45 protein-coding genes and 3 pseudogenes (1 of these 48 running past the window's edge) are annotated in these 57,671 nt (G+C 36.3%); 10 read left to right on the top strand and 38 right to left on the bottom strand.

All coding sequences use genetic code 11. The features are described from left to right. The 9 genes from ACU52_RS09070 to ACU52_RS09030 form a co-directional block, all read right to left on the bottom strand. Positions 1 to 403 carry the beginning of a permease gene (locus ACU52_RS09070; protein WP_053398567.1) on the bottom strand. It extends 566 nt beyond the left edge of the window, so the window shows 403 of its 969 coding nt (coding positions 1–403); its start codon is at positions 401 to 403; its stop codon lies off the left edge, out of view. Between the two features lie 53 nt (positions 404 to 456). Next, positions 457 to 903, bottom strand: a complete 447-nt coding sequence (locus tag ACU52_RS09065; RefSeq protein WP_053398566.1) for an arsenate reductase ArsC — start codon at positions 901 to 903, stop codon at positions 457 to 459. Continuing rightward, on the bottom strand, positions 900 to 1,613 hold the full coding sequence (locus tag ACU52_RS09060) for an aromatic aminobenezylarsenical efflux permease ArsG family transporter (RefSeq protein ID WP_021855456.1): 714 nt from the start codon (positions 1,611 to 1,613) through the stop codon (positions 900 to 902). The genes ACU52_RS09065 and ACU52_RS09060 overlap by 4 nt, the downstream gene beginning before the upstream one ends. A gap of 9 nt (positions 1,614 to 1,622) precedes the next feature. Beyond that, on the bottom strand, positions 1,623 to 2,027 hold the full coding sequence (locus ACU52_RS09055) for a nitrophenyl compound nitroreductase subunit ArsF family protein (RefSeq protein WP_053398565.1): 405 nt from the start codon (positions 2,025 to 2,027) through the stop codon (positions 1,623 to 1,625). 13 nt (positions 2,028 to 2,040) lie between these two features. Beyond that, positions 2,041 to 2,271: a thioredoxin family protein gene (locus tag ACU52_RS09050; RefSeq protein ID WP_021855458.1), complete on the bottom strand. Its 231-nt coding sequence runs from the start codon at positions 2,269 to 2,271 to the stop codon at positions 2,041 to 2,043. A 68-nt stretch (positions 2,272 to 2,339) separates the two neighbouring features. Beyond that, the gene (locus tag ACU52_RS09045) at positions 2,340 to 2,669 is read right to left on the bottom strand and encodes an ArsR/SmtB family transcription factor (RefSeq protein ID WP_053398564.1); all 330 of its coding nucleotides are present in this window, start codon (positions 2,667 to 2,669) and stop codon (positions 2,340 to 2,342) included. Between the two features lie 192 nt (positions 2,670 to 2,861). After that, positions 2,862 to 4,043 (bottom strand): MFS transporter, encoded by a 1,182-nt coding sequence (locus tag ACU52_RS09040; RefSeq protein WP_021855460.1) that lies wholly within the window; start codon positions 4,041 to 4,043, stop codon positions 2,862 to 2,864. Continuing rightward, entirely contained in the window at positions 4,043 to 4,864 is an 822-nt protein-coding gene (gene panB, locus ACU52_RS09035; RefSeq protein WP_053398563.1) for a 3-methyl-2-oxobutanoate hydroxymethyltransferase, read from the bottom strand. The genes ACU52_RS09040 and panB overlap by 1 nt, the downstream gene beginning before the upstream one ends. A 77-nt stretch (positions 4,865 to 4,941) precedes the next feature. Then, the gene (locus ACU52_RS09030; RefSeq protein ID WP_021855462.1) at positions 4,942 to 5,601 is read right to left on the bottom strand and encodes an HAD family hydrolase; all 660 of its coding nucleotides are present in this window, start codon (positions 5,599 to 5,601) and stop codon (positions 4,942 to 4,944) included. A 108-nt stretch (positions 5,602 to 5,709) separates the two neighbouring features. Between ACU52_RS09030 and ACU52_RS09020 the strand changes: the two genes are divergently transcribed. The 4 genes from ACU52_RS09020 to ruvC are packed head-to-tail and all read left to right on the top strand — an operon-like array spanning position 5,710 to position 8,398. Continuing rightward, on the top strand, positions 5,710 to 6,528 hold the full coding sequence (locus tag ACU52_RS09020) for an RsiV family protein (protein WP_082335227.1): 819 nt from the start codon (positions 5,710 to 5,712) through the stop codon (positions 6,526 to 6,528). Positions 6,529 to 6,534: 6 nt separating this feature from the next. Continuing rightward, positions 6,535 to 7,155 (top strand): 16S rRNA (guanine(527)-N(7))-methyltransferase RsmG, encoded by a 621-nt coding sequence (gene rsmG, locus ACU52_RS09015; RefSeq protein ID WP_053398560.1) that lies wholly within the window; start codon positions 6,535 to 6,537, stop codon positions 7,153 to 7,155. Between the two features lie 15 nt (positions 7,156 to 7,170). Then, positions 7,171 to 7,815, top strand: a complete 645-nt coding sequence (locus ACU52_RS09010) for an MBL fold metallo-hydrolase (protein ID WP_053398559.1) — start codon at positions 7,171 to 7,173, stop codon at positions 7,813 to 7,815. Between the two features lie 16 nt (positions 7,816 to 7,831). Next, positions 7,832 to 8,398, top strand: coding sequence for a crossover junction endodeoxyribonuclease RuvC (ruvC, locus tag ACU52_RS09005; RefSeq protein ID WP_021855466.1), 567 nt, complete (start codon positions 7,832 to 7,834; stop codon positions 8,396 to 8,398). A 627-nt stretch (positions 8,399 to 9,025) separates the two neighbouring features. Here ruvC and ACU52_RS09000 read toward each other — a convergent pair. From ACU52_RS09000 to lepA, 5 genes and pseudogenes are all read right to left on the bottom strand, one after another. Next, complete coding sequence (locus ACU52_RS09000) at positions 9,026 to 10,435, bottom strand: glycoside hydrolase family 57 protein (RefSeq protein WP_053398558.1); 1,410 nt, start codon at positions 10,433 to 10,435, stop codon at positions 9,026 to 9,028. 53 nt (positions 10,436 to 10,488) lie between these two features. Further along, positions 10,489 to 11,758, bottom strand: a pseudogene (locus tag ACU52_RS08995) (glycosyltransferase family 4 protein). 16 nt (positions 11,759 to 11,774) lie between these two features. Beyond that, positions 11,775 to 13,718 (bottom strand): glycogen debranching enzyme N-terminal domain-containing protein, encoded by a 1,944-nt coding sequence (locus tag ACU52_RS08990; protein WP_053398557.1) that lies wholly within the window; start codon positions 13,716 to 13,718, stop codon positions 11,775 to 11,777. A 523-nt stretch (positions 13,719 to 14,241) separates the two neighbouring features. Then, the gene (locus ACU52_RS08985; protein WP_021855470.1) at positions 14,242 to 14,838 is read right to left on the bottom strand and encodes a Crp/Fnr family transcriptional regulator; all 597 of its coding nucleotides are present in this window, start codon (positions 14,836 to 14,838) and stop codon (positions 14,242 to 14,244) included. A gap of 26 nt (positions 14,839 to 14,864) precedes the next feature. Then, positions 14,865 to 16,646, bottom strand: coding sequence for a translation elongation factor 4 (gene lepA, locus ACU52_RS08980; RefSeq protein WP_053398556.1), 1,782 nt, complete (start codon positions 16,644 to 16,646; stop codon positions 14,865 to 14,867). Positions 16,647 to 16,796: 150 nt separating this feature from the next. On the opposite strand from lepA, the gene ACU52_RS08975 reads away from it, so the two are divergent. Next, positions 16,797 to 17,189, top strand: a complete 393-nt coding sequence (locus ACU52_RS08975) for a hypothetical protein (RefSeq protein WP_021855473.1) — start codon at positions 16,797 to 16,799, stop codon at positions 17,187 to 17,189. 79 nt (positions 17,190 to 17,268) lie between these two features. On the opposite strand, the gene ACU52_RS08970 is transcribed toward ACU52_RS08975, so the two are convergent. The 3 genes from ACU52_RS08970 to pheT are packed head-to-tail and all read right to left on the bottom strand — an operon-like array spanning position 17,269 to position 20,763. After that, positions 17,269 to 17,520 (bottom strand): TIGR03905 family TSCPD domain-containing protein, encoded by a 252-nt coding sequence (locus ACU52_RS08970; RefSeq protein WP_053398555.1) that lies wholly within the window; start codon positions 17,518 to 17,520, stop codon positions 17,269 to 17,271. Positions 17,521 to 17,543: 23 nt separating this feature from the next. Further along, positions 17,544 to 18,269, bottom strand: a complete 726-nt coding sequence (locus tag ACU52_RS08965; protein ID WP_021855475.1) for a YebC/PmpR family DNA-binding transcriptional regulator — start codon at positions 18,267 to 18,269, stop codon at positions 17,544 to 17,546. Positions 18,270 to 18,300: 31 nt separating this feature from the next. Next, positions 18,301 to 20,763 carry a phenylalanine--tRNA ligase subunit beta gene (pheT, locus tag ACU52_RS08960; RefSeq protein WP_053398554.1) on the bottom strand — a complete coding sequence of 821 codons (2,463 nt, stop codon included), beginning with the start codon at positions 20,761 to 20,763 and terminating at the stop codon, positions 18,301 to 18,303. A gap of 760 nt (positions 20,764 to 21,523) precedes the next feature. Here pheT and ACU52_RS08955 point away from each other — a divergent pair. Further along, complete coding sequence (locus ACU52_RS08955; RefSeq protein WP_053398590.1) at positions 21,524 to 22,486, top strand: glycosyltransferase family 2 protein; 963 nt, start codon at positions 21,524 to 21,526, stop codon at positions 22,484 to 22,486. 192 nt (positions 22,487 to 22,678) lie between these two features. Here the strand turns inward: ACU52_RS08955 and nqrF are convergent, their stop codons facing one another. From nqrF to ACU52_RS08925, 6 genes and pseudogenes are all read right to left on the bottom strand, one after another. Continuing rightward, the gene (gene nqrF, locus ACU52_RS08950; protein ID WP_053398553.1) at positions 22,679 to 23,947 is read right to left on the bottom strand and encodes an NADH:ubiquinone reductase (Na(+)-transporting) subunit F; all 1,269 of its coding nucleotides are present in this window, start codon (positions 23,945 to 23,947) and stop codon (positions 22,679 to 22,681) included. Between the two features lie 7 nt (positions 23,948 to 23,954). Continuing rightward, positions 23,955 to 24,582: pseudogene (gene nqrE / locus ACU52_RS08945) on the bottom strand (NADH:ubiquinone reductase (Na(+)-transporting) subunit E). Positions 24,583 to 24,605: 23 nt separating this feature from the next. Then, entirely contained in the window at positions 24,606 to 25,232 is a 627-nt protein-coding gene (locus ACU52_RS08940; RefSeq protein WP_021855480.1) for an NADH:ubiquinone reductase (Na(+)-transporting) subunit D, read from the bottom strand. A gap of 13 nt (positions 25,233 to 25,245) precedes the next feature. Further along, positions 25,246 to 25,971, bottom strand: coding sequence for an NADH:ubiquinone reductase (Na(+)-transporting) subunit C (nqrC, locus tag ACU52_RS08935; protein ID WP_053398552.1), 726 nt, complete (start codon positions 25,969 to 25,971; stop codon positions 25,246 to 25,248). A gap of 12 nt (positions 25,972 to 25,983) precedes the next feature. Beyond that, positions 25,984 to 27,141: an NADH:ubiquinone reductase (Na(+)-transporting) subunit B gene (locus ACU52_RS08930; protein WP_053398551.1), complete on the bottom strand. Its 1,158-nt coding sequence runs from the start codon at positions 27,139 to 27,141 to the stop codon at positions 25,984 to 25,986. A gap of 12 nt (positions 27,142 to 27,153) precedes the next feature. Beyond that, positions 27,154 to 28,503, bottom strand: coding sequence for a Na(+)-translocating NADH-quinone reductase subunit A (locus ACU52_RS08925; protein ID WP_053398550.1), 1,350 nt, complete (start codon positions 28,501 to 28,503; stop codon positions 27,154 to 27,156). A gap of 313 nt (positions 28,504 to 28,816) precedes the next feature. Between ACU52_RS08925 and ACU52_RS08920 the strand changes: the two genes are divergently transcribed. Together ACU52_RS08920 and ACU52_RS08915 are read left to right on the top strand one after the other, a co-directional pair. Next, entirely contained in the window at positions 28,817 to 29,431 is a 615-nt protein-coding gene (locus ACU52_RS08920) for an AsmA family protein (protein WP_053398549.1), read from the top strand. A gap of 337 nt (positions 29,432 to 29,768) precedes the next feature. Then, positions 29,769 to 33,278, top strand: coding sequence for a translocation/assembly module TamB domain-containing protein (locus ACU52_RS08915; protein ID WP_053398548.1), 3,510 nt, complete (start codon positions 29,769 to 29,771; stop codon positions 33,276 to 33,278). 56 nt (positions 33,279 to 33,334) lie between these two features. Here ACU52_RS08915 and ald read toward each other — a convergent pair whose 3' ends face one another. Beyond that, positions 33,335 to 34,441, bottom strand: a complete 1,107-nt coding sequence (ald, locus tag ACU52_RS08910; protein WP_021855485.1) for an alanine dehydrogenase — start codon at positions 34,439 to 34,441, stop codon at positions 33,335 to 33,337. Between the two features lie 327 nt (positions 34,442 to 34,768). On the opposite strand from ald, the pseudogene ACU52_RS08905 reads away from it, so the two are divergent. Continuing rightward, positions 34,769 to 35,640 (top strand): annotated as a pseudogene (locus ACU52_RS08905) (sigma-70 family RNA polymerase sigma factor). Positions 35,641 to 35,904: 264 nt separating this feature from the next. On the opposite strand, the gene ACU52_RS08900 reads toward ACU52_RS08905, so the two are convergent. The 7 genes from ACU52_RS08900 to ACU52_RS08870 form a co-directional block, all read right to left on the bottom strand. Beyond that, the gene (locus tag ACU52_RS08900) at positions 35,905 to 36,840 is read right to left on the bottom strand and encodes a diacylglycerol/lipid kinase family protein (RefSeq protein WP_053398547.1); all 936 of its coding nucleotides are present in this window, start codon (positions 36,838 to 36,840) and stop codon (positions 35,905 to 35,907) included. A 39-nt stretch (positions 36,841 to 36,879) separates the two neighbouring features. Further along, positions 36,880 to 37,794: a tRNA (adenosine(37)-N6)-dimethylallyltransferase MiaA gene (gene miaA, locus ACU52_RS08895; RefSeq protein WP_082335230.1), complete on the bottom strand. Its 915-nt coding sequence runs from the start codon at positions 37,792 to 37,794 to the stop codon at positions 36,880 to 36,882. Between the two features lie 111 nt (positions 37,795 to 37,905). Beyond that, positions 37,906 to 38,937 (bottom strand): type I glyceraldehyde-3-phosphate dehydrogenase, encoded by a 1,032-nt coding sequence (gene gap / locus ACU52_RS08890; protein WP_021855489.1) that lies wholly within the window; start codon positions 38,935 to 38,937, stop codon positions 37,906 to 37,908. A 255-nt stretch (positions 38,938 to 39,192) separates the two neighbouring features. Continuing rightward, positions 39,193 to 41,394: a sodium-translocating pyrophosphatase gene (locus ACU52_RS08885; RefSeq protein ID WP_053398546.1), complete on the bottom strand. Its 2,202-nt coding sequence runs from the start codon at positions 41,392 to 41,394 to the stop codon at positions 39,193 to 39,195. Between the two features lie 13 nt (positions 41,395 to 41,407). Further along, positions 41,408 to 42,493, bottom strand: coding sequence for a porin (locus ACU52_RS08880; protein WP_053398545.1), 1,086 nt, complete (start codon positions 42,491 to 42,493; stop codon positions 41,408 to 41,410). An 80-nt stretch (positions 42,494 to 42,573) separates the two neighbouring features. Further along, on the bottom strand, positions 42,574 to 43,998 hold the full coding sequence (gene rlmD, locus ACU52_RS08875) for a 23S rRNA (uracil(1939)-C(5))-methyltransferase RlmD (protein ID WP_053398544.1): 1,425 nt from the start codon (positions 43,996 to 43,998) through the stop codon (positions 42,574 to 42,576). Between the two features lie 456 nt (positions 43,999 to 44,454). After that, a complete protein-coding gene (locus tag ACU52_RS08870; RefSeq protein ID WP_021855493.1) occupies positions 44,455 to 45,954 on the bottom strand; it encodes a glutamine synthetase family protein in 1,500 nt (499 codons plus the stop codon). Positions 45,955 to 46,956: 1,002 nt separating this feature from the next. Here ACU52_RS08870 and ppdK point away from each other — a divergent pair. Continuing rightward, on the top strand, positions 46,957 to 49,677 hold the full coding sequence (ppdK, locus tag ACU52_RS08865) for a pyruvate, phosphate dikinase (protein WP_053398543.1): 2,721 nt from the start codon (positions 46,957 to 46,959) through the stop codon (positions 49,675 to 49,677). Positions 49,678 to 49,907: 230 nt separating this feature from the next. On the opposite strand, the gene ACU52_RS08860 is transcribed toward ppdK, so the two are convergent. The 7 genes from ACU52_RS08860 to ACU52_RS08830 form a co-directional block, all read right to left on the bottom strand. Next, positions 49,908 to 50,621, bottom strand: coding sequence for a LytR/AlgR family response regulator transcription factor (locus ACU52_RS08860; RefSeq protein WP_021854207.1), 714 nt, complete (start codon positions 50,619 to 50,621; stop codon positions 49,908 to 49,910). Beyond that, entirely contained in the window at positions 50,593 to 51,672 is a 1,080-nt protein-coding gene (locus ACU52_RS08855) for a sensor histidine kinase (RefSeq protein ID WP_082335225.1), read from the bottom strand. The genes ACU52_RS08860 and ACU52_RS08855 overlap by 29 nt, the downstream gene beginning before the upstream one ends. 42 nt (positions 51,673 to 51,714) lie before the next feature. Next, a complete protein-coding gene (locus tag ACU52_RS08850; protein WP_053398541.1) occupies positions 51,715 to 52,953 on the bottom strand; it encodes an ABC transporter permease in 1,239 nt (412 codons plus the stop codon). A gap of 118 nt (positions 52,954 to 53,071) precedes the next feature. Then, complete coding sequence (locus tag ACU52_RS08845) at positions 53,072 to 53,839, bottom strand: ABC transporter ATP-binding protein (protein ID WP_021854204.1); 768 nt, start codon at positions 53,837 to 53,839, stop codon at positions 53,072 to 53,074. An 11-nt stretch (positions 53,840 to 53,850) separates the two neighbouring features. Further along, complete coding sequence (locus ACU52_RS08840) at positions 53,851 to 55,038, bottom strand: efflux RND transporter periplasmic adaptor subunit (protein WP_021854203.1); 1,188 nt, start codon at positions 55,036 to 55,038, stop codon at positions 53,851 to 53,853. A 9-nt stretch (positions 55,039 to 55,047) separates the two neighbouring features. After that, complete coding sequence (locus ACU52_RS08835; RefSeq protein ID WP_053398540.1) at positions 55,048 to 56,373, bottom strand: TolC family protein; 1,326 nt, start codon at positions 56,371 to 56,373, stop codon at positions 55,048 to 55,050. Positions 56,374 to 56,513: 140 nt separating this feature from the next. Then, positions 56,514 to 57,116, bottom strand: a complete 603-nt coding sequence (locus ACU52_RS08830) for a riboflavin synthase (RefSeq protein WP_053398588.1) — start codon at positions 57,114 to 57,116, stop codon at positions 56,514 to 56,516. Positions 57,117 to 57,671 lie beyond the last annotated feature (555 nt).

Raw genomic sequence — 57,671 nt, 5'->3', positions numbered from 1 at the left:
CAGTTATCCTTATGCCAAATGTTCCGATAAACATTGCTACAGCCACCTCATTTACCAATGGTGAGGTTATAAGATATGCAAAAGTAACTCCCAATGGTATTCCGCCCTTTACGAAGCCTATAAACAATGGTATTGACGAACAGGAACAGAATGGTGTTATTGCACCAAACAGCGAAGCGAAAAAATACTGCAAGCCATATAACTTACGCGAAACCAGATATTCGCGCAGACGCTCTATTGGAAAATATGCATTAATAATGCCCATGATTATACTAATCAGAAGCAACAGCAGCAATATTTTAATCGTATCATAAAAAAAGAAATTAACTGACGATCCCAACGCCGTACCTGCATTAAGACCAAACACATCATACACAAGCCAATCTGCAAAACTTTGTATCATAATATCACATCTTTTATGTTTGTAAAAATACGAACAGAAAATATAAAAAAATACTATTCACACACGTAGCGGGGCTGTTCCGCTTTTTTTATTTCTGTCAGATAAAATCTGGCAAAGGCATTTTTAATATCGTCGCGCACTCTCCTAAATTCCGTCATAATAAAATTTACGTCACCCGACAATCTTGAAGGATCATCAAAACCGATATGCAGCCTCTTGCCCACCCTGCCTTTAAATGCCGGACATGTTGCATCGGCATCGGAACATACTGTTATGACGTAATCCCAATACTCATCAAGATATTCCATCACATTCACAGGAATATGACTACTTATGTCAACTCCGGCCTCTTTCATTACGGCCACAGCTTTCGAGTTTACCTGTTCAGCCGGCTTTGTTCCGGCTGAACGTACATAAAGACTATCGTCAAACGACTGTAAGAAACCATGCGCAATTTGACTCCGGCAACTGTTTCCGGTACACAATATCAAAATTTTCATATCAAATTATACATCATCAAGCCATAATATATTCCGACAAATATAAACACAACTGCAACTATACGGCTGAACCATTTCTGAAAGACTTGCATTTTATTATAGAATTTTCCTATTCCGGACACACTATAGGCTAATACCCATGCCGCCAGCATGACCGGCAAGCCTGTAGCCAGGGCATAGACAACGGGCAGGAAATAGCCCTCACCTTCCATAGCAGCCATAGGAATAAGCATACCAAAATAAAACAGTCCACTTGTAGGACAAAATGCCATAGCAAATAATATCCCAAGAAGAAGGCTGCCCCATGCTCCTTTCAGCCTTTCAGTCCTTTCCGAGGCACTGAAGCCAAATTTCGGCAAATGAAGTTTGTCGCTAAAAAGCATAAACAAGCCGATTAGAACCAATGCTGGAGCAAGAAGCAGCTCGCCCCACTCGCTAACACCTTTTTGTATAAAAAACATGTCGGCTCCACGCCTAAGCAACACTATAAGTATTGCGCCAAGGACGGAATACGCAATCATACGGCCGGCTGTGTATAACAAACCATTCAAGAATATGCGATTACGGCTGTCAAGATTTTTACTGATAAAACCTATTGCAGTAATATTGGTTGCAAGAGGGCAAGGACTTACAGCTGTAAGCAGCCCAAGCAAAAATGCTGTAACAACAGGTATCTCGCTGCTATCAAGCAAGCTTTGCAAGTATTCCATACGTAAATGCTATTTCAACAACTGATTAATCTTTTTCTTAAGCTCGGTTTTAAATTGTGCCGTATTATTTCTGGCATACTTAAAACCCATACGTGTCAGGTCGTTCCTTTTTTCTTTTCCGTTATTCCATCCGTTTACATATAACGAAGACCAGCTGACACGATATTTATCGGCTATCTTTTCGCCTTGTGGTGTAGAAATATCAACCTCTTTGAAACGTACTTTGCCGCTCTTGACAAACTTGGCAAAATCGTTATACACAACTTCTTTGGTGTATTTTTCAATAGCTCTACATGTCGGACATCGCTGTTTGCCATGAAAATAAATAACCTCAACATACTTGCCGGTTTGTGCAAAAGCCCATCCTGTAGACAAGAACATGCACAATAATGAAAGCAACACGAATTTCTTCATAATTTCAATATTCTTATTTTGTCAAAATTGTGCGTATCTCATCTTTAGTTATACGTCCTTTGGCTACAACTTTTCCATCAACAACCAAAGCAGGAAGACTCATGACGTTATATTCCATTATTTTCATCAAATCCTCCTCTTTCACTAAATCAGCTTTTAAGCCTAACTCATTAACAACCTGCTCTACCGCAGAATAAAGTGCTCTACAATTTGCACATCCAGTACCTAAAACTTTAATTTCCATTTTACAATATTTATTAGTTAAACGTTATTCGCAAAACAACGAACATAAGACATAAAAAGAGAAGGTTGTCAGTCGCAACACCCTCCTGCTTTACATATGCATTGCCCAAAGAATTCTGAGAATAAGGCTTTAGCCAAATTCCAATTCTCATTATTAATACAATATTTCACTTTAGGAGCCTCTACCTCACCCTGTATCAGACCGGCATCTTTAAGTTCCTTTAGATGCTGAGAAACAGTAGCCTTTGCAATAGGAAGCTCTTCATTAATGTCACCAAAATAGCAAGTTTTTTGCTTTGCCAAGAAATTCATTATGGCAATACGTGCCGGATGGCCCAATGCTTTTGCAAATCTGGCAAGTCTTTCCTGCTTTATTGTATAATCCCTTTTTTCATCCATATAATCAAATATTGTTCGCAAATATACGAACATATTTTTAAATCAACAAATATTATTATATTTTTTTTGACCAAATGGCTTTAAAAAAAGAATAATGACGGAAAGCAGAACAAAGTCTATATTCCCCGCCATTATTCTTTTCTGGCACATTCAGAATAAAACTATCTAAATATGCACGAAAGTTTATATTCCTTATCTGTTCTTATTTTTAATATACCAAGTATGCGTAAACAGCAGATACATCAGCATGGCCATACACAATATTGTCAATGCCACAATGTACATAGCACTAATGTCATTATAGAAAAAATAATATCCCAAAAATATTCCTAAGGAAATACCAAATTCCCATGACAAGAAAAACGTGCTTTGCGACGTTCCACGCTGACAATGAAGGCTTAACTTCAGAAAGAACAAAAGAAAACGTGCTCCAATTATGCCAATTCCACATCCCAACAATGTTGGTGAAATTAAATTAATCGCATTCCTGTCACCCGAAAAATACATCAGGCACGCTGCCATCATCAGCAATATTCCAGTGACAACCTCACTCTTTAATTCTGCATTTACGAACACAAAACGCTGCGACAACATAGCAAGAATAAATCCCGCCATCAGCATGGCGTAAAAAGTGGACGTATGTTCTGCGGATAGAAACAACCCTACGACAACGGCAACCAATGAAAGATTTAGAAACAGCCATTTGCCTTGAGGGAGAAAGAATCTATCTAATGAAACCTTACATATCACATCTTCAGGTGCTCTGAACGGAAACTTCACCGATAATATCAAAAACGTTGACAATAAGCACAATACAGCAGAAATTAAAGTAATAGTGCTAACGCTCAACATTGGCATGAGTAATATCGATATTAATGGTCCGACAGATAATGCCAATCTGGAAAACCAAGCAGAAGAATGATTTGCTTCTGTACGTTGGAAAGACTCGCATGTATCAATTATTAATGTACTGGACAATACCATCTGAGCTAAGCCAAAGGCGGCTCCCTGAATAAACCGAAGTACAGGAATCAGTATGTATCCCTCTATCTGAAATACATGCCCACGCTGTATGTAGTAAAGTGCGCAAAAACATATGACCAATACCCAAATCGATCTGATACATACAAGATTTCTGCGATACTTCTGCACAAGATAGGAACAAAAAAAGCCAAGAGAAAAAACTCCCAGGCCAAATATTCCTAATGATACAGCTACTACACCAGGCGAAAATCCGGCATCCTTTATCATCCATATTGGCAATAAGGGTATTTGGATATAAACGGCAACTGTCAATAACAAATTGGCTACCGCCATTAGCCAAAAATCCTTATGCCAAAGCTTTACATGTACTGGAGTATTTTGTGTGTACATTAATAAGATTCGTTTTCATTCGGGAAGGAGCAATCTTTCACGTCAGTGATGTATTGTCCTATTGCATCAGTCATGATGCTATTAAGATCTGCATATCTACGTAAGAAACGAGGATTAAATCCTTTTGTTTTACCTAACATGTCATCAACAACAAGAATCTGACCGTCAGTGCCATTTCCTGCACCAATACCAATTGTAGGTATATGAATTTCCTTTGAAACTTCTGTAGCTAAAACAGATGGAACCTTTTCAAGAACCAAGGCAAAACACCCTGCCTCAGAAAGCAACTTGGCATCTGAAAGCAATTTATTAGCCTCTGCATCATCTTTAGCACGTACAGCATAAGTGCCAAACTTGTTGATGCTCTGTGGTGTCAGACCGAGATGGCCCATTACAGGAATTCCGGCATCAAGTATACCTTTTATCGTGTCTATAATTTCAGCACCACCTTCAAGCTTTAAAGCATCGCATCCGCTTTCCTTCATTATGCGGATAGCATTCTTTATGCCTTCCTTGCGGTCAACCTGATAACTGCCGAACGGCATGTCGCATACAACTAAAGCACGACTAACTCCGCGTACAACAGATTTTGCATGATAAATCATCTGATCTATTGTTATAGGCAACGTAGTTCCGTTACCAGCCATAACATTTGAAGCTGAGTCACCAATCAATATTCCATCAATACCGGCTCCGTCTACAATGCTTGCTGTCGTAAAATCATAAGATGTCAGCATAGATATTTTTTCTCCACGCTGCTTCATCTCAATAAAACGATGGGTTGTTACCTTACGGGTGTCGTTAACCAAATATCCTGTCATATTTATCTTTTATTTGATATGTTTTGAGTATTTACAATTAAACCCCTATCTTAAAATTGGCTGCAAAATTAATGCTTTTAAATTAAGTTACACAATATTTTGCATAAATTTTGATAATTAAGCCCTTTGAAATCAGATATGACATAATCGGAATATGGAGAAATCGACTCTTTTGTATTTGTTGTAGCCAATCCGACAACCATCATTTGTGCGGCCCTTCCCGATTTCAATCCGTTAAAACTATCTTCAAAAACGACACATTCATCATGTGACAGACCAAAGTGTTTTGCACCTTTTAAATAACAATCAGGATCTGGCTTGCTTCTCTCAAAATCCTCAGAAGTAAGTATAATATCAAATAATGATTTAAATTCTGGTCTTGACTCATACACTGAATTCATTTTCATTATATTAGAACTGGTAACTACCGCTGTCTTTATATTATTCTCCTTAAGATCCTTGATAAAATCAATAAATCCGTCTACATACTCGAACTTCATTGTATGCTCAAATTCATCGAGTCGCTTTACTATTTCAGACTGTTCTTTCTCCATTCCTGCAAAATACTTATCAAATATTTGCACAAGAGTTTGTCCTTTAATGGTATATTCCAATCCAGGTTTATCAGGATGATATAAACGGCACTGACTGCCCCAGAAAACAGTATACTGGTCCTCTGTATTAAAGACAACACCATCTAAATCAAAAAGTGCTGCACGAATCTGTTTACTTGCCATAACTAATATAATTTTACGACTGCAAAATTAATCAATTTATAAAATAAAACAGAAATTATTTGTGGTTTTCCTTGGTTTGATTTAATTTTGCAATTAAATAGTGATAAAATGAGAAGATTAATAATTTCCTTATGCTTTGTTTTTTCCGTATTATCAATAATTTGTTCATGCGGAGGCACATCTAGTTCCAATAAGAGTGGAACGGACAGCATCATGTTTGACAGTATCAAAATGGATTCTACAGTATTTCTTACAGAAGATACGGCAGGTCCACGATGCCATATCAGTTTATGTCTCACTTATGCAAAAGGGAAAAACGCTGAATATATAAACGATTCTATTATAAGATCTGGAGTATTGTGTCCTGACTACTTTTCTATAACACCACAGAAAATATCTGTACCTGAAGCTGCAGATTCTTTTATGACAAGGTATCTGAATGATTATAAGGTTGATTATGGTAGTTTATATAAAGCAGACAAAACTCATGGCAGTTCATACAATTGTGAATATATTGTCAAAACATATGTCAGCCAAGAAGCTGAAGATTACTATACCTATATAGCAAACATTTATAGTTATGGTGGCGGTGCTCATGGGAGTTCTGTTATAATAACAAAGAACATAGATAAAAAAAGCGGTAAAATTGTTTCATTAAAAGACCTTTTTGTACCTGGTTATGAAATTGAGCTGAATGATTTGATTGTAAAAAATCTATGTAAGACATATAATGTGAAAAATTTGAATGAACTTAACGAAAAAAGCATCTTTATGGGTATAGATGTTTACCCTTCAGATAATTTTATAATTAATGATAATGGAATAACTTTCATTTATTCGCCTGACGAAATTGCATATCATGCAGCAGGAGAAATTAGAGTTGATATTAGTAATTCTGAATTGGAAAATCTTTTTAAGAAGAAATAATGCCTAATGGAGACAATATTAAAATATTTCAGCAAACTTACAGATGCTCAAAAGCAGCAGTTTGAAGCATTGTATGATTTATATCACGACTGGAACAATAAAATAAATGTTATATCAAGAAAAGACATTGATTCTTTATATGAACATCATGTTTTACATTCCTTGGCAATAGCTAATGCGATAAAATTCAGACCTGGAACAAAAGTATTAGATTTTGGTACCGGAGGCGGATTTCCTGGTATTCCTCTTGCAATAATGTTTCCTGAAACTCAATTCAAATTAATAGACGGTACAGGTAAAAAAATATTAGTTGTAAATGAAGTCTCGAAAGCTATCGGGCTGAAGAACTGTGAAGCTGAACAAATAAGAGGTGAAAACGAGCAGGGTAAATATGATTTTGTCGTTAGCAGGGCTGTAATGCAATTGCCTGATTTAATACGCATAATAAAGAAAAATATAAGTAATAATCACCGCAATTCTATGCCCAATGGCATATTCTGCCTCAAAGGAGGAGACGTCTCTAATGAAATAAGCAAGTTTAAGCATATTGCAGAAGTTACAGATATAAGCAAAATGTTTAATGAAGAATGGTTTAAGAATAAATATCTTATTTACGTTCCACTTTAAGTTATATTAAATGCAATGCTGAACATACAAAGAATCGTATGTAACATGTTTCAAGAAAACTGTTACATTGTAAGCGATGACACCAAAGAATGTGTTATCATTGATTGTGGTGCTTTTTATGAAGAAGAGAAAAAGGAAATTACAAATTATATAAGAGACAACCAACTCATTCCAAAACATCTGCTTTGTACACATGCACATATTGATCATAATTTTGGGAATTATGCTATATGTAAAGAATTTGGGCTTAAACCGGAAGTATGCATTAATGATAAAATATTGATGCATAAATTAAAAGAACAAGCCTATACTTTTATCGGATTAACTTACAACGAAGAAATCCCTGAAGTTGAAAAATATTTAAAAGAAGCAGATACAATTTCATTTGGTACACATTGTTTCAGCATACTGCAAACCCCAGGCCATACGCCCGGTTCCGTATTGTTTTATTGTAAAGATGAATCTATAGCATTTTCTGGAGATACCTTATTTAGAATGAGTATAGGCAGGACTGACTTTGAATTTGGTAGTTATAATGAAATAATAAATAGTTTAAAGAAAATTGCCTCGTCTCTCCCTGCAGAAACAATAATACTTCCTGGGCATGGCGACAAGACAACACTCAAAGACGAGATAACATATAACCCATATTTTAAATAAATATTTAAACAACGTAATGACAATTAAACCGGAAAAGATTATATTAGGCATAGACCCCGGAACAAATATAATGGGATATGGGTTACTCAAAGTTAATGGCAACAAAGCTTCAATGATGGCTATGGGCGTCATAGATATGAGAAAAATTCATGATCCATATCTAAGACTAGGACGCATCTTCGACCGAGTGAGTAGTCTTATAAAAGAATTTTTACCTGACGAAATGGCGATTGAAGCACCTTTTTTCGGTAAAAACATACAATCGATGCTCAAACTTGGCAGAGCACAAGGAGTTGCTATTGCAGCAGCGATACACTACGATATTCCAATACACGAATATGCCCCATTAAAAATTAAAATGGCAATAACAGGACAGGGGCTTGCCTCAAAAGAACAAGTTGCCGGTATGCTCAAACGTTTATTAAATATAAAAGAAGAAGAATTGACCCCATTTATGGATGCAACAGATGCATTGGCTGCTGCATATTGTCATTTCCTGCAGTCTAACGCCCCAACTACAAGCCATACATATAGAAGTTGGAAAGATTTTATAAACAAGAATAAAGAAAAAATACATGCCTAAAAGAAGAGATTTAATTTTCTCATAAGCAAATATAATAAAAGAAATAGTAAACACACGTTTTAATTCAGTAAACCACATTTGTCCTTTTTAGAAAGAAGATTAAACTGCTTATCAATGTCGATAAATTAAGATTCTAACAATTCTATAACAATATCAGTGGTAAGCTTTTTCTAATTTGCATCTCAAAATCAATAATCTATTTCAGTCGAAATTTCAACATGCAGATTATCATAGTAGCAATAATACTCATCTCCGGCATCGTATATATTGGTATAAAAATATATCGAACATTTACACACAATAATGGTCCATGTACAGGATGTCCTCTTAGTGATGCATGTTCAAAAGGAAAAAAGAAAGACAATTGTAAATCATCCGAAAAATCAAATAACATAAAATATTAGACTATAATTTTAAGTTTTTAAATTCTAGAAAAACATTATATATAATTTCGATGAGATATGGAATAATTGAAATTATGCAATAAATTATATCCTAACCAAACGACACCGCACACGTTTTATATTATAAAATAGATAGTATCTCAATGATAGAAAAATTGAGACTTGCCACAAATTAAATGACAAGTCTCAATCCTTTATTCATCAATAATATAATTGTCAAATATTATTTTTCAGTATCAGGAGTCTTCGAGGCGACCCTTTTTGTTGATGTTCTCTTTGCTGCTGGTTTTGCAGATTTTGCCTTTTCCATCTTCACCTTTAATTTTTCTTCAGCAGCCTGCATCTTTTCAACTTTAGCTTTTAGGCGTACAATTTCTTTATCCTTCATTTCGATTTCATCACCTTGATTCTTTATGGTTGTAAGTAAAGAATTAAGTTCTTCATTGTCTATCTCCTCTGGATAAAGCGTATTCACACGATTCATGAAATCACCTAATATATTCATGTAATTTGTAAAGGCATCAAAAGGAGAACTATAGATACCTCTATCTAAACCAACATTTGATGGTTTGGTTGTCATAAATCGGAAATTATTACTTGCCTGTAAGTAATCCCAATCCTGGTTAATGCGCGGATCATTTGCTATCCTGACACGATCTGCAACACTATATAATTTGTTGAATGCTTCTCTTTGCATCGGATTTCCGAGCCAACAACTTACGTCACGCTCCTCGTCTACCCAAGATAAAGTGTCGGGAACATCCAAATCACCAACACTATTCATCTTTAAACAAATTTCTGTCGGTGTAGAGAAATTGATGCCTCTAGCTTTTGCACATGCCGGCAATGCTTTTATAAACTCAAGTATATTTGAAGATAATGGTTGAGCAATTCCTATAGCAGAAAGCTCCATAAAAATATTAATTATTTGTTCATTTTCCGGAAGAGATGCAATTCGGTCCATATAATTGTCAGCAAACAAAGGATACCCATCCCATTCACTGTTATTAAAACGTAAACTTACATCATCACTAAGTTCAATATCTCTTAATAACAGTTTAAGATTTGGAGCCATCGGACAATTATAAACATAATGTGGAGACTTCCATCCCAAAACATGTTTTGCACCTTCAGTAAGCATTCCCTTGAATCCCATCGCTGCCGCTTGTGCACCAATAGAATCTGTATAAATCAGAGAAGAGTTACGCAATACAGTAGGTTTCTTACCAAAATATTCCTGCATTTTTGCAGCCTGTTTCTTAACATCATCTGCAAATGTCTCTTCGTTGACAAGAGAAGACAAACCATGCGAATATGGTTCTGCGAGAAATTCTACACACCCAGTGTCATTTAATTCTTGCAATTTGGTTATTACCTGAGGAGCATGCATCTCCAACTGCTCTAAACCTACGCCAGAAATAGAAAATGCAAGTTTAAAATATTTTCCATTATCACGAATCATTTCTTGAAATGCATTTAATGCAGGCATATATGAGCGCTCCGCGATATCACTTATACTACGCTCATTTTCAAAATCATCATAATAATAATGGTCAGTTCCTATATCAAAGAAACGATAACGTTTTAAATGAATAATTTGATGTATTTCAAAATATAGGCATATTGTTTTCATAGCAAAAGTCTTTTTTATTTGTATTTGTCTTAAATATTATTTGTTGTATATGATTATCTGTACCCTAAAGTACGTTCATAAAGTTCACGTATCCATAAACCAACTTTCTCCCACGTAATATCGTCAACTTCACGCTTACCCTCACTTTGCAGATATTTAAACAGGCTTTCATTGTGGCAGATTGAATAAATTGAATCTGCAAGTGCATGGATATCCCAATAATCAACTTTAATACAATTGGTCAGTATTTCAGCACATCCACTTTGCTTTGATATAATAGTTGGAGTACCGCATTGCATGGCCTCCAGCGGAGATATTCCAAAGGGTTCACTAACAGACGGCATTACATATACATCAGAATCCTTAAGGCATTCATAAACTTGCTTGCCACGCATAAAACCAGGAAAATGGAAACGGTCAGCAATACCACGTTCTGCTGCAAGATATATCATTGCATCCAACATGTCACCACTTCCAGCCATGCAAAAACGCACATTTCTTGTACGATGTAATACCATATTTGCAGCTTCAACAAAATACTCAGGTCCTTTTTGCATTGTTATTCGTCCCAAGAAAGTCACAACTTTTTCCTTATTCGTATGATCTGGACGCGGGATATCTTGTAATTCCTGACGCAATGGATATACAGCATTATGTACAGTAAAGCATTTACGTGGGTCTTGATGATACTGATTAATCACCGTTTGACGTGTGAGTTCACTAACACACATTATACAATCAGCATTATCCATACCATCTTTCTCTATAGAATAAACAGTAGGATTCACCTTGCCACGGCTACGGTCAAAATCCGTTGCATGAACATGTATACACAAAGGCTTTCCACTAATCTTTTTTAGCATGTATTCCAGCCGGATATGTAAGCCAATCATGTGCATGTATAATATCAAACTCCTGTTGACGTGCAACGACGCCAGCAACAATTGAATAATTGTTTATTTCACTATGAAGATTGTCTTGATATTTACCGGAAAATTCAATACAACCAAGGTCATTTACCAACATGTAATTGAAATCAGCATATATGTGATCCCGCATTTTGTAGTACAAATCCGGATCCATTATATTACCGACACGTTCTTTCACATAATCATAATTTACATCACGATAAACTACAGGAACGGCATTCATTGCAATAACATTCAAGAAACTGCGATCTTCATCACCCCATGGTTTAGGGAGACAAAATGTTATTTCAACGTCTCCCTGAGCAGCCAAACCTTTAGTTATACCATAACTTGCAGTTCCAAGACCTCCCAAAATATGAGGAGGATATTCCCAACCAAACATTAAAACTTTCATTATAGTCCCTCCTCGATTATTTTACATATGAATATTTTTCCAAAAGATTTAAAGTACGAAGAATTTCAGCGACATTCATAGCATAAGATATCGCTCCTCTAGCCTTGAATGGCGGATTACCATCGAATAGTTCCGGAATAGTTCCTAGACAATTAATAATCATCTCATCCTCGTATCCAACCATCTGCCTTTCAATAAAACTTAATCTTGTACGTTTATATAGTTTTAGACAAGCCTCCATATAGAATCCGCCAAGCCAAGGCCATGCTGTACCCTGATAATAAGAATAATCACGATTTGCTCCTGAACATACAGGACTATAACCTCCGCTCTTAGGTGAAAGCGAACGTAATCCTTTAGGAGTTAACAATTCACGTGTACAAATATCCAAAACACTTTTTTTCTGTTCTGGTGATAAAGGAGAATAATCAAAAGCGACCGGGAATATCATGTTCGGGCGCACACTCCAATCCATCATATTGCCATCCACATAATCAAACAGATATCCATAATCATTCAAGAATGTCCTTACGAATGATTGTTTACATGATTCTGCCAAGTCTTCCCATTGGTTAGCTTTTGTCTCATTGTTATTCTGCTTTGCTAATTTAGCTCCAAACTTAAGTGCATTAAACCATAGAGCATTAAATTCCACGATATAACCAGATCTTGGTACAACCGGCTTACCATTAACAATAGAATTCATCCATGTTATCGGCTTATCATGGCCATTTGCATAAAGAAGACCATTAGTGTCGAGACGCAAATTTGGATGTTTGCCGTCTATGATATAACATATAATATCACTTATCAACTTACCATACATGCTTATGCATTTTTCGTCACCGGCAGACTTTGCATATTGCTGTATAGCCCAAATTGCCCATAACAAAACATCCGGCTGATCTATCTCCGTAATTTTAACTGTAAGTGGCTTGTTTTGCATAAACTCTCTCAACCCCTTTTCTGCCGTTTTCATAACAAGTTCAAAATAATCTTGCTCGTCTATTGAAAGGGTTAGTCCTGGAAGAGATATAAATGTATCACGAGCTCGGCATTTAAACCACGGATATCCAGCAAGAAGATACCTCTCTGTCTTATTGGCACTATTATGAAACTGATGGGCCGCATTCACTAAACAATGAAAAAAATTGTCACGCGGAGAACGGTCATCTACTTCTTTGTCAAAAAGGTGCTTCATTGTACTTGTTTTAATTTCTGAAGTTGAAGCTGCAAATACAATACTTTCACCTTTCTTTATGTTCATCTCAAAATATCCGGGGACATATAGGTCTTCAACATAAGAATAGCCGCGTTCTTGCTCTTTCGGATATTCGATACCACGATACCAATCAGGAACAAAAACAAATTCATTTGCCTTACTAAACTGCATATAGAGATCAGGATAACCTGCATACATACAAGTTTTAATACCATTGTCAACCATCTGAAAGTCGCGGCTGGCTGTATTGTTCTCATGCGTGCATTGGTTAACACTTCTAAATGCCATGAAAGGCTTGAATCTTAAGGTTGTTTCACTATGTGCATCCAACAATGTATAACGTATCAATATACGATGCTCGTAATGCTGAAAAACAACTTCTTTTTTCAAGAGAACTCCTCCAACACGATAAATTGTTGTAGGCACTTTTTCACAATAAAATTCACGAATGTATTTATGCCCTTTTGGACTAAAGTTATTACCTTGATACTTATGCAGTCCTAAATTGAACTCAGCACCATGCTGAACCACAGTAACGTCTAACGATGAAAGCAAAACATGATTATCATCATCTAGTTCCGGAACAGGAACAACAAGTAAACCATGATACTTACGAGTGTTACAATCCACAATTGTAGAACATGAATAAGCCCCTGAACGGTTTGTACGCAACAACTCTCTTGAAAGAGATTCTTCAAGATTAGTCATAAGAGCTTTTTCGAATCGAAGATAACTCATAGTTGTATATATATAAGATTTAAAGTTTGCATTTCTTAAATCATTTTGAGACCAATTGATCCTATCATCTCAAAAGACAGTTCAAAAGTACTAAAATTATTTTTAAAACAAGAACAAATTCTATTTTTTTTAATTGAATAAGCCTACTTATAAACAATTTATCATTAAGGATTCTATTTTATAGGCGTATTCTAATAAAATCCGTCTGTGATTAACAGATTTCACGTCAACTTTACTTTCAAAATTGAGCAAAGTTTTTAAATATAAAAGTAATTTTATGTACCATTTAAATATATATACTACGGAGATATAAACCGCATCTTATATACATAAAATTACACTATGTTAAAAACCCTCCTTTACAGAAGATTGTCATCACAAGTACAGCATTATATATTTGAAAATATTTTTCTTACAAATATTTTCAAAACCTATTAAATTAGCAGGCCTCAAGAGCTGATAATACCACAAATATTTAAAATGTCTTTTATTTCTACCCATTTTAGATAGAAATAAAAGACATTTAACCTAATACTATATTAGAACGTACTCGACTTAATGTTTCGGGAGTCATCTGCAAATAGCTTGCAATATAAACCAATGGGGCACGAAGTGTTACTTGCGTAGCCAGTTTACACATTTTGCGATATCTGTCTTGCGCAGTTTCAAACCTAAGTAAATCTGCATGTATCTGTGAGAGGATTAATGACTCCTCCAATATTTTCCTGTACAATATTTGTATATTCACATTATGCAGAGCAACTTCCTCCAAACGCGCTTTTGGTAAAGCATATATCAATACAGGCTCCAAAGCCTCCACCTGCAGACTCGTAGGTTCTTCTTTAAAAAGGCTTTCTATACACATAACGATATTGCCCTCAACAGCCATATGCTCTGTAACTTCTTTACCTTTTTTAAAATAGAATTGCCTGACAAGCCCCTTCTCTATATAGTAAATGTGCTTACATATCTCGCCCTCACTTAGAATCATCTGCCCCTTTGCAAATTTCATCGGCACAAGGATATTCTCTAATATGTCTAGCTCATCATGAGTCATCGTACTATATTTACGCGCAAGCTCACGTGCAATGTCACGTGTTGTTTTCAATACTTCCTTCATTGTGTCCTCCTTCTTCTTGATTAAGATTAATCCAATTTCAATACTGCAAGAAAAGCCTTCTGGGGTACTTCGACATTACCGATTTGCTTCATTCTCTTCTTTCCTTTCTTCTGCTTTTCAAGAAGTTTACGCTTACGGCTGACATCTCCTCCATAACACTTTGCTGTTACGTCTTTTCTGACACATTTAATTGTTTCTCTTGCTATTATTTTTGCTCCGATAGCAGCCTGAATTGCAATATCAAATTGCTGACGCGGAATCAGCTCCTTCAACTTTTCACACATACGTCGCCCAAATGTTGCAGCATTATCCTGATGAGTTAAAGTAGACAAGGCGTCTACAGGCTCACCATTCAACAATATGTCAAGTTTGGCAAGTTTTGAAGGACGGAAGCAGTCAACATGATAATCAAAAGACGCATAACCCTTTGATACACTTTTTAATTTATCATAAAAGTCTATGACGATTTCGCCCAAAGGAATCATAAAATGAAGTTCAACTCTATTGCCACTAACATATTCTTGATTTATGAGCTCACCTCGCTTGTCAAGACACAATTTCATTATCGGGCCAATGAAATTAGAACTTGTTATTATTGAGGCTCTGATATATGGTTCCTCTATATGGTCTATCAATGTGCTGTCAGGTAGTCCTGACGGATTATGTACTTCTTTAACATTGCCGTGCTTATCATAAACCATATATGAAACGTTCGGCACTGTTGTTATCACGTCCATATCAAACTCACGGTCAAGACGCTCCTGAACTATCTCCATATGAAGAAGTCCCAAGAAGCCGCATCTGAAGCCGAAGCCTAACGCTACAGACGATTCCGGTGAGAAAGTCAAAGACGCATCATTAAGCTGCAACTTCTCTAATGATGCTCTCAAATTTTCATAATCCGACGGGTCTATAGGATAAACGCCAGCAAACACCATTGGCTTCACTTCCTGGAATCCAGAAATAGCTTTCTCACATGGACGTGCCACATGCGTAATAGTATCACCGACCTTAACCTCCTTACTGTCTTTTATACCGCTGATAATGTATCCGACATCTCCAGTTGACAGCCTTTGTCGCGGAATCATATCCATCTTTAATACGCCAACTTCGTCAGCAGTATACTCCATTCCGGTATTGTAAAACTTAACTTTATCACCTTTTGCTATACTGCCATTTTCAATCTTGAAATAAGCAATAATTCCCCTGAAAGAATTGAATACAGAATCAAAAATAAGAGCCTGTAGAGGGGCATCAGGATTACCTGACGGATGAGGAATACGTTCTACAACTGCATTAAGAATTTCCGGAATACCTTCACCGGTTTTTCCTGAGGCACGAATTATTTCCGTTCTGTCACAACCCAACAAGTCTACAATTTCATCTTCAACTTCGTCGGGCATAGCAGAAGGCATATCTATTTTGTTTATAACAGGAATAATTTCCAAATCATGCTCTAACGCCATGTAAAGGTTACTAATAGTTTGAGCCTGAACACCCTGAGTTGCATCAACAACCAGCAAGGCTCCTTCACATGCTGCTATACTACGTGAAACTTCATAAGAGAAATCGACATGCCCCGGAGTGTCAATAAGATTAAGTATGTATTTTTCTCCGTTCAGCTCATACTCCATTTGTATTGCATGGCTTTTGATTGTTATTCCACGTTCACGCTCTAGATCCATATCATCAAGCATCTGACCTTCTGTTATCTGAATGGTTTTTGTATACTCAAGAAGTCGGTCAGCTATAGTTGATTTTCCGTGGTCAATATGTGCGATTATACAGAAGTTTCTTATTTCGTTCATCAGTAATTTATTTTTGGAACGCAAATATACAAAAAAATGCATTTCGTTCCTAATAAATTAGCCGTTTTTATGAATAAAATAAAAAAACAATATACATTGGTTCTTATCAAAAGATATTAATTACTTTTGCAAACAAAATAAAGAGGATTTATGAAAAAGTATTTGTTTATTCCATTTGTTGCCGTCTTTCTGGCCTCATGCCATGAAAGCCTCGAGGAAAGGGCCGAGCGTGAAGCCAAAGAGTTTACCAAAAAGAATTGTCCCATGAAAGTATCTGAATATGTCACAAACGATAGTATGACATACGAAAAAGACTCCCGCACGATACACTATTATTACTCAATAAAGGGCAAGGCTGATACAACTGCATTAGACAAGAAGCAGGCGAAAGCAGAACTTATAAAAGGAATAAAAGATGCAACAGGAATACGCAACTACAAAGAAAACGGTTTCAACTTTGCATACACTTACTATTCAACGAAGAACAAAGGCCAAATACTATTGGATGTAAAAATCACTCCAAAAGAATACAATACCAAATAGAATCAAACCTGATATATAATTTTGCCGTTAACCCAAGTTCTAAGTGCATTTGGATTAACGGCAAAAAATTGACTATTTTTTACTTATAAAGTTCATCAATAGCCCTACAAAGCTGATCAGGACAACTTGTCGCCTTGTAGCCACAACGTATTCCGTCTAACCGCGCTTTAACATCGTTGACATTCATCCCTCTTACCAAGGAACATATTCCCTGTAAGTTTCCGTTGCAGCCGCCTTCAAAGCTAACGTCTACTATGCAGCCATTATCATCAACCTTTAGATTAATCATCTGGCTGCAAGTGCCTGAAGTCTTATAAGATATACTTTTCATTATTACAAAAAGTCAAGGAATGATTATTCCGGTTTCATGTTTGTATAAACGTTCTGAACATCGTCATCATCCTCAAGCAGCTCAACCATCTTATCGATAGTTTCACGCTCTTCCGGTGTAACGTCTTTCAGGTCGTTAGGTATGCGTGTAAACTCCGCACCGGTAACTTCAAAGCCATTCTCTTCAAGGTGTTTCTGAATTTCACCGAAACATTTCGGATCGCCATAGATGGTTATTTCACCAGATTCCTCATCTGTGTCGTATTCGTCATCAACACCATAATCGATAAGATCAAGTATCAGCTCATCCATTTCAACACCATCCTTTTTCTTGAATGTGAACACACATTTATGATCAAAAAGGAAAGACAGACTTCCCATTGTGCCGAGGTTACCGCTGAATTTATTAAATATAGCTCTTACGTTTCCTACCGTACGTGTTGTGTTATCTGTGGCAGCATCAACAAATATGGCTATTCCGTGAGGACCATATCCCTCATATGTAACCTCCTTATAATCACTCTGATCCTTACCCATAGCATTTTTGATTGCACGCTTAACATTCTCAAGCGGCATATTCTCACGCTTAGCGTTAAGAATGATAGAACGAAGATGAGGATTGTTGTCCGGATCCGGTCCACCTGCTTTCACAGCTATAGCTATCTGCTTACCAATTTTTGTAAATGTTCTGGCCATGTGGCCCCATCTCTTTAATTTCGTAGCTTTACGATACTCAAACGCTCTTCCCATTATATCTATATTTTAATATTCAACAAAAGTTTTATCTAAGTTCGGCTTTAAGCTCTTTCTTCAAGTTAGCTATAATCTTTGTCATTATAGCATCTATCTGCTTGTCGTTCAATGTCTTGCTTTCATCTTGCAGGATAAAGTTGACGGCATAGCTCTTTTTGCCTTCCGGAAGATTCTTACCTTCATAAACATCGAAAAGGTCAACTTCCTTAAGGAATTTCTTTTCAGACTGATATGCAATACGCTCAATTGCTTCAAACTTTACATCCTTATCGAGCAACAAAGCCAGGTCACGACTCACAGCAGGATATTTGCTTATCTCGCGGAAGCTTATTGTCGATTTTCTTACAGCCTTTGTAACAGCAGTCCAATTGATATCTGCATAATAAACCTCGTTCTCTATGCCCATAGCCTTTTGCAGCTTCTTGCATATAATGCCTAACTCTGCCAGAAGTTTGCCTCCACGATTCATGACAGAAAGTCCCTTATGGTAAATATTATTAGAACACTCCTTGAAAACAACGCTTCCCAATGGCAAACCAATACGGCGGAATATATTCAACACATGAGCTTTAAGTTCAAAGAACGAAGAATCTTCATCTGCATGAATCCAGCTTCCTGACACTCGCTTACCTGTTATCCATAGTCCAAGATGTGTTTCTTCCTTATAAGCCTGCATTGGATTGTCATTGTTCTTCTTTTCGGGAGAATAATGATAAACATTGCCGAACTCAAAGAATTTAAGATCAGGATTCTTTCTGTTTGCATTGTATGCTATGCTCTCCAAGCCGCCGAAAAGCAATGTACCTCTTAAAACATTCAGGTCAGAACTCAGCGGATTCATAATCTTAACAAGATTTTCCTGACTATAACAATTAAGGTCTGTATAATATGCTGCCTTTGTCAGAGAATTGTTAAGAATCTCGTTAAAGCCATCACCTACGAGCTGTTCGCCTATAAGGTTTTCAAGCTTATGCTTGTTGTCTTCATCGCCCTTAATAACCAATGAGCTTTTAAGCTGTGTAGAGATTTCCACATTATTATAACCATATATTCGGAGAATGTCCTCTACAACGTCACATGGACGCTGAACATCAACACGATATGGCGGCACGCACAGTTCAAGCCCTTCAGAAGTTTCGCTTTCTATCTTCATTTCAAGGCTTGTAACAATGCTTTTAACCGTTTCTGCAGGTATTTCCTTACCCACAAGGCTATTGACATAGTCATATTTCAATGACACCTTGAAGTCCTGTATTGGCTCCGGATAAACGTCCTTTATCTCCATTGAAACCTTACCACCGGCAAGTTCTTTACACATTATGGCGGCCTGTTTCAAAGCATAAATTACTCCATTGGGATCAATACCACGTTCAAATCTGAACGACGCATCGGTGCTAAGTCCATGACGACGCGCGCTCTTTCTAATCCATGTCGGATGGAAATATGCACTCTCAAGAACTACATTTGTAGTTGAATCATATGTACCACTACCCTTTCCACCAAACACACCGGCTATACACATGGCATCTTCCTCATTGCATATCGCGAGGTCATGATTGCTCAGCTTGTGCTCCTCGCCGTCCAGCGTAACAAATGGCGTGCCTTCCGGCATTGTCTTAACGACAATATGATGTCCTTTAACCATGTCCGCATCAAAGCAGTGCAGCGGCTGTCCATAGGCCATCATGATGTAGTTTGTAATGTCAACTATATTATTTATCGGTCGCAGACCAATTGTGCGTAATTTATTCTGAAGCCACTCAGGACTTTCCTTTACGTCACATCCAGTAATACTTACACATGCATAACGCTTGCAGGCCTCGTTGTTTTCAATGGTTACTTCTACAGGCAAATCTTCATTGTCAACACTGAATGCTTCACAATCAGGACGATGAAGTGATGTTTTGTATCCATTTTGCACGAGCCAAGCGTACAAATCACGCGCTACGCCCCAGTGAGAAAGGGCATCTGCCCTGTTGGCTGTTATATCTACTTCTATCAGCCAGTCGCTTTCCAGATTATAATATTCTGCAGCAGGCATACCGACCTTGGTATCTTCAGGCAAAACTATTATGCCGTTATGATCTGTGCCAACGCCTATTTCGTCTTCAGCACAAATCATTCCAAAGCTTTCTACTCCACGTAATTTTGACTTTTTAATGACAAATTCCTTGTCACCATCATACAACACGCATCCTAAGTCTGCAACAATAACTTTCTGACCGGCAGCAACATTTGGTGCGCCACAAACAATTTGCGACGGAGTCTCACGACCCAAGTCAACGGTCGTAACATGCAGATGATCAGAATTTGGATGCATTTCACATGTAAGCACCTTGCCTACATACAGGCCTTTCAGGCCGCCTTTGATGCTTTGAACCTCCTCAAGAGCATCAACTTCAAGACCTTCTGACGTAAGTGCGTCACACACTTCTTGTGGAGTCAGGTCGAAATCGACATACTCTTTGAGCCACTTATAAGATATATTCATTGAAATTAGTTTTATACTTTCCTTTAATCGGACGCAAAAGTACTAATTTTAAATCATTTATACAAACGTTTCAAATAAAAACTGACTTATGTATTACCTGATATTCCATGCAAATAAAAACATAGCAATAGACCGGCAAACATTCCGTATGTCAAGTAAACGTATATTAACCTAATGTCAGTTAAATTATCTCATTTGTGTTAAATTCAAGCCTTATATTTCATATTATTTCCAATATTGGCTATAGTTTTCTGCAAAACAGACGCAAAAACAGCACCGATATAACAGCCTGAATATCAAGCACTTATAATATCGCTTGAAGAACACATAAAAAACGCACCTATAATATACCGCCTTTTACCGGCTAATTAAGCATGTTTCATAACACAAATCAATGTGTTTTGACTTATAAGACAATATGTTTTTGTGTAGAAATAATCATAAATCAATGATAACATCCCTACTAAAAACAGAAAAACCGAACAGAAACTGTCCTATCGGCATTACTTATCGAACAAAAACAAAGCTAGAGCACACGCAATAAAAGTGTTAACGCAAATCCGCCGTAAGTTAATTTTTGCATACAGCAATGTTAACCAGCCTTAAACCCGCTAAAAACGACATTGTTTGATTAAGACACAAAATGCAAATTATATAATACTACCATTTGCCTAAACACAGATTATTATATGCAATAAAAATACTTATTAAGCAATCTGTAATGTTGCAAATTTGCAAATTAAACATTAATTTTGCAATTATGAATACTAGTTTTGACAGCAGCAATAGTCCCTTAGTAAGTTTTATTATTACATGCAGAAACCTGCCTGTAAAACAAATAACTGAATGCCTAGACAGCATCACAGGCCTATCGCTTAGAACACAAGAGAAAGAAATAATCGTTATCGACGACGGTTCTGATGTTTCGATAATTGACTGTTTAGAAAAATATCGCGATGAAATAATATATGTCAGACAGAAAAAGAACGGCGTCAGTTCAGCAAGAAACCTTGGCTTAAGAATGGCCTCTGGTAACTTTATACAATTTATAAATGGTGAAGACAAACTAATCCCTGATGCATACGAACATTGTTTGGATATAGTCAGATATAACGTACCCGATATTGTACTGTTCAACTCTTCCGGTAAAAAGAAGGAAACATCATCTTTTTATATACCGGAGCCTATGGATGGTGCCCACTATATGCGTCACAACAATCTTCATGCCACGGCATGGGGTTATATATTTAACCGAAAAATATTGTTGGACTTACGTTTCAACCCAAGCTTATTGAATACGGATGAAGAATTCACCCCACAACTGTTTCTACGTGCTGAAAAAGTTTACAGCACAGACATTGTCGCCTATTCATACAAGAAACGACCATCTGATTCGATAAAGGATAAAGATCCCCGACTTATACTAAAACGCCTGAATGACATAGAACACATTATATTTCATTTGAAAGAACTATCTGAACAATTGCCAATCGCAGACAGCCAGGCATTACAAAGACGTGTTTCACAACTTACGATTGATTACATCTTCAGCATTATAAGGCTTACACGTTCTTCTAAACAGCTTAGCTCACGCTTGAAACGCCTTGAAGATTGCGGACTGTTCCCATTGCCGGATAAAAGATATAGTCGCAGTTACACTATATTAAGAAAACTGACAAAGAACAGAATGCTGCGGAAATGTTTGTCTTTAGTTCTAAAATAAGATTGGTCTCCATATATTTTTATATCATAAAAGCCCATTGAACGGAAGACTGTAACCAATTGTAAAAGATATATAATAGTTCTTTTCATACAAAAGACATTCAATAACTGAACGTAATAAAGCCGAAAAAGAATATTAAAATATTTCTCTTTCGGCTTTATTGCTAAGATACTAGGCATAAACATTGCCCAATTATCCAAAATTATCATACATTATCGACTCAGGTTCAACTCCTAGACTGTCGAGCATTTTTACTACTGCATTACTCATTGGGCCAGGACCACACATATAATATTCAATATCCTCAGGAGAGTCGACAAACTTAAGATAAGTATCATACATTACCTGATGTACAAATCCTGGCGTATATTTTACACCGGCCTTATCTGCCTCAGGATCCGGTCTATCCAATGCCAGATGGAAATGGAAATTATCAAACTCCTTCTCTAATTCCAAGAAATCATTAAGATAGAACACTTCTGCAAGCGACCTTGCTCCGTAAAAATAATGAAGTTCACGATCTCTAACATTCAAAGTTTTCGTCATATGCATTATCTGTGAACGCAAAGGAGCCATACCAGCTCCACCGCCAACCCAAATCATTTCTTTCTTGCTGTTGAAAATAGGATGGAAATCTCCATAAGGTCCGCTCATTATTACCTTATCACCAGGTTTACGGCTAAAAATATAAGATGACGCTATTCCTGTAGGAACATCCTGAAAGCCGACCTGAGGCCTTGGTTTGAATGGAGGCGTGGCAATACGGACTGTAAGCATGATCCTGTCGCCTTCTGCAGGATAGTTTGCCATTGAATATGCCCTAATTGTTGGTTCTGGATTATTTGCCTTTAGCGAGAATATATTAAACTTCTCCCACATAGGAAGAAATTTTTCCCCTATGCTGTCTTTGTCAATATCCTTGTCATAATCAATACAATCATATGCAGGTATTTTAATTTGAGCATATGATCCTGGAACGAAGTCCATATGCTCGCCTTCAGGAAGGGCAACAATAAATTCTTTAATAAAAGAACTTACGTTTTTGTTGCTGATTACAGTACATTCCCACTCCTTTACGCCCAAAATGCTTTCTGGAACTCTAATCTTTAAATTACCCTTCACCTTGCATTGACATCCAAGTCGCCAATGATCTTTTATTTGCTTACGTGTAAAGTGTGGTTTTTCTGAATCAAGAATTTCTCCACCTCCTTCAAGCACCTGAAGCCTGCATTGTCCGCAGCTTGACTTTCCACCACAGGCAGACGGAAGGTATATACCATTTTCTGTCAGTGTAGACATCAGCGACGCTCCTTGAGGCACCGATATAGTTGTCTTGTCATTTATATTGATACTAACATTGCCGCTTGGCGACAAATAGCGCTTTGCAATCAGCAAAATAGTAACGAGCAAAAGAATTATTATAAGAAATACTGCTATACTCGTAAAAATAAACTGTACCATATTAAATTTATATTTTAAATCCAGAAAAACACATCATTGCCATCGCCATGAGACCTACCGTTATAAATGTAATGCCTAGCCCTTGCAAGGGACGTGGCACATCACAATATTGCATTTTTTTCTCTTATAGCTCCCATAGAAACAATTGCTAAGGTCCAGCCAATTCCGCTACCTGCCGCATATACCACAGCATCTACAACAGAACCGATATACTGAGAATTAGACGGATCAAGATTTATTCGCTGCTGCATAAATAAGGACGCTCCCATAATAGCACAGTTAACAGCTATCAAAGGTAAAAATATTCCTAAAGAAGAATATAAAGATGGTGAGAATCTTTCTACAACCATCTCCACAAGTTGCGTTATTCCGGCTATAACGGCAATAAATAGAATAAAGCTCAAATATGACAAATCAACGCCTTCCGCAAGACAGTCTGGTCCTAATACATAGACCTGCAACAAATAGTCAACAGGTACAGTGATAATAAGAACAAAAGTAACTGCCACACCAAGCCCTAATGAGGTCTTAACATTTTTTGAAACAGCTAGAAACGAACACATTCCAAGAAAGAATGCGAAAATCATATTGTCAACAAATATTGACCTGAAAAATAAACTTATAATGTGATCCATAACAAATATCTTATTCAAAACATTTAATCTTTTTCGGAAAAGAATGCCCTATGTATCCAAATAACACACCCCAGAAGTATCAATGCCATCGCCGGCATTGTCATCATACCGTTATTAATATAACCGGCATCATAGAAACTGTCAGGAATAATCTGTATTCCCAGCAAAGAACCTCTACCAAGAAATTCTCTCACAGCACCGACTATTACCAATATCATCGCATATCCAAGACCATTTGACAAACCGTCTATAAAGCTTGGAATGGGTTTATTTATCATAGCAAAAGCTTCCAGACGTCCCATTAATATACAGTTTGTAATAATAAGACCGACATATACAGACAACTGCACACTTACGTCATATGCCACAGCCTTTAGAATCTGACTTACTATAGTTACTAATGCCGCAACAACTACAAGCTGGACTATAATTCTGATTCGGTTGGGTATTGTATGTCTTATAAGAGATATTATTACATTTGAGAAAGCCGTAATGATTGTTACAGCTAGTCCCATAACTATCGCAGGTTTCAATTGAGAAGTAACAGCCAAGGCTGAACAAATACCAAGGACCTGAACAAGTATAGGATTATCTACACTCAACGGCGTGGTGAAAATCTTTTTATTTTCTTTTGAAATTAACTTTCCCATAACACATTATTTTTTATTTGTCATTAAGAAAACTCATATATTTGCCTAAACAATCCTTTAGCATTAAGTCAACACCATTAGATGTCAATGTCGCTCCAGTTATGCCATCACATTGCGTGTGTTTGTCTTTAACGTCATTCTTTTTTACCACAGAAAGAGCTATACCGGAAACACCATCTTTTGTAAGTTTTTTACCGATAAACTGTTTTTGCCATTCTATATTATCTTTAATTTCTGCACCCAAGCCTGCCGTTTCGCTTTCATGTGTGAAATATGCTCCGAAAACGGTGTTCTTGTCATAATCAATTGCTATATATCCGCTTATCGGTCCCCAAAGGCCCATTCCATATATGGGTATAACATATTTTGTTTCATTATTAATCTTGCAGACATACAAAGCAAGACGCCCAGCTTTGAAATCTGCACTATTTAATTTAAATCCGGCCTGCTCTCCTCCTTTTGTTCCTTTTGTCAAAATCTGATTATCGGAGTTTATAACATCATCACTTTCTACAATACTTTTGTATTGCTCAGCTACCTCATTATCACTAAGCCCACGAATATTAAGTGCTGCCAATATCTGCTTTTTCTTATCTAATGCGACGTTTACGTCTTGTGCAGGCTTCAGATAACTTGAAATAAATGCAAGCAAAAAAGCAACAACAACAACAATTATCGCAGAATAAACGATGGTATAAATATTTGAATTAGTATTCAATATCTTTTTATCTTTTGCCATAATGCTATTAATTTAGATTTTTTGTGAAGTACGCTTAGCTCTCTTTGAAATATTGTGCTGAACGACACAATGATCAATAAGAGGCGCTAACATATTCATTAATAATATGGAGAGCATCATTCCCTCCGGATATCCTGGATTCATAATCCTTATTGCTATTGCAACAACGCCAATAAGAAATCCATAGATATATTTTCCGGTTTCAGTCCTTGCAGATGTAACAGGGTCAGTAGCCATAAACACAGCACCAAAGCAGAAGCCTCCAAGGAACAAATGTTCATACCATGTAATAGATGTCATACCTAATTCTTTAAAGACAAAGGCCATAAATGCCCCACCAAAGAAGACACTTAACATTGTCTTCCAACTTGCGATGCCCGTAAACAATAGTATTAATGCTCCTATGCCTATAGCAATTACGCTTGTTTCACCAATAGAACCAGGAATTAAACCTACAATAAGCTCACGAAGGTCATATCCAATACTCATATTCTGTGCTGTCAGAGCCAAAGGTGTTGCCTGCGTAAATGTATCAGGCAAAACATTACCCAAACCAAATATTGTGTCATTTGCTACCCACACGCTGTCACCACTCATTTCTGTTGGATAAGAGAAAAATAAAAATGCACGTGCTCCCAACGCCACATTAAAGATATTCATACCTGTACCGCCAAAAATCTCCTTCACAAAGATTACAGAAAACGCTACAGCTATAGCCAATATCCACAGCGGGCAATTAATTGGTATAATTAAAGGTATTAATATTCCACTAACAAGATAACCTTCTTGAATTTCTTCTCCTTTCATCTGAGCCCAAATAAACTCGATGCCCAAGCCAACAATATAACTAACAAGAATTTTAGGCAAAACGGCGAGAAATCCATATATGAAGAGATCAAAAAAAGTTGCATCAGCTAACCGGCCAGCAGCCAAATAATTCTGATAACCGACATTATACATACCAAATAATAAAGCGGGCAGCAATGCTATCACGACAATGCTCATAATACGCTTTGAATCAATAGCGTCATGTATATTTGTCCCCGTCTTTGATGTGGAATTTGGAACATATAAAAATGTTTCTATACCTTCAAAAACACTACGAAAACAATGGAGCTTTCCATCATCCTCAAATAAAGGCTTTATTTTATCTAAATAATTTCTCAACATATTAAGTAATATTTAAGCATTCTCTTTACGCAACATATCCAACCCTCTTCTCACTATATCTTGAAGTTCCAGTTTTGAAGAATCAACAAATTCAGGCAAAGCAAAATCTTCAGGAGAGACTTCGTATATACCCAATGCCTCCATTTTGTCAATATCTCCAACAATTATTGCTTTTATAAGATATTCACCTAAAATATCCATGGGCAATACGCTGTCATACTCTCCACTCATTATCATATTTCTTCTGCCACCTTTTACTCTCGCATCTAATGCATATTCTTTATTCTTCGTCAACCAGCTAAAATAGCTTCTATTAACAGAATAGTCCTTGAAACGCGGCATAATCCATCCAAACAGTTCATTTGTTTCATCACCTTCAGGAATCACAGTCAGTTCTGAAGCATGAGCATCTACAAAATCATTTAAAGAACACTTACGTCCTGTAAGTACATTTCCATTAATAATTCTGACATTTCTTTCGTGTGAAATTTTATCTTTCAATAAAGTTTCTATCTTCTGCCCTACCAAAACATCAGCATAACAAGGCTCATGCACTTCACTTCCAACAATAGCTATTGTGTGATGTAAGTCCACTTTACCTTTATTAAATAATCTTCCAATATAAATGACAGTAGTAGGATCTACGGTCCAAACAACATCTCCCTTATTCACAGGATTAATATGATTTATCTGAACGCCTACATTACCTGCCGGGCACGGACCATCAAATATGTTTACCTCAACATCCTTTACACGGCGCAAACTTTCAGAACACTGATTACGTCCAATGCCTAAATATGTCTTAGATATCCTTGATAAAGCAGTCAAACCCGTTTGAAAATCTATTTCATTACCTATCAGTTCATACTCAAAATCACAAGCAAGGGGTTTATCGCGTAATGCGCTAATAAATATTCCTTTTGGCAAAACATCTGGATTTGTAGATATCGCATAAGGTAATTGATTTATATAACCGAAAAGCCCAGCACGCAGCAATGAATCGATTATTTCTTTCGAAGAGACATCATTAACATTTCTTACTCCAAAATCAACGTATTCCTGATTTTCGTCCAAACTAATAACAACCTGTAAAACCTTTCTTCTTTCACCTCGTACAATTGAAGAAACATTTCCACTGACAGGAGAAGAAAAACCCACTGATGGGAATTGCTTATTGACAAATAAGATTTCACCTGCTTTTACATGTTCACCTTCTTTTACAACAACTTTAGGCTGTATTCCGGGAAAAGAATCCGGGCAAAGCGCAACTTCTTTGCCAATATTGATTTTCATTTTTACTTTCTCGGCCTTGCCTTTAAGGTGAATGTCTAATCCTTTACGTAATTTAATAACTTTTGTCATAGTGTCAGTTAAAAGAACTGGATATTTTAATTTATTATGGCGCAAATCTACATAAAATCAACGTAAAAAACGAACAAAATTTAAGAAAAGTGTATTATTTACATGCGCAATAACTAATCTAAATAAATCAAAAATTAAAGTTTGTGCTATCCAAACAAATTAATCATACTCATAATACATCCAATGTAAATGTTGTTTATACCATTTTCCATATTTTATTCGTTTATTACAATGAATTCATGTATTTTTGTAGGAAATTTCGAAATGGCTATACCACTTTTGCCTTTAAACATTCATTAAAGCATAACGAATATTGAAAACATTAAAGCATATTGTTAATGGGATATTATGGACTGCAATAATTGGATATTGGTCTATAATCATATTTATTCATATACCGTTTATACAAAATTGGTTCGGTACACGCATAAGTAATGCCCTATCAACAAAACTCAACACACATGTAAGCATTGGAAATGTTGACTTAGGTTTTCTAAATAGAATAATTATCGATGACGTTGAAATATATGATCAGACATCAAAAAAAATGATTTCAGCATCACGCCTTGCAGCAAAAATAGATTATTATCAACTAATTAAAAACGGATGTATATACATATCTTCTGCACAGATATTTGGATTTGACGGGAACTTTTACAAAAAGACTAACACTTCAAAACCAAATTACCAATTCGTATTAGACTCACTTTCATCTAAAGATAAAAATAAAAAATCAAATTTAAAGCTAAGTATTAATTCATTAATAATCCGACATGGCGCCATTAGTTATGATATCTATGACGCACCTTATACATCATCACATTTCAATCTCAAACACATCAAATTAAATGACATCAGCGCTCATATTATTATTCCATATTACACACAGGACAGCACCTACATTTCTGTAAAAAAACTTATCCTTTAAAGAGTCTTCAGGCTTAGACCTGAGAAAGTTATCGTTTGATTTCTCTTTCAATAAGAAGTGCGCTAAGCTTCATAATTTCAACTTATCTTTACCTAACTCCAAAATTGAATCTGAATCACTATCTTTAGTTTACAAAACAATTAACGGCAAAATCGACAATAAGACCATCGCTTATTCAGGAGCCATAAATATCAATAGAATTAATTTTTCTGACCTAAAATGCTTTCTGCCTAGGATTAAACATAACATCACGCCTTTATCATTAAAAACCACATTTACAGGAACTTACAATAGTATTAACATAGAAAGCTTTAATCTGCATTCTATAGATAAAGGATTGGTCTTTATTGGTAATGGCAAGCTAAAAAAAGATAAAAACGGTTTCATTTGGAATGCTAATATCAGAAAGATAGAAAGTTCTGCTGAATGGATTGCACATACTATCAAAGAAATAAATCCAAGTATAAAAATACCTGATTTTATAAATAGTATAGGTAAAATCTACTATACCGGCAACACTAATGGACATGATAAATATATATCGATTAATGGTAATTTAAAAACTGACATAGGAAATATTTTAGTCAAATTAAGCAAAAATGTTAACGACATTTATGCCAATATTGATACAGATAATATTAATTTGGGCAAATTGTTTCCCAATAAGCATCTTGGGCAAATCTCATCAAAAATAACAGTTAAATGCAATAACATATCAAAAACAAATAAAAACATATATATTGATGGCATTTTTCCAATATTTGAATATAATAATTACCAATACAAGAATATACTTGTAAAAGGATTATATGACAAAAATATATTTGATGGCCTTTTCAAACTGGATGACCCCAATGGACAAATAAACATTGAAGGCAGACTATCAACAGATATATCAAAAGAAACATCCATAATTGCATCTGTCAGAAATTTGAATTTGTCAAAACTTAATATTACAAATAAATGGAAAGATACAAAATTCAATTTTGATATAAACTCAAACATAACTTATAATCATCAAAATATAAATCCGTTTAATGGTAATTTAGCCATAAAAGATTTCACAATGGTTTCCCCATCTGATTTATATACAATCAAAACAATAAGCTTAAATGCTTGTAAAGATTCCATGTCACTGCAAAGCGATTTTGGGAATATCGCTATAAATGGCCAATATAATATTAGCACATTAGCTAAAAGTATAAACAATTTGCTCCATGACAAATTACCGACAATGTTTACGGAGCAGCCTAATGTAGGCAATAAATTTCAAATTAAAGCAAATATATCTAATTCTGAATGGGTTAATAAATTTTTCAACGTTCCTTTAGAGTTAAAAGCGCCGATGAACTTAACCGCTACAATCGATGACGAAAAGAAGACATTTTCAATGTATTGTAAAGCGGATAAAATTATATACAAAAATAATCCTTATGAAAATATCTTCATTAATGCCCATACCCCTAACGATACATTATTATTAGAAGGTAAAATTGATAAAATCATGAACAATGGTCAAAAGTTGTCTCTTGATTTAAATTTAAGTACCATTAACGACAAATTATTAACAGAGATTAAATGGAACAACAATCAAAGTAAGCCTTTTTTAGGGTCGCTAAATGCAGAAACGAGATTTATTAAGAATGATGCAGGTAAGCCAGACATCAACGTTGACATCAAGCCTTCAGATATACTTATCAATGATACCACATGGCATGTACAACCTGCAAGCATAAAATACAATAATGGCAATTTAATGATAGATCATTTTTCTATTGAGCATAATAAACAACATATCAAAATATATGGCATGGCAACAAAGGATTTGTCAGATTCAATCGTTGTCGACATGCAAGATGTTGATGTCAATTATGTATTGAATTTGGTAAATTTTCATTCTGTCGACTTTAAAGGCTATTCAACAGGCAAAGCTTTTATAAAATCTGTTTTTTACGATCCTGAGTTATATGCAAATCTAAATATCAGTCAATTCAAATTTCAAGATGGCCGTATGGGAGATTTAGCTGCCCACGTATCATGGAATAAATCAGAAAAACAAATTGATATCAACGCTATAGCTAAAGATAAAGATAATGTAGAAACCAGAATTGAAGGTTATGTTTCTCCTGACAGGAATTATATTGATTTAAACATTGGTGCAAGGAATACAAACATTGAATTTCTTGAAGGCTTTTGTGGATCATTTATGAATAATATTATAGCTAATGCAAACGGAAACGTTAGACTACACGGTCCATTAAACAACATTAATCTAACAGGAAATCTCGTAACAAATGGCAGCATAAGAATAATCCCCTTAAATACAACTTATACGTTAATAAACGACACGATACGATTCCGTCCAGACAATATTATCTTTGCTGCAGACACAATAAGAGACAGAAATGGAAATATTGGTATCGTCAGCGGGGCACTCCACCATAAACATTTAACAAACCTAACATACGATTTAAACATAAGGACTCACAACTTGCTGTGTTATGACACACAAAGTTATTCTAATAATACATTTTACGGTACTGCATACGGCACCGGACTATGTACGATAAAAGGAGGTAACGGAAGAATAGACATAGATATAAATATTACTCCGGAAAAAGGCTCCTTTATAGAATATAATGCCGCAAGTCCTGAAACAATATCAGACCAGCAATTTATTACATGGCATGACAAAACGGCAATCAGCCAAACAGTTAGTAAAGACTCTATAGCCAAAGAGTCTGTCAAGGAAGCAGCAGAGATTGACAAACCTTCTGATTTATATATTAACTTCCTCGTTAATATGAATCCAGATGCGACATTACGCGTATTAATGGACCAGTCAAACTATGACTATATTGCTTTAAACGGAACTGGCAGCATTCGTGCCACATACTTTAACAAAGGCTCATTTAACATGTTTGGTACATACCAAATTGAAAATGGTATATATAAACTTACGATACAAAATATAATTAAGAAAATCTTCCAATTCCAGAATGGTGGCACCATTGTATTCGGAGGCGACCCTTACAATGCATCACTTGACCTTAAGGCCTTATACACCGTAAATAGTGTGCCTCTTTCTGACTTGCAAATCGGCAATAGCTTCTCGAGCAACAACATCAGGGTAGATTGTATCATGAATATTAGCGGTACGCCACAAACACCTCACATCGACTTTGATCTTGACCTGCCAACCGTAAGCAATGAGGCAGAACAGATGGTTCGCACTGTAATTAACAGTGAAGAAGAAATGAATCAGCAAGTTGTATATTTGTTAAGCATTGGACGATTTTATATGCAAGACAACAACAATTCATCAAACCAAGAAAATCAACAGAACCAAACAAGCCTTGCAATGCAGAGTTTGCTGAGCGGAACAATAAGCCAGCAAATAAACTCTCTTTTAGGAAATCTAGTTAAAAACAACAATTGGACATTTGGAGCCAACATTAGCACCGGTGATGAAGGTTTCAACAATGCAGAATATGAAGGCTTATTATCCGGAAGACTATTAAATAACCGCCTGATAATTAACGGACAGTTTGGATATCGCGATAACGCAAATGCTACGACATCGTTTATCGGTGACTTCGATGTGAATTATTTGCTACTTCCAAATGGAAATATATCGCTCAAAGTCTACAATCAAACAAATGATCGATATTTTACTAAATCATCATTAAATACACAGGGAATTGGACTAATCATGAAAAAAGACTTCAACTCACTAATGGAATTATTTGGATTTAAAAGAAAAACAGAAAAAGTATTTTACAAGACAAATAATTATCCATTAAATGGAATCGGACATAAAGCAATTCCCCCCTATTATGTATTTTAAATAAACAGTCCATCTCTTTCCTATATAGAGACGGGCTGTTTATTTATCTAAAACAATTACAATTCTACTGGAACATATTCTAAATTGAAGACATCTGCAACGGCCTTATTAGTTACCTTACCTTCAACAATATTCAATCCCTTGCATAAAGCAGCATCATCCTTGCATGCTTTCTTCCACCCTTTATCAGCTAAAGCCAAGGCATACTTCAGTGTTGCATTAGTCAAGGCATATGTTGATGTGTTTGGCACCGCTCCGGGGATATTAGCTACAGCATAATGTACAATTCCATCAACGACATACACAGGATCGCTATGCGTTGTTGGATGTGATGTTTCAAAACATCCTCCCTGATCAATAGCAACGTCAACCAAAACAGTTCCAGGCTCCATTATCTTTAACATGTCTTTTGTAATCAAATGAGGGGCTTTATCACCGGGAATAAGCACAGCACCAATAACGATGTCAGCATCCTTAATCTCATTAACGACATTATGATGCGAAGAATATATAGCATTAACATTTGCAGGCATCGTAATTGACAATTCTCGCAGTAAACTTAAAGAAATGTCTGTTATAACCACATCTGCACCCATTCCTGCAGCAACACGTGCTGCAGCCTGACCAACAATTCCACCACCAAGGACTACTACTTTAGCCGGACGCACACCAGGCACTCCGCAAATGAGTTTACCCTTACCGCCTTTGGTCTTCTGTAGATAATATGCGCCGTTAATTGTCGCCATTCGACCGGCAACTTCACTCATTGGTGTCAACAACGGAAGTGAATTATCATCTAATTGTACGGTCTCGTATGCAAGACATACGCTTTCACTTTCAATCATTGCCTCTGTTAATTTCTTATCACATGCAAAATGGAAATAAGTGAAAACCAGTTGCCCTTTTCGTATAAGTTTATATTCCGATTCTATTGGCTCTTTAACTTTAACTATCATATCAGCAGTCTGATAAACATCTTCAATAGTCGGCAATATGGTTGCTCCTACATTTTCATACATTTCGTCTGAAAATCCACTATTTACACCCGCAGTATGTTGAACATATACAGAATGGCCATGTTTTACTAACTCTGATACACCAGCCGGAGTCATACCGACCCTACTCTCGTTGTTCTTAATTTCTTTTGGAATTCCGACTTTCATAATAAATAGGTTTTAAAGTTAAAAAATTAATTCAATGGCAAATATAAGAAAAAGAATGATATACACTTAGAAAAAACAAAATATTTATACATGATTTTTACATAAAATAAATTATAATTTCTTTTATTTTAATTTGCAAAATAAAATTACATTACATTTTTGCAACTTTATTTAAGCGTAGAAAGAACACTTTAATGTTATTATTTATTATTTTTTAACCACAGAACGGTACAACGTATTGATATTTTTTGTAATTTTGCAGCGTTTTCAGAAACAATCAAGCTATTGGCTTGAAAATCAGATACTTACAAAATATAAGGCAAATAGATGAGACAATTAAAGATTCAGAAAAGTATTACCAACCGTTCAAGTGAAGCCTTGGATAAATATCTTGTAGAAATAGGTAGAGCTCCTTTAATTTCAATTGACGAGGAAATAGAGTTAGCTCAGAAAATAAAAAAAGGCGGACCTGAAGGCGAACGGGCTAAAAACAAACTTGTAACAGCAAACCTGAGATTCGTTGTATCTGTGGCTAAACAGTATCAACATCAGGGACTCACATTAACCGACCTTATAGATGAAGGTAATATTGGTCTGATTAAAGCAGCTCAAAAGTTTGACGAGACTCGCGGATTTAAATTTATCTCTTATGCAGTATGGTGGATTCGTCAAAGCATTTTGCAGGCTATTGCTGAACAAAGCCGTATTGTCCGCCTGCCATTAAATCAAGTTGGCTCTCTAAATAAGATCAATCATGAAATAAACAAGTTCGAACAGGAAAACCAGCGTCATCCATCTGTTTCAGAACTATCAGAAGTAACAAAACTTGATGAAGCAAAATTGGCCAATCTTTAGCAGCTGACGGTCATCATGTTAGTATTGATGCTCCATTTCAGGATGGTGAAGACAACTGCATGCTTGACGTAATGCCTAGCGGAGATGACAGCCGAACAGACAGACACGTTGATCATGAATCAATGGCACTAGAGCTTAATACAGTATTAAGCAAAGTTCTGAAAGAGCGTGAAATAACCATTATACGCGAATGCTTTGGTATCGGATGCCATGAGAAAGGTCTTGAAGAAATCGGTGACCAATTAGGTTTAACACGAGAGCGCGTACGTCAGATTAGAGAAAAAAGTATCGCGAAATTGCGTGAAAGTGGAAATGCAAAAATATTAATAAAATATTTAGGATAAGCATATTTTTCACACTAATAATATTTTAATGCTAAAATAGGAGATTAATATATTTACTCACTATTTTGGCATTATTGTTTACAACTACCCCCTATCATTTTTACATAACTATAGTCAAAACAAAAGTCAATGGTTTCCATTATAAAACTCAGTGTATTTCAAGATAAAACTCACTGAATTCTGCCCCATAAACCTATGGTTTTTAATCTAAGTCACAATATAGTCAAATGTCAATACTTTAGACGAGCAAATTACAGTACGACATCATGCCGGAATAAGAAAATTAATAACTTCTTGTTCAACAGTAATTTTATATGAGCCGACCGGTGTTTTCATTAACCGACCGTCAATACTCACCATTGCCTTAACCGCTTCATTAACGATAATTTCTCTAGTTCTATAAGGATGTACGCTATGATGATTGAGAAATTTACCTGTAAATAACAAATAAAATCCTTCAAAAAGCTGTGTCATCTCCGGATGGTAAACAACAGAAACATCAAGGAGACCATTATATGGAACAGCATTGGGAGTTTGACCATAACCAGACGCATTCCCAATACACACTGTCATAATTTTCCTTTTAATAATATCCGAATTAATTTTTAACGACATTTTATAATCCAAACGTTGAAAAATCATCAAAATTAATGAAAACAGAAAAGACAGTGTTCTGGAGCCAAAAAGTCTGTGTGTGCGCTGCCTCAAGTTCATTATTGCCGAAATGAGTCCAATATTAACGCAATTCAAGAAGTATCTATGACAAATATCTCCTTCTGAGTTTGTATAATGAATACAGCCCAAATCAATTTTCCTAACACGACGCTGTTTTATCCATCCGATTATCTGATTAACGTCGTTTTCTTTCAATTGCCAGTAATGAGCAAAATCATTCATCAGTCCATTAGGTATCAAACCCAAACATATCTTTTCACGTATAGAAGAATCTACAGACATAAGACAATTTACTGCGTCATTTAATGCAGAATCACCGCCAACAATTACAATGGTTTTATATCCATTGTTTATAAACATATTAATAAGTCTTGTAACACTGCTTTGATCCTCACTTTGGACAAAATCAAACTTTATATCATTATCCTTCAAGCAGTTCTCAATTTTTGCCCATCTCTTTTTAGATGCCGTTATACCATGTTTCGGACAATATAATATTCCCCAACGATTATCTTCACCTGACATATTATAATCTTATTTTATAGTAAATAATTAGACTATTAATTATAAATAGCTTTTTACATATTTAATTTTTTGTTCCATCGGAAGTGAAAAATCGATCCAATGTATTTTAAATCCTCTTCTTTCCATGCCTCTGAACCATGTCATTTGACGCTTAGCAAACTGATGTATCGCAATCTCCAATGAACGGAACATATCATCATAAGTTATTTCATTTATCAAATATTTGGTGACATATTTGTACTCAAGTCCATAATAAATCAAGTCTTCAGGCAAAATACCTCTGTCGAGCAACATCTTAACCTCATCTACCATGCCATTATTAAGGCGCTGCAATAGCCGCTCTGTTATTCGCTTGCGCCGTAAATCTCTATCTATTTCAATTCCAAAAATCAACGAGTCAATTGGAGGAATATTACGTTCTTCAAGATTGTGGCAATTTTTATAATATGTTTCAATTTCGATTGCCCGTATCGCCCGCTTCTTATTATCAATATCGGTAGAATTATGCATATTAGACTTATTGTCTCTTTTTAGCTGTATAAGTAATTTTGTCAACTCATCCAAATCCTTCTTCTCTAATTCCAAACGGAGTTCCTTATTCTCCGGCACAGGCAACAACTTATATCCATTCAACACAGCCTCAATATACAATCCTGTTCCACCACATAATATCGGTGTGACTCCTCGCCCTATAATATCATTGTATGCATTATAGAAATCCTTCTGATATTCAAATAAATTATATTTTGTACCAGGTTCAGCAATATCAATTAAATGATACTTTATAAGCTTATCACCAATTTTATAATCGTCAAGATCCTTACCCGTACCTATATCCATATTACGGTAAACTTGTCTACTGTCTGCACTAATTATTTCAGCATTAATTTCTGCAGCTAAAGCAGCCGCAAACGATGTCTTTCCTGATGCAGTCGGACCTAAAATGGTTATCATATTTTTATGCAATATAAAGTTTAATGATACTGTAGTCTGTACAAAATTAATAAAAAAAACCATACCGACAATGTCGAATGGTTTTTTTATCAAATTATAATCAAGTATCAATTATCCGTTGTGCTTCTTCATAATCTTGATGAGATCTACAACCTTGTGTGAGTAACCAATCTCATTATCATACCAAGAAACAACTTTTACAAATTTATCTGTAAGATAAACACCTGCATCAGCATCGAAGATTGATGTCAAAGGACAACCCAGGAAGTCAGAAGAAACAACCTTATCTTCTGTATATCCTAAGATACCTTTCAGTTCACCTTCAGAAGCCTCTTTCATTGCTTTGCAGATATCCTCTTTTGTTGCTGAGTTCTTCAGATTAACAGTCAAGTCAACAACTGAAACATCCAAAGTAGGAACACGCATAGAGATACCAGTAAGTTTTCCGTTAAGCTCAGGGATAACCTTACCTACAGCCTTAGCAGCACCAGTAGAAGAAGGTATGATGTTTCCTGCAGCAGCACGGCCACCACGCCAATCCTTCAAAGAAGGACCGTCAACTGTACGCTGTGTAGCTGTTGTAGAGTGAACAGTTGTCATAAGACCGTTCTCAATACCGAACTTGTCATTCAGTACCTTTGCTATAGGAGCGAGACAGTTTGTTGTACAAGATGCATTTGAAACAATCTGCTGGCCAGCATATTTATCTGTATTAACACCACAAACGAACATATCAGCCTGACGTCCGTCCTCACCCTTCTTTGAAGGAGCAGAAAGAACAACATATTTAGCACCAGCCTGAAGGTGTTTCTCTGCACGGTCCATTGTCAGATAGAAACCAGTTGACTCAACAACATATTCTGCACCGATTTCATCCCACTTAAGATCAGCAGCGTCTTTTTCAGCTGTAACACGGATGTGGTTTCCGTTTACTATCAATTCATTTTTTGCAGTGTCAACTTCAATTGTACCGTCAAACTGGCCGTGCATTGTATCATACTTCAGCATATATGCCATGTAATCAACAGGCAGAAGGTCATTGATACCTACTACAACTACATCGTTCTTGTTTGCCTCTTCAAGAGTTGAACGGAATACGAAACGACCAATACGGCCAAATCCGTTAATACCAATTTTAATCATCTTTTTTATTTTAAAGGGTTAAAATAATTTCCTTAAATAATTATACCTAATGTTTGTTAAAAGCGCTGTCTAATCAACGTTAATTACTCCCAAGTGTCCGCATTAAATACGGCCTTTCTTTTTTCGCCCGCAAAGTTACATTATTTTTTTATAATAAAGTTATTTCATATTATTAAATTATATAAAATATTGGGTACGATTGGCCGAAAGTACAAAATCGACTAATTATTAGTGTCATTTTGACATGTCGAGTTTCTAAATTAAGGCTACTGTCAGACCTGCCATCACAATACTAACCATCGACATCAGCTTAATTAATATATTTAAAGAGGGACCTGAAGTATCCTTAAAAGGATCACCAACCGTATCACCTACAACTGCCGCCTTATGACAAGAAGAACCTTTACCGCCAAAGTTACCTTCTTCAATCATTTTCTTAGCATTATCCCATGCCCCTCCAGCATTTGACATAAAAATAGCAAGAGTAAATCCAGTGGACATTCCACCTATTAAAAGTCCCAGAACGCCGGAAACACCTAGAACTATACCTACTAACACAGGAATAGCTATAGCCAATAAAGAAGGCAATATCATTTCACGCAAAGCTGACTTTGTAGAAATTTGTATGCATCGGCCATAATCCGGAGTTGCTATACCTTCCAAGATACCCTTTATCTCTCTGAATTGTCTTCTAACCTCTTCTACCATTGAACCTGCTGCACGTCCAACAGCTCCCATCGTGATACCACTGAATATAAATGCAGACATAGCACCAATAAAGATTCCTATTAAAACCTTTGGGTTCATGAGGTTAACCTGGAAGAAACTTATCATATCTAACAGCTGAGCATTTTTAGGTTCAAAAACATTTCCTAAATTATCAATAAAGACAACACCTTCGTTAGCCGCTCTTACCATATTTATTTTTATTTCCTCAATATATGACGCCAATAAAGCGAGAGCAGTCAATGCTGCACTTCCTATAGCAAATCCCTTTCCTGTTGCGGCTGTAGTATTTCCTAAAGCATCAAGTGAATCGGTCCTTTTTCTTACATCTTCTCCCAATCCACACATCTCGGCATTACCACCTGCATTATCTGCTATAGGGCCATAAGCATCCGTCGCTAATGTTATACCTAAAGTTGAAAGCATGCCGACAGCAGCAACACCTATACCATATAGTCCTTTAGAAATACTTTCTGAATTCATAGACATGTCAAAGCCGTTCGCACACAAATAACTTAACATTACAGCAACAGAAATTGTAATTACAGGAATCATGGTAGAAATCATTCCTGTGCTTATACCTTTAATAATTACTGTTGCTGATCCCGTTTCGGAAGACTTAGCCACATCCTTTGTCGGACCATAACTTTGACTTGTATAGAACTCGGTTGCTGCTCCTATTATAACACCTGCGAGAAGTCCACTAATTACAGAAAACGAAAGTCCGATCCAATTTTCAACTTTTAACAAATACAAGATTAAAAATGATGCAACTGCAATAAGAACAGCCGAAACGTTTGTACCTAAATTTAACGAATGCAGCAAATCCTTCATTGTAGCATTGTCCTTTGTCTTAACCACAAAAATGCCGATTAAAGATAAAAATATTCCAACACCCGCTATTAGCATTGGAGCTATAACTGCTTTAAGCTGCATTTCATAATTAACCCCAAAAGCCATGGCACCCAATGCAGCAGCACTTAAGATACTGCCACAATAACTCTCATATAGATCAGCACCCATTCCTGCAACGTCACCGACATTATCGCCTACATTATCTGCAATTGTTGCCGGATTTCTCGGATCATCCTCCGGTATGTTTTCTTCAACCTTACCGACAAGGTCTGCACCAACATCTGCAGCTTTAGTATAAACACCTCCACCAACACGGGCAAACAAGGCTTGAGTAGACGCACCCATACCAAATGTAAGCATTGTTGTCGTAATTGTAACAAGAGCATTGGCTTCACCATCATAAAATGCATTTAATATGACAAACCACAATGCTATATCCATAAGGCCTAAACCAACAACGACCAAACCCATCACAGCTCCACTCCGAAATGCAATTTTTAATCCTTTATTAAGGCTATGCCTAGCTGCATTTGCAGTACGTGCCGATGCATATGTAGCTGTCTTCATGCCAAAGAAGCCACATAATCCAGAAAACAAACCGCCTGTAATAAATGCAAACGGTACCCATGGATTTTGCACGTGTAGTACATAAGACATAAATGCAAATATCAGGCTGATAACAACAAATATAATTATTACAACTTTATACTGCTGTCTTAAATATGCCATTGCACCAGTTCTTACATACCCTGCAACTTCTCTCATTCTTTCTGTGCCCTCATCTTCTCTCATCATTGACTTATAAAAATAAAAAGCCATTATTAACGCACAAACAGATGCGAAAGGCACAATCCAAAATACTGACGGTATATTCATGGTATTACATTTTTTAAAATCTGAATGATAACTGTGTATCAATCATACTATAATTATGTTTTTCTAAAGAACGGTCATTAACCAATATGTATTCTGCTGAAATCTTCAAATTCTTTACGAATTCATAATCTGCACCAATTTCATAATATGTCTTGCTATTATTCCATTCTGCACTTGGCCGATACATATCATAACGAGCTTTTACATGAAACTTATTTTTTATTATTGGCGCTATAGCTAATGCATAAAATCCATCAGCCTTATTACCTTTTTCATAATCTACTTCAGTTTCACTTAAATTTGTTTTATCATTATAAACAGTTTTAAAGCCATATCCTGTAGAGTGTATGTATTCAGAACGGAAAGTCCAGTCATTTGTAACATACTCACCACTAATGGCATAGCGACGTTTAGATAAACTTTTTATTCCATTATTGTCTTTACGTGCATATGAACCAGTCCACCCGAATGCTCCCAAACGCATACCAGATATTGGCATAACCCACAATCCCCCAATAATATCCTTCTGGTTATCTACATCCTTCGTATTTATACCCTGGCCATTAAACACACCGATCTGATAATGTAACAGTGCCCTCCCTTCTTTTATTTTTAGTAAATCACCTTGTAATTGTATTCCAATATCACGACCATTCGATGAATGTTCACCTGTTCTATCATTAAATCCCGAAAGATTAGTCACATTTTGAGCATAGCTCATAAATCCCTGGTCAATGGGATTCATAGGATTCTCAAACGTAAACGGACGTTTAAACTGTCCTACTTTTATCTTGATAAAATCATATTTCTGCCATTCAATAAAGACATCAACGATTCGCGGACTTTCACCAAGAGTTGTTGTATTTCCATTAACTTGTCCCTGGAGTTTATATGCAAAGTCATTTAATATACGTCCGTCCAAAGACAATCTAACCATTCGTAAACTAAAAGTATTGCTTTCTGAATTATATTTACCAGAATATTGATATTGCCCAATTGCATAACCGCTTAACTTAGGCATACTAAACACTTCTTTCTTTTGCGCACACACATTGCAAATAATCGCACAAAATACAAAAAATGATATTATTCTTTTCAATTTTCTATAAATTTAAACCTATAAAAGCTAATAATTCACACACAACATATAAAATGAAGGTATAACCTTATCATCAAAATTTAATTTACACGTCTGTTTAATAACACGACGTTTTCAACATGAGGCGTATGCGGGAACATATCTACAGGCTGTACAGCAACGACCTCATACAAATTATCCAAAAGAGATAAATCACGTGCCTGTGTTGCAGGGTTACAACTTACATACACTATTCTCTTTGGAGCTGTTTTAATTATAGTTTGAACCACATCAGGATGCATTCCTGCTCTAGGAGGATCTGTAATTATTATATCAGGAGTACCATTTTCAGATATAAACGATTCTGTTAATATATCTTTCATATCACCTGCAAAGAATAAGGTATTAGATATGTTATTTATTTCAGAATTAATTTTAGCATCCTCAATAGCCTCCGGAACATATTCAATACCTATAACACGTTTAGCATATCTAGAAACGAAATTAGCAATCGTTCCTGTTCCTGTATATAAGTCATAAACAAGTTCGTTACCTGTAAGATTTGCAAAATCACGTACTACAGAATAAAGATGATAGGCCTGCTTCGTGTTTGTCTGATAAAAACTTTTAGCTCCGACTTTAAATGTCAAGCCGTCCATAGTTTCATATATATAATCATTACCTTTAAACACTTCAATATTTAAATCATTAAAGGTATCGTTACCTTTTTGATTATTAACATATAACAACGACGTTATCTCAGGGAAACTGTCTGCAATATGCTGAAGTAAGTTTTTGGCAATAACCTCATCTTCATCCTTTTCATAATGAAATTGTATTAAAACCATCCACTCACCTGTATCAGAGTTTCTGACCATAATATCACGCAACAACCCGCATTGTTTCCTGATATCATAGAATACGATATCATGTTCATAGGCATAGTCTCTGATTGCATTTCTGATTTTATTTTGCAGATCATCCATTAACCAACATTTTTCTATCGGCAAAATTTTATCAAACGCACCTGTTATATGGAATCCAACAGCATTCATCTGTGTAAAATCCGAACCTGAAGCTATTTCATCTTGAGTTAGCCATCGTCTATTCGAACAGCCGAATTCCAATTTATTACGATAGCCTTGGGTTTTAACAGAGCCTAATATCTGATTGAATTCCGGTAGATTAACTTTACCAATACGAGTCAACTGATCATAGACCTGCTTTTGTTTCATTCTAAGCTGCTCATCATATGGTATGTTCTGCCATTTACATCCTCCACAAATTCCAAAATGTTGACAGAATGGCTTAACCCTCCTTTCGCTATATTTTATAAATCTTATTATCTCTGCTTCACAATAGCTATGTTTCTTTCTCCGCACCTGCAAATCAACAACGTCACCAGGAACAGCAAATGGGACAAACACGACAAGTTCATTTACTCTTGCCAAAGCTTTCCCCTCTGCTGCATAATCAGTTATTGTTATATTTTCTAAAACCGGTAGTGATTTTTTCTTTCTGCTCATTTTAATATTAATTAATGTAATGCAACACCTCACATACATATTAATAAAGCGGCCCGAACCAGCCCATATTTATACGCATGCATATAATTATTATGCAAAGTTAACTGATATTTTTAAAATACAACAACGTATAATCTAAAAATTAAGAAAATAACAATTTACCTTATTAATAAAGAAGTCAATAAGACATACACAAATGTGTGTATGATTAAAACTTTACATGAATAGCACTAAATGTCATAACAATTTAGGCGAGTACAATCCTGCTAAGCGCCATCATCAGAACACTACTTAATTATAACAAATATAATCAAAATACACCCGAACGGAATATATCCTAACGCCCAAAATACTTTATGTCAGAATAAAAAAGCAAATACCCTTAAATGATAATCTGAAATCATCTAAAGATATTTGCCTTTATACTAAAAATAGCTAAACTTGCTTATCTATAAATTATCCGCAATAGAAAGAAGACTCAACTAACTTCTGCATCAGTTTGCTATCCTTTTCTGCAGACTCACGCAAGTTAGAGTCATCCTGTTTGTTTAAAGCTCTAATGATACCATCTATCATTCTTGCAGAGAAGACACCTTTGTCCTCATATAATCCACGCTGCTTCTCAAGCCATTTTGCAGAAGCTACACATGAATCAGGAAGCTGCTCAAATTTTGACAGACCTTTTTTAGCTTCATCAATTCCGACATACTTATCTGTAGCAATCTGTAAGGCCTCTTCTTTTTCCATCTCCAAGCCATATCTACATGCTACGCACAAACCTGCCATAAGCTGATATATATCTGCAGAAGCGTCAGGTGAGCGCATCTCAACAGTCTGTTTGAGAGTTGTATCATTATTAGCTTCTGCTTCAAGAGTGTTAACCTGAACAGACATGTCACGGCCAGAAGTCCATCCAAGGGGAACGCGCACAAGTACAGATCTGTTGCAATCACCCCAACAAACATTTGTTGGCGCTTCCTGATGAGGAACCAATCTGAAGTATGACACAGATGTCTTATTGCCAAATGCTGTAATAGATGGAGCTAAAATCATCATACCGGCAATAGCTCTTCTAGCCTCTTCTGAAAGCTTGTGGTCTTTAATCATGCAGTTCTTTCCGTCTTTCATCATACGCATATGTATGTGTAAACCTGAGCCGGCCTTTCCTACAGTTATTTTAGGAGCGAAAGTAACATCAAGCCCATTCATTTGTGCAAGATTTCTGATTACCCATTTTGCCAACACCAACTGATCAGCTGCTGTTTCTACAGGGTTTGGCAAGAACTCTATTTCATTCTGCTCATAAACTTTTCCATCCTGAGTAAAGTTTCCAACCTCAGAATGTCCATACTTGATTTGTCCGCCAGTCTGAGCAATGTATGCCATACACTGCTTACGGAACTCATTAAACTTTGCAAAAGGACCTGATTCGTGATATCCTCTCTGATCTACAGCAGGGAACATTCCATTGTCATCTGCTATAACATAATATTCCAATTCGCCCATCGCCTCAAAAGTCATGCCTGTAGACTCTTCAAACGCTGCTGCTGCTCTATGCAATGTACGTTCAGGAGAACATTCAAATGGTTCACCATTCTTGTCAAAGAATGAGCATAACATGCACAAAGTAGGAATCTCTGAGAACGGACTTACAAATGCAGTGCGGAAACGTGGTATTACATACAAATCACTACTTTCTGCCTCTATAAATGAAGGGAACAAGCTAGAACCGTCAACTCGCTCGCCGTCTGTTAATATAGTTTCAAGATAAGCATAATCATTAATCATAAAGTTTAGAGTTTTTATGCGTCCGTCTTCAGCCGGATACATAAAATCTATCATACGTATACCCTTTTCACGTATAAATGCAATTATGTCTGCTTTAGTAAAGCATTTTGAAGGTTTACGCAGGAACTCAACTAGTGGGTTCGCATTCATTTCAATTGTCTTATCCATACAATAAAGTGTTTAATATAAGTAATTTAGATTTAAAATATAATCACATTAAATTTATAAAGGGCATTACACCTATTTTGTTTCCGCTATCCTTATATAATAAGGTATATTTAGAATTACAATTATAAAGTGCAGAATCGAGCGGAAGCCCCATACAACAGGGCGCACCCATATCATCTCCATACCCATTTACATTCTTTTACAAAGGTAGAAATTTTAATTAGTAAAACAAATTTTCCAATTCTATTTTAGCATACATTCAAATATAATCACATTGCTAAGGCATAATTGACATTTATCAGCCGGCCACCTAAGTTTCACATTGAAACTTTTATTTGCATCATGCTTACTTTTTGGATTTACGAACAGCTAAAAAAAACAGTAACAGACCTTAATATAACAAATTACATCCACAAAACGCACAGGAATTCAGACTCAATAACACACTGGAAATCAACACATTACAAAAAACACAAGAATCAAACAGTACAAATCCATATTAAACACATTGCCAAACATATGCTTTTACATATAAATTTATATTGATTTAGAGTCCGAAACCCAATGAATTACATGTTAAAAAGCGATTAATTATCAAACACAAGCCACAAGTTTCGCACAAAAATATTCATAAACCGCCAACGTAACCATGACATTAAGTAAAGCAAAGTCTATTTCATCCCATTATTCTTACACACAGCAACTAACACATTGGACCATTTTTTAGTAAATACATTACAAATTGTCAATTAACCATATAACACACGCAAATTACATTATTTAACATTTAGATAATTAAACTTGTAAAATGGCCTGTTTACAAAAAAAACGAGTATGCAAACAATAATTTCCAAATGACATAATAAACGCATATCTACAAAACAAATTATATTGATTGTACCTAAAAACAGAGAAAAAAATTTGTTAGTTAATAAAATTTAAGTATATTTGCACATAACAAAAATCTTGGATAAAAAATATACATGAAAACCATAAATTAATATGACAGAAAAAAGAGTTTACACCTTCGGTAACGGAAAAGCTGAAGGAAAAGCAGATATGCGTAATCTGCTAGGCGGAAAGGGTGCCAACTTGGCCGAAATGAACCTTATCGGAGTGCCAGTTCCTCCTGGCTTCACTATTACAACAGATGTTTGTAACGAATATTTTGAAAAAGGCAAAGAAAGTGTAGTTGCACTTTTAAGCGACGACGTAAAAGCATCTGTACATCATATAGAAACTTTGATGAACAGCAAATTTGGCGACGTAGAGAATCCTCTGCTCGTCAGCGTACGTTCCGGAGCACGTGCTTCAATGCCTGGTATGATGGATACAATCTTGAACCTCGGTCTAAACGACAAGGTTGTTGAAGGTTTGGCAAAGAAAACCGGAAATGAACGATTCGCATACGACAGTTACAGACGTTTTGTACAAATGTACGGTGATGTGGTTTTAGGAATGAAACCTGTAAACAAAGAAGACATCGATCCGTTTGAAGCTATAATTCAGAAGGTAAAGGCTGTACGAAATATAACTCTTGACAATGAAATGACTGTTGACGAACTCAAGCAACTTGTCAAATTATTCAAAGAGGCTATAAAGAAACAAACAGGCAAGGAATTCCCTGACGACCCAATGGAACAGCTTTGGGGAGCTATATGTGCCGTATTCGACAGCTGGATGAATGAACGTGCCATCCTTTATCGTAAGATGGAAGGAATACCTGCAGAATGGGGTACTGCTGTAACTGTTATGGCCATGGTATTCGGAAACATGGGACAGACATCAGCAACAGGCGTATGCTTTAGCCGTGACGCAGCCACCGGAGAAAACTGTTTCAATGGTGAATACCTTGTTAATGCACAGGGTGAAGACGTTGTTGCCGGAATACGCACACCTCAACAGATAACAAAGGCACGCTCTATCGAATGGGCTAAGCAGCAAGGCATTTCTGAAGAGGAGCGAATATCTAAATACCCGTCAATGGAAGAAGCTATGCCTGAAATATATGCACAGCTCAATGCGCTTCAGGAAAAGCTTGAACACCACTATCATGACATGCAGGACATGGAGTTTACCGTTCAAGAAGGAAAGCTTTGGTTCCTGCAGACACGTAACGGAAAACGTACAGGTACAGCAATGGTTAAAATTGCGATGGACCTGCTGCGTGAAGGAGAAATAGATGAAAAGACAGCCTTAAAACGTTGCGAGCCTAATAAGCTAGACGAGCTGCTCCACCCTATTTTTGACAAGAACGCATTAAAGACCGCAAAGGTACTCACAAGAGGTCTTCCTGCTTCACCTGGTGCAGCTTGCGGACAAATTGTTTTCTTTGCCGATGATGCGGCAAAATGGCATGATGACGGCAAGCGCGTAATAATGGTCCGTATAGAAACTAGTCCTGAAGATTTGGCCGGTATGGCAGCAGCAGAAGGTATTGTTACAGCAAGAGGCGGTATGACTTCTCACGCTGCAGTTGTTGCAAGAGGCATGGGTAAATGCTGTGTGTCTGGTGCAGGAGCTTTGAATATTGACTATAAAGCACGTACAGTTGAAATAGACGGCGTAATGCTTAAAGAAGGCGATTATCTCTCTATAAACGGATCTACAGGTGAAATCTATCTTGGTGAGGTAAAAACCAAGCCGGCAGAGGTTACAGGTGATTTTGCTTCACTTATGGATTTGTGCAACAAATACACAAAACTCGTCGTACGAACAAATGCTGACACTCCGCACGATGCAGCTGTAGCCCGTAATTTTGGTGCAGTCGGAATCGGGCTCTGCCGCACAGAACACATGTTCTTCGAAAATGAGAAGATAAAGGCAATGCGCGAAATGATTCTGTCGGATACAGTTGAAGGTCGCGAAAAAGCACTTGCAAAACTTTTACCATATCAGAAACAAGATTTCTATGGTATATTGAAAGCAATGGACGGATATCCTGTCAACATCCGCTTACTTGATCCTCCTTTGCACGAGTTCGTACCCCACGATCTTGAAGGTCAGCAAATCATGGCCAAAGAAATGGGAATAACCGTTCAGGAGATTCAGCAGAGAGTAAACTGCCTAAGTGAGCACAATCCTATGCTTGGTCACCGCGGATGCCGCCTTGGCAACACATATCCCGAGATTACGGCAATGCAGACAAGAGCCATATTGGGTGCTGCAGTTCAGTTAAAGAAAGAAGGATTTGATCCTAAACCAGAAATCATGGTGCCTCTCATCGGTATCGTCAATGAGTTTGATATGCAGGAGAAGGTCATTCGTGAAACGGCAAAAGAGATTTTCGAAGAGGAAGGTATAGAAATAGCATTCCGTGTTGGAACTATGATTGAGATACCGCGAGCAGCTTTAACAGCTGATCACATTGCTGCGAAAGCAGAATACTTTAGCTTTGGAACTAACGACTTGACACAGATGACATTTGGATACAGCCGCGACGATATCGCTAGCTTCCTGCCTGTATATCTTGACAAGAAGATACTTAACGTTGACCCATTCCAGGTTCTCGACCAGAATGGTGTTGGACAGCTTGTTAAGATGGCAGTAGAAAAAGGCCGCGCAACTCGTCCTGAACTTGTATGTGGAATTTGTGGAGAACATGGAGGTGAACCTTCATCAGTTAAGTTCTGCCATAAAGTTGGCCTAAATTACGTCAGCTGCTCTCCATTCCGCGTGCCTATCGCACGTCTTGCGGCCGCGCAAGCTGCTGTTGAGGAATAAAGACTAAAAACAGTTAACAATAAAGATAGGCGGCAAGTAATATACTTGCCGCCTATCTTTATTGTACATTCGTATTCAAAATAATATGAGCATGGGCATTATTCACATGAATAAAGGAACTTATCATGTCATTCTGCTCTTCATTACCACAATTTCACCCACATAAGGATAAATACGTATATCATTTAAAATATAAATTACATAAATATCCCCAAGTAGCCTTCTGTCTATTATTGCAAAATATGGTTATCAATAAAACTTTGGAACTGATTTTTATAACTTTCTGAAACAGGAATAATCGTACTGCCAATAATGATGCGCCCACGATCAATCATCTCCACTTTTGTCATATTGACAATAAAAGACCGATGAACTCTCATAAAAGGCGGATGCGGAAGAAAATCCTCCAACTTCTTCATGTTCATAAGAGACAATACTGGTTTCTTGTTATCAACAAGATACACTTTAATATAGTCTTTTAGGCCTTCGATATAAAGGATATCATCAAATCTAACCTTTACTAGTTTATACTCACTTTTAATATACAAAAACTTGTCTTGAGACATTGTCTCCTGACGGTTCATTGTCTTAAACCATTCAACAGCCTTATTGACAGCCATAACAAACTGCTCATAACTTATCGGTTTTAAAAGATAGTCTATAGCATTAACCTTGTAGCCATCAATAGCATAACGGTCAAAAGCCGTTGTAAAAATAATACGAGTTTCCTTCGGTATAATATTAGCAAACTCAAGCCCACTAAGTTCAGGCATCTGAATGTCTAGGAACAACAAATCAACAGGATTATTTCTTAACACTTTCATTGCAGAAACAGCACTATCATAAGTTCCTGTAAGTTTTAATTCAGGAGTCTTCTCTGCATAACTGGCAAGCAATCTCGCTGCTAATGGTTCATCATCTATTATCGCACAATTTAATATCATAAATAATAATTTTAGAGTAATATACTTTATTTAAATCATCTACACCTTTTATCCATTCATATTTATCTTTATATGCAAGGTCCAAACGTTTCGCAACTTGCTTAAGACCTATGCCATGACCACTTTTATCTGAATTATTTTTAGGGAAATTGCTGTTTTTTATTTCAAACTCAATTTTTTCACCATCAGAAAACAGATTGATTGAAATAAAGCTAGTCATAGTAGGACTAATACCATGTTTAAAAGCATTCTCTACTAATGAGATTAATATTACCGGCGCAATGAATATATCATTAGAAGGCGGTATGGATATATTTAATTTTATATTAACGTTTTCACCTGTTCTAATACGCATTAAATCAACATAATGTGTAATAAAATCAGCCTCTTCTTTCAAGGTTATAGCATTTTTCTGTGTACCATAAAGCATCTGACGCAATAAAGCGCTCAAAGAAAGAACGGCCTTCTGTGCCTTTGTCTGATCAAAAGAGATAAGTGCATATATATTATTTAATGTATTAAGCAGAAAATGTGGATTAATTTGGTTACGCAAATTTTTTAATTCGGCCTCTGTTTTTTGTATTTCCATTTCGCGTCTTGCGGCTTCGGCTTTTTGCCATTTCATCGCAAGACACAATAAGGTTCCCACTGCTGCAGAAAAAGCAAATGAACAACCATTGCGAATGGTCAATGATAAGAATACAGACATTTTTGTAAAGCGTTCATGTTGTGGTGGCGTCCAACCAGCCTCCATCTCACGTATATGTATATAATCCATCATAAATTGCATACATATCGCCAATATTGTAATAACAAAAGCGTTAATTACAATATAAACATTTTTTCGACGACTTGAAATTATGCAACGTGGAGCAAGCCAAAAATAATTAAGATAAAATATGACGCACATAAACGCAGGAAAACACAAGCGGATAAGATACATCACGGCATCATACTGTATGCGCTGTGGAACAAAGATAACCGAAGGCAAGGCAACGATAATCCAACAAAACAGATGAAAAATAATTAAGAATGCGTTCTTTTTGCTCATAGTTTCCAATCAATTCTAATTTCTTAATCAATTCATATTAGCCTACTCATACCTAATAGCTTCTATCGGATCAAGTTGAGCAGCCTTCTTGGCCGGATACCATCCAAAGAAAACTCCAGTTGCCGTACAGACAAAAAAGCTAAGGAATACACTCCAAGGCTGTATAAGCACTGGCCATTTGGCAAATATATTTACTCCAAAAGTAGCACCGATACCAATGAGTACCCCAATTAATCCACCAGTAACACTTAAAAGAATTGACTCTATGAGGAACTGGCTCAGGATGTCTACCCCTCTTGCTCCGACACTCATACGCAAACCGATTTCACGAGTACGTTCAGTAACACTGACATACATGATGTTCATTATTCCAATACCTCCTACGACAAGAGATATGCCTGCAATACATGCCAACAAGATTGTCATTAGGTCTGTCGTTGAGTTCATCATGGTAGCCAACTCTTCTTGAGAACGTATATTAAAATCATCCTCATCGCCTTCAAAATCATCTGTGGCATCCTTTAGTTTATGCTGAGAACGTAAAATCGATGTAATTTCTTCTGTAGCTTTATCTGTCAAGTCCTCAGTAAGAGCAGAACATGAAATACTCTGTACGTAGGTTATAGCAAGTATACGTTTCATAACAGCCGAATAAGGCGCAAGCACCAAATCGTCCTGATCCATACCCATAGAATTGTATCCTTTACTTTTCAGGACACCTACAATACGAAAAGGAATCGTGTTAAAACGTATAACCTTCCCTACGGGATCAGATTCATCAGGAAAAAGATTATCAACAACAGTTTTTCCAACAACACAAACTTTTGCACTAGACTTTATATCTTCATCTGAAAACATCTCTCCGTCTTCAACGTCCAATTTTCGTATTGTCAAATAATCCTGGTTCACTCCATATATCGTTGATGGTGTATTGTTATTACCATTGATAAACTGGCCAGAACTATTTACTACAGGACTTATTGCACTAATATATTTGCATTGATCTTTTAGTGCTTCATAATCTGTCAATTTAAGCGTTTCCATTGAAGAAGCTTCTTGTCGCACACCTCCACGCATATCCTGCCCAGGCATAATCATTATCATATTTGACCCCATTTCGGATATTTGTTTTTGTATACTTTGCTTGCTGCCCTGTCCTATTGCCAACATGGTAATAACCGATGCCACACCAATTATTATACCAAGCATCGTAAGAAAAGAGCGCAGCTTGTTTGCTGCTATCGCACGTAATGCTATCTTAAATAAATTGGTTATACTCATTTGTTCTTTAATCTCTTTTTAAACCTCAGCTTTTAAATTTCCCAAAGGTACGATAAATCTACATTATATGAAAGTCCAAGCCCATATAAATACGAATTAATCTCACCATATAAATAAATCAATCATCTCGAGAAGGCGGCAGCTCTGCAAGAGCCTTAGCAGCAGAAAGAATATTATTATTAACTTCATCACTTCTTACAATACCATCACGAAGGACTATATTCCGACTCGAATAATTCGCAATATCAGGATTATGCGTTACAAAAATAATAGTTCTTCCTGCTGCATGCAATTTTTGGAATAGGACCAATATCTCGAAAGACGTGCGCGTGTCAAGATTTCCTGTAGCCTCATCTGCAAGTAAAACAGCAGGATTGTTGACCAATGCACGCGCAATGGCGACACGTTGCATCTGACCTCCAGACATCTGATTTGACTTATGATAAAGACGATTGCCCAATCCTACAGCTTTCAGAGCTTCTATTGAACGCTCACGACGTTCTTTTGCACTAATACCAGGATTGTACATTAAAGGAAGCTCAACATTCTCTATACTGGTTGTCTTTGGCAAAAGATTATAATTTTGAAATACAAAGCCTATCTTGCGATTCCTCAATACAGCCCTTTCCGGCTTTTTCATTTTACGTACAGATATGCCGTCAAGATAATACTCACCACGACTAGGAGTATCGAGACATCCTAATTGATTAAGAAGAGTTGATTTACCAGAACCAGACTTACCCATTATGGTAACGAATTCTCCTTCATATATTTTAAAAGATACACCTCGCAGGGCATGTACAGTCTCATCACCAACATGAAAATCACGAAACACATTCTGAAGTTCAATGACTACCTTACGATTATCTGAATTAATATCTGACATTTCCTTATTAATTATTTTTTCTTGTTTTGACCAGGCCCTTTTGGAGCAAACGGACTAGACTCCTGCATTGAAGCCTCAGATGGCGGAACAGCATTGCCCCCATTGCCCATACCGACTTTTATCTCTGTTATTATTTTTGCACCTTTTTTGATACCACCAAGCAACTCTGTATTAATTCCATCACTGATTCCAACAGTTACAGGATGAGCCTCAAAAACATTATTACTAAATGTCCAAACTTTTTTACTGCCTTTACAATCTTTTATTACAGCATCTCCTATCAGTTCCTTTGTAGGAGTAAACCTTAATGCCTTATTCGGGACACTCAACACATTAGATTTCTCAAGTGTATAAATTGTAACATTGGCAGTAAGACCTGGTTTTAACTTTAAATCCTTATTAGGAGCACTAATTACCACCTCATAAGTAACGACATTATTAGTTGTCGTGGCCTCCTGCCTAACCTGAGTAACGGTACCTGAAAAAGTGTCATCCGGATAAGCATCAACTGTAAAAGAAACGCGTTCTCCTTCTTTAACATCACCAATATCAGCTTCATCAACATCTGCAATCACTCTCATGTCCGTAAGATCTCTTGCAATAGTGAACAATGTAGGAGTTTCAAAGCTAGCCGCAACAGTCTGCCCTTCTTCAACCTCTTTTGACAGTACGACTCCATCAATTGGTGATGTGATAGTAGCATATCCAAGATTAGTCTGAGCTTTCTGAACGCTCTCTTTTTGCTGTCTGACTGCATCTTGTGCCTGACGGTATGACAATAATGCATTCTCATAATCATCAGCGCTAATTAGACCTTTTTTATATAGCGCATTATAGCGTTTATAATTAGCCTGCTGGTAACGCAAGTTACTAGTTGCATCGCTCAAATTAGCCTTTGCAATATTTAACTCGCTGATAAGATTTGTCTTATCCAGTTCAGCTATAACCTGTCCTTTTTTTACAACAGTATTATAATCGACATAGATTTTATCAACTATACCAGAGACCTGTGTACCAACGTCAACAGAGGTCACAGGCTCTATCGTACCTGTCGCTGTAACACTATTAGAAATATTGCTCACACCAACTACAGCAGTGTCATATGAAATCTCATGCTTTCCTTTGCCGCAGAAAAACAAGCTGCAACAAACAACGATAATGACAACGACTGCCAAACTAATGATAATCTTTTTCTTCATTTTACCGGGTTATATTAAATTCATTTCTTCACCTTTATAGAAATTAAGTAGTTGCAAATAAAGAATGGTCATATATTTGCTCTCTAAACGACTCTGCTGAGCATTAAGTAATACTGTTTTTGCATTAGTAAGCTCAACAATATTTTTAAGACCTAAACGAAATTGTTCACTTAAAAGCCCATAACTTTCTTTTGCACTACTAACACTAACTTGTGCCGACCTAAAACGCTGTTGATTTGTCATCGCATTTATCCAAAATCCTTGAATTGTTAAAGCAAGATTACTTTGAGCATCTGCAACTTCAAGCTCTGATTGCTGAAGCCCCATCTTTGCCTTATTAATTGCTGTTTTAGTTGAACGATTGTCAAATATTGGTATACTTAAGGTGACGCCTAGCGAACCATTAAAATTGCTTTTCATTTGATTTGCCCAATTTTGCCCGATACCTGTTAGCGTGTTTGTCCCCACTCCTCCAGAAAGACTTATTGTGGGACTATAACCAGCTTTAGCAATCTCAATATCCAAATTACTGGCCTCAACACCTAATTTTGCATTTTGCATTTCCGGGCGAAGCGAAAGAGCATTATCTAAGACTTCTTTTGCAGAAGGTATAACTCCAAGAGCCTGTTCATCTGTTGAACTAGGCAATGCTATGTCAAAAACATAATCATAGTTTAACCTAAGAAGGTTTTTCATCTGAAGCTTATAATCTTCTAATTCACCTTTAATATTTACAAGATTATACTCATCTGTAGCGACCTGCGCATCAAGTTGAGCCAAATCAGCTTTTGACAACGAGCCGACATCATACATTTCCTTTCCCCTTGCCGCATTCTGTTTACTTATCTCAAGTATTTGAGCGTTTACATCAACAGCTTCGCTGACATATAAAATCTGAACATAAAGCTGGACGATCTGCTCCTGAATACTATTAACATTTTCTTCTAAGCTTAAATTGGCCTGCTGGCTTGTTATCTTCTGCAATTTTATATTGTTATGATTTTTATTTCCATTCCATACAGTCCAAGTTGCATTTAATCCATAATCGCCAGCATAGCTACCTTTATCCGTTTGAGATTTATCACCACTTAAAAAAGGTTGATAACCGGCCTGATGAGTAGTTGAAAACGACAATGACGGAAAAAGACTTGCGCTTGCCTCTTTAACATCTTCTTTTGTAGATGCAACAGAAAGGATACCGGTTTGTATCTTTATGTTGTTCTTAATCGCATAATCAATGCATTCCTTTAAAGTCCACTGTTTTACCTCGCCAGCGAACGCTATCGCAGGTGTCAAAAACAATGCACCGATCATAAAAAATTTTGTTATCTTCATATCCTTGCATTAAATAATCTGTATGCAAAAATAAGAAGAAAAAAATACATAAAAAACAAAATGGATATATGTAACTACTTAGTAGAGACAATTATCCATTTTGTCGATTTTCGCCAAAAGTCTTAACAAAAGTTATTTAATTATGATAAAGAACTTAACCTGGCTATATACTTCCCAAGAATATCAAACTCGATATTGACCTTACTTCCTAATTTAATATCACAAAAATTTGTATGTTCAAATGTATAAGGAATTATCGCGACCTGAAATGTGTCCGCGGTCGGGTTACATACAGTAAGAGAAACACCATTTACCGTTACACTACCTTTATCTACTGTAAAATATCCACGACGAGCCATCTCTTTGTCAAACGGATATTTAAACGTAAAATAAGTACTGCCGTTGGCGTCTTCAATATTAATACATTCAGCCGTCATATCAACATGGCCTTGCACAATATGCCCGTCAAGACGTCCATTCATTATCATTGAACGTTCAACATTAACTTTATCACCAACAGATAACAAGCCAAGATTTGAACGCTCCAATGTCTCCTTCATGGCTGTAACAGTATACTCATCATTATCAAGGTTCACAACAGTAAGACACACGCCATTATGTGAAACACTTTGGTCTATTTTCAATTCATTTGCAAAAGAACATCTGAATGTATAATTTACATTATCTTTATCTTTTTCAATTGCAGACACTATAGCCATATCTTCTATAATTCCAGAAAACATAATAATGATAACTTTTAAATTAAACAATATGGGCAGGATACAATCCTGCCCTTTATACTGAAAAAGACCGTACCAGTGATGTGATGAAACTCCGAGCAATATAAGGATTTGAGAGCTCTCCGCCTTTGTAATCCACCGGCTTTACAGCTATACCATAAGATATTGTGGCCCGCCATTAGCAAAAGAAGTCTTCTCGGTTTTCAGTTTTAATTTGATGAGTATCCCGATCGAACTAATACGGTCTGTATTTACATCTTTTGATGATGCAAAATTACATATTTATTCTCAATGCTGCAAATATTTCAATACGATTTTTATGAATTAGCATATAATACTTTTTCATTAGCAAAAAACTTTTAGTATTCCACAATACATAGCATTAACATTTATTTTAGACTGAATAGAATACGTCCTTAGTCACAAGCATTTCATTATAAATCATTTATCTTGCTTGAACTACTCCCTTACATGCATTAATCACTCACCTTATGTACAGCCAAATAAAATGACCCGACAAAATAAAATTCAATATCACAAAACATTAAAAAATAAAAT

Origin of the sequence: Xylanibacter rarus (assembly GCF_001275135.1) — a bacterium.
Classification (GTDB): domain Bacteria; phylum Bacteroidota; class Bacteroidia; order Bacteroidales; family Bacteroidaceae; genus Prevotella; species Prevotella rara.
This window is presented reverse-complemented; position numbering and strand designations above follow the sequence as displayed.

Coding starts and splice junctions, on each gene's coding strand:
- ACU52_RS09065 (WP_053398566.1), bottom strand. CDS start 903: ATGAAAATTTTGATATTGTGTACCGGAAACAGTTGCCGGAGTCAAATT.
- ACU52_RS09060 (WP_021855456.1), bottom strand. CDS start 1,613: ATGGAATACTTGCAAAGCTTGCTTGATAGCAGCGAGATACCTGTTGTT.
- ACU52_RS09055 (WP_053398565.1), bottom strand. CDS start 2,027: ATGAAGAAATTCGTGTTGCTTTCATTATTGTGCATGTTCTTGTCTACA.
- ACU52_RS09050 (WP_021855458.1), bottom strand. CDS start 2,271: ATGGAAATTAAAGTTTTAGGTACTGGATGTGCAAATTGTAGAGCACTT.
- ACU52_RS09045 (WP_053398564.1), bottom strand. CDS start 2,669: ATGGATGAAAAAAGGGATTATACAATAAAGCAGGAAAGACTTGCCAGA.
- ACU52_RS09040 (WP_021855460.1), bottom strand. CDS start 4,043: ATGTACACACAAAATACTCCAGTACATGTAAAGCTTTGGCATAAGGAT.
- panB (WP_053398563.1), bottom strand. CDS start 4,864: ATGACAGGATATTTGGTTAACGACACCCGTAAGGTAACAACCCATCGT.
- ACU52_RS09030 (WP_021855462.1), bottom strand. CDS start 5,601: ATGGCAAGTAAACAGATTCGTGCAGCACTTTTTGATTTAGATGGTGTT.
- ACU52_RS09020 (WP_082335227.1), top strand. CDS start 5,710: ATGAGAAGATTAATAATTTCCTTATGCTTTGTTTTTTCCGTATTATCA.
- rsmG (WP_053398560.1), top strand. CDS start 6,535: ATGGAGACAATATTAAAATATTTCAGCAAACTTACAGATGCTCAAAAG.
- ACU52_RS09010 (WP_053398559.1), top strand. CDS start 7,171: ATGCTGAACATACAAAGAATCGTATGTAACATGTTTCAAGAAAACTGT.
- ruvC (WP_021855466.1), top strand. CDS start 7,832: ATGACAATTAAACCGGAAAAGATTATATTAGGCATAGACCCCGGAACA.
- ACU52_RS09000 (WP_053398558.1), bottom strand. CDS start 10,435: ATGAAAACAATATGCCTATATTTTGAAATACATCAAATTATTCATTTA.
- ACU52_RS08990 (WP_053398557.1), bottom strand. CDS start 13,718: ATGAGTTATCTTCGATTCGAAAAAGCTCTTATGACTAATCTTGAAGAA.
- ACU52_RS08985 (WP_021855470.1), bottom strand. CDS start 14,838: ATGAAGGAAGTATTGAAAACAACACGTGACATTGCACGTGAGCTTGCG.
- lepA (WP_053398556.1), bottom strand. CDS start 16,646: ATGAACGAAATAAGAAACTTCTGTATAATCGCACATATTGACCACGGA.
- ACU52_RS08975 (WP_021855473.1), top strand. CDS start 16,797: ATGAAAAAGTATTTGTTTATTCCATTTGTTGCCGTCTTTCTGGCCTCA.
- ACU52_RS08970 (WP_053398555.1), bottom strand. CDS start 17,520: ATGAAAAGTATATCTTATAAGACTTCAGGCACTTGCAGCCAGATGATT.
- ACU52_RS08965 (WP_021855475.1), bottom strand. CDS start 18,269: ATGGGAAGAGCGTTTGAGTATCGTAAAGCTACGAAATTAAAGAGATGG.
- pheT (WP_053398554.1), bottom strand. CDS start 20,763: ATGAATATATCTTATAAGTGGCTCAAAGAGTATGTCGATTTCGACCTG.
- ACU52_RS08955 (WP_053398590.1), top strand. CDS start 21,524: ATGAATACTAGTTTTGACAGCAGCAATAGTCCCTTAGTAAGTTTTATT.
- nqrF (WP_053398553.1), bottom strand. CDS start 23,947: ATGGTACAGTTTATTTTTACGAGTATAGCAGTATTTCTTATAATAATT.
- ACU52_RS08940 (WP_021855480.1), bottom strand. CDS start 25,232: ATGGGAAAGTTAATTTCAAAAGAAAATAAAAAGATTTTCACCACGCCG.
- nqrC (WP_053398552.1), bottom strand. CDS start 25,971: ATGGCAAAAGATAAAAAGATATTGAATACTAATTCAAATATTTATACC.
- ACU52_RS08930 (WP_053398551.1), bottom strand. CDS start 27,141: ATGTTGAGAAATTATTTAGATAAAATAAAGCCTTTATTTGAGGATGAT.
- ACU52_RS08925 (WP_053398550.1), bottom strand. CDS start 28,503: ATGACAAAAGTTATTAAATTACGTAAAGGATTAGACATTCACCTTAAA.
- ald (WP_021855485.1), bottom strand. CDS start 34,441: ATGAAAGTCGGAATTCCAAAAGAAATTAAGAACAACGAGAGTAGGGTC.
- ACU52_RS08900 (WP_053398547.1), bottom strand. CDS start 36,840: ATGTCAGGTGAAGATAATCGTTGGGGAATATTATATTGTCCGAAACAT.
- miaA (WP_082335230.1), bottom strand. CDS start 37,794: ATGATAACCATTTTAGGTCCGACTGCATCAGGAAAGACATCGTTTGCG.
- gap (WP_021855489.1), bottom strand. CDS start 38,937: ATGATTAAAATTGGTATTAACGGATTTGGCCGTATTGGTCGTTTCGTA.
- ACU52_RS08885 (WP_053398546.1), bottom strand. CDS start 41,394: ATGAATATACCGTCAGTATTTTGGATTGTGCCTTTCGCATCTGTTTGT.
- rlmD (WP_053398544.1), bottom strand. CDS start 43,998: ATGAGCAGAAAGAAAAAATCACTACCGGTTTTAGAAAATATAACAATA.
- ACU52_RS08870 (WP_021855493.1), bottom strand. CDS start 45,954: ATGGATAAGACAATTGAAATGAATGCGAACCCACTAGTTGAGTTCCTG.
- ppdK (WP_053398543.1), top strand. CDS start 46,957: ATGACAGAAAAAAGAGTTTACACCTTCGGTAACGGAAAAGCTGAAGGA.
- ACU52_RS08860 (WP_021854207.1), bottom strand. CDS start 50,621: ATGATATTAAATTGTGCGATAATAGATGATGAACCATTAGCAGCGAGA.
- ACU52_RS08855 (WP_082335225.1), bottom strand. CDS start 51,672: ATGAGCAAAAAGAACGCATTCTTAATTATTTTTCATCTGTTTTGTTGG.
- ACU52_RS08850 (WP_053398541.1), bottom strand. CDS start 52,953: ATGAGTATAACCAATTTATTTAAGATAGCATTACGTGCGATAGCAGCA.
- ACU52_RS08845 (WP_021854204.1), bottom strand. CDS start 53,839: ATGTCAGATATTAATTCAGATAATCGTAAGGTAGTCATTGAACTTCAG.
- ACU52_RS08840 (WP_021854203.1), bottom strand. CDS start 55,038: ATGAAGAAAAAGATTATCATTAGTTTGGCAGTCGTTGTCATTATCGTT.
- ACU52_RS08835 (WP_053398540.1), bottom strand. CDS start 56,373: ATGAAGATAACAAAATTTTTTATGATCGGTGCATTGTTTTTGACACCT.
- ACU52_RS08830 (WP_053398588.1), bottom strand. CDS start 57,116: ATGTTTTCTGGAATTATAGAAGATATGGCTATAGTGTCTGCAATTGAA.